Origin of the sequence: Leisingera sp. ANG-M6 (assembly GCF_000813905.1) — a bacterium.
Taxonomy (GTDB): Bacteria; Pseudomonadota; Alphaproteobacteria; order Rhodobacterales; family Rhodobacteraceae; genus Leisingera.
This window is the reverse complement of the sequence record NZ_JWLG01000014.1, coordinates 56665-112911: the sequence shown is the minus strand read 5'-3', so window position 1 is coordinate 112911 and position 56247 is coordinate 56665. Positions and strand designations below refer to the sequence as shown.

Here is a 56247-nt window from a genome sequence, read left to right as displayed (position 1 = left end):
GACCCTACCGGGCGAATTGAGTGGCTTCGGTTCCTATACTGGCGCTGGCGATTTTGAATGACCTCTACTGGATCGAAGCCAGTGAACTCTATCACGAAGACCCTTACTTCTATGTACGCCCCAACTTAGTGGTCAGCCGACTGCTGGGGCAAGAACAAGCTCTACTTCACTCGGGCACTGTGTGCCCGGACCTGAGAACCGTTGGGCCAGACCCTGATGTATCTGAACAAGTACCCCGCTTGCGCTGATCCGGATTTAATGCTGATCATCAAGGACCACTGGCGGGCTCTGTAAATATCAGGGCTTAACCTCGGTGTGCCGCTGGCGATCACCAATTTACCGAGCACGGATTAGGAACCGAAGGTGTTCCCGCCGCTTCGTAGGAAACGAAGCATGCGGCGCAGCTAGTGCGGTAACCGAACCGATGCTCTCAGTCTGCTTGGTACCGCTGCACTCAGATCGGCAATGCCATCCCGACTTTGGTACGCTCCATCGCCACAGAGGTCCGGAACCGGCGCACATTGGAATTCTCAAAGAACAGCCGGTGTGTCAGCGCCTCGAAATCCTGCATGTCCTGGGCGGTACAGATCAGGATGAAATCGGCGTCGCCCGTCACATAATAGCATTGCTGCACTTGGGGATCAGCCTTGGCGCGCTTTCGAAAGTGATCCAGCTGATCCAGCGATTCCCGGTCCAGTTCAACCAGTACCACAAAAGTCATCTTGTAGCTGAAGCGCGCAGGGTTGAGGATAGCGACTTCCTGCTGGATCAGGTCCGACTCCCGCAGCTTCTTCAGCCGCCGCTGCACGGAGGGGACGGATAGAGAACACTCCTGCGCCAGTTGCTCCAGGCCGATTCGGCAGTCTTTCTGCAACAGGCGCAGAATGGTCAGGTCGGCTTCATCCAGATTGGTTGTCATGAGTCAAACCCGCCACTGCAGCCATTCAGGCAGAGAAATTTTATCGACCATACCGCCGATGATGAAAAATTCAAGCAATCGGCCTGTGGTAATTTCCTGACCATGGAACATTCAGACACTCTCAGCTTCAGCCCGGCTTTCGAACGCGCCCTAGACTTCTTCCAGGCGCAAGAAAATTACGAGGCCTCACCGCTGCGCACTCTGCGCGGCCCGAATGATGTAACCGTTCTGGCCAAAGACGAAACCGGCCGGATGGGGCTTGGCGCCTTCAAGGCGCTGGGAGCGCCTTACGCGGTCGCACGGATCCTGGCCCAGGCCTGGCAGCAGCAGACCGGCGAGACGTTGCCGCTGGAGCGCCTGAAGGACGGCGATGTCCGCGCCTTTGCCGCAGACTATACCTTTGTTTGCGCTAGTGCCGGCAATCACGGGATGGGTGTTGCGGCCGGTGCCCGTGCGACGGGCGCCAAGGCGCGTATCCATCTGGCAAAAACTGTACCGGAAAGCTTTGCCGGGCGCCTGCGGGAGCTGGGTGCAGAAGTGGTACGCTCCGGTGATGTTTATGACGAAAGCGTTGCTGCGGCGATTGCTGACGCCGGGGAGAGCGGTGCGGTGCTGCTGGCTGACGGAACCTGGGAAGGCTACACCGAGATCCCGAAATGGGTGATGGAAGGCTATTGCGTCATCGCCGAGGAAATGCGGGCAGAGTTTGAAGCCTCCGGTAATTGGCCCACCCATGTTTATCTGCAGGCGGGGGTCGGCGGCCTGGCTGCGGCGATGGCCTATATGATCCGCCACAACTGGGCCCAGCAGCCCGAGCTGATCGTGGTTGAGCCGGACGCGGCGGCTTGTCTGCAAACCAGCCACAAAGCCGGCGCGCCCACCCGCGCTGATGGCCCTGACTCCAGCATGGGCCGGCTCGACTGCAAGGAACCCTCGATCGTGGCCTGGCACGCGCTGGAAAAAGCCGGCGTGTCCTACGTGACACTGTCGGAAGAAGAAGGCGAGGCCGCCGCCAGCGCGGTCGCTGCCCTCGGCATCGAAACCACCCCTTCGGGCGCAGCCGGATACGGCGCGCTTTGCAAAGAGGCACCAGTTCCTGATCAAGGCAAGGCATTCCGCCCCCTAGTGATCATTTCGGAAGGCGCCGCTTAGGCGGCGAAGGAGAGGACTATCCACATGACTAACTTCACCCGCAAGCTGCTGTCATCGGCAGTGCTGGTTGCCGGCCTGGCAACATCAGCTGTCGCGGACACCTGGAAATTCGCGTCTGAGGAAGACAAAGGCGACGTCCAGGACATCTTTGCCCAAGCCTTTGCCGACAGCATCAAAGAGCAGTCGGACGGCGACATCAAGGTGCGTATCTACTACTACGGCCAACTGGGCACCGAGAATGACATTGTCGAGCTGACCTCCAAGGGCACCGTGCAATTCGTGTCCGTGGGTACCGGCCACCTTGGTTCCTATGTTCCCGAGGCGCAGGTTCTGGATCTGCCCTATGTGCTGGGCGGCGACACCGATGTGATCCGCAAGGTGCTGACCACCAGCCCGACCATCTATGAGGGGCTGAGCGAGAAGTTCGAGAAAGTGAACCTCAAGCTGCTGACCATGATTTCCGAAGGCGAGATGGCCTGGGGCGCCAACAAGCCGATCCGCTCGCCGGAAGATTTCGACGGCCAGAAAATCCGCACTTTCACCTCGACCATTCCGGTGGAAACCTACAAGGCATTCGGCGCCAACCCGACGCCGCTGTCCTGGGGCGAGGTCTATGGCGCGCTGCAGCTGAAGACCGTCGATGGCATGGTGAACCCGGTCTACTTCATCTACAACGCCAAGTGGCATGAAGTGCAGGACTACCTGATCTTCCCGGGCCAGCAGCCTTATGTTGGTACAGTGTCGACCAACAGCGAATGGTTCAGCGGTCTGCCGGCCGAGCAGCAGGAGATGGTCCGCACCGCGATCGCAGCAGCGGAACAGGCGGCGCATGACTACCAGATCTCGATCAACGCCGAGAACATGGAAAAGATCAAGGCAGAGCGCCCGGAGCTGGAAGTTGTGGTGCTGACCGAGGAAGAACGCGCCGTGTTCGAAGAGCTGAGCACCACGCTGCATGAAACCTTCTATACCGTTGTCGAAAATGCTTACGGCGACGCAGAGAAAGCCGACGCCCGCGATGGCGCCAAGGCGATCCTGGAAGGTGTTCTCGCAGATGTCGCGGCCGCCAACTAATCCGGCTTACTGAATCTGGAGGGCGCGGCTTCCCGATGAGGGAGGACCGCGCCTTTCCTTGGAGCGCGCGCCGCGCAGGCGCGCGGGGAGAAAGAGATGAAGACCCTGCTGCTTGCTCTGAGCAAAGGCACCGAGCTCATCGAGAAGACCGTCATCATCCTGGCGATCCTTCTGATGATGCTGAATTCCACCGCCAACGCAATCGGCCGCTACGGCTTTGGCAAGAGCCTGTTCTTCTCGGAAGAGCTGAACCAGTTTCTGATCGTTGCGGTGACTTTCGTCGGATTTGCCTATGCGGTCCGAAAGGGGCGCAACATTCGGATGACGGCTGCTTATGACACTCTGCCGCCGCGTGGGCGCAAGGTGCTGATGATGTTGATCACCTTCACTACCAGCGCGCTCTTGATGTTTCTGGCCTATCAGGCGGTGTTCTATGTGCTGGAGATTAAGGCTGTGAACCGGCTGAGCCCGGCGCTGCAGTTTCCGGTCTATATCATCTATGCCGTGATCCCCGTCGGCCTGGCGATGGCCGGGCTGCAGTATCTGATCGCCTTTCTGATGAACCTCACTCACGAAGGAACCTGGCTGTCCTATGAGGTTGAGGAAAGCGAAGCCGAAGAGATCGGGGTCTGACATGGATTTTCTGAACGATATCCTTGCGGGTGAACTGGATACCTATGTCATCACTGCGGCATTGGTGGTTCCGATGGTGCTGCTGCTGTTCCTCAGCTACCCGATGGTTGTGCCGCTGGTGGTGGCGACTCTGATTGGCCTTGTCCACTTCTCGCAGAGCGACACCGGCGTGGTGATCCAGCAGATGGTGACCGGGATTTCCCCCAATGCGCTGATTGCGGTGCCGATGTTCATCCTGGCTGCAGACATCATGGCGCGCGGCCACACTGCCAATAACCTTCTGGGGCTGATCCAGGCCTATGTCGGCCACCGCCGCGCCGGCTTGCCGATCACCGCCTGTATCGCTTGCACCCTGTTCGGTTCTGTTTCCGGCTCGACCCAGGCTACGGTGGTGTCAATCGGCCAGATCATGCGGCCGCGGCTTCTCAAGGCCGGCTACAAGGACAGCTTTGTCATGGCCCTGATCATCAACGCCAGTGACATCGCCTTTCTGATACCGCCCAGCATCGGCATGATCCTCTATGGCACCCTCGCCAATACCAGCGTCGGCGAACTGTTCATCGCCGGCATCGGCCCGGGCATCGTGCTGGCGCTGCTGTTCTCGGTCTACTGCTACTTCTACAGCGTCTGGCAGGGCGATCTGATCTCGCTGGTGCCCAAAGCCACGGGCGCGGAGCGGCGGGCGGCGATCAGGAAGGCGATCCTGCCGCTTGGCTTCCCGGTGCTGATCGTCGGCGGCATCTATTCCGGTGCGGTGACACCAACCGAGGCGGCGTCCTTCTCGGTGCTTTATGCGCTGATCGTGGAATGCGTGATCTACCGCGAGCTGAAGCTGGACGACGTGCTGGATTCCGCGCTCAGCACCGGGCTGATCACCGCGGTTGTCTTCATCCTGGTCGGGGCAGGGCAGGCGTTCTCCTGGTACATCTCCTTTGAGCAGGTGCCGCAGGGGCTGCTGGAGCCGCTCAACCTCGAAGGCGCCTCGCACGAGTACATCCTGTTCATCATCGCGCTGTGCTTCTTTGTCGGCTGCATGTTTGTCGACTCGCTGGTGGTGCTGGTGATCCTGACGCCGATCTTCGTGCCAATCATCGACGCCTCCGGCCTGGACCCGGTGCTGGTGGGGGTCATGATCACGCTGCAGATGGCGATCGGATCGGCGACACCGCCGTTCGGCTGCGACATCTTCACGGCCATTGCGATCTTCAACAAACCCTATCTGCAGGTGATCCGCGGCACGCTGCCGTTCTTCCTGATCCTGGCGCTGATGACGGCACTGCTGATCTTTGTCCCGGGGATTGCCCTGTTCCTGAGAGACCTTGCAGCGCTGTAAAGCGGTATGCACCACAATGAGGCGGAGCGTTTGCTTCGCCTCATTGTGGCGGCCGCAACCGGAGGAAATAGCATCCTTCAAGTACCCAGCCGGCGCTCAAAAAAGCTCCTGCCTCAGCTGCTACTACGGAACTGCGATTATGCCGACCGGCTCACGGGTGTCAGGACGGAACGTCTGTTTGCGGTCCTGAACTGGTGTGATTCCGTAGAACTTTCGATAATGCAGAGTCAGCGTTGATGAACTGGCATAGCCGACGGCATGGGCGATGTCTGAGATGCTGTCCCAGGAATGACGCACCATTTGCCGGGCGGCCTTCAGGCGTTGGCGGCGGTAGTATTCGCCAGGGCTGAGGCCGGTGGCAGTGCGGAAGCTGCGCTCCAGCTGCCGGGGAGAGATGCCGGCCATGCGGGCGACATCGCGGATGCCGACAGGGGACTCAACGTTTTCCAAAAAGATAGACATCGCCTGTTTGACCGCTGGCGGCATTTCGTCAACCGTCCGGCCGCTTTGCAGCACCGGAACTTTCTGCCGACTGTTTGCGCTGCGGATGATGGGGTGCTGCAAAATGCAGGCAACCTCGTTCATTGCAGCCTCACCCAAAGCGTGGCAGACTAACTCCAGGCATACCTCGAACATGGCCGACGCTCCGGAAACTGTGAGCACCGAACCGTCACGCACAGCCAGCCTGTCTACAACCGTGCAATCCGGAAAGGCGGTTTCAAAGGCGGCCCGGTAGCTCCAATGCACGGCACAGCGCCGCCCGGACAGAACACCGCTTCGGGCAAGCGGGAAGACACCGCCTGCGACCGCACCAAGGGCGACGCCGTGACGGGCCAGGAAACGCAATCGGCCTGAGCTTGAGACCGGATCCTCTAAAACCGCTTCCGGCCCGGACAGCAGGAACAGGCAGTCAAGTCCCTCAATCTCTGCCAGGCTGAAATCCGCAGAAAACTCCATACCGGCAGAAGCTGTCGCAGGAGCGCAGGTCTCGGTTATCAGGCTCCAGGTGAAGACCTGACGTCCTGCAATCTCATTAGCGCTCCGCAATGGTTCAACGGCTGAACTCAGGCAGGCCAAGGGAAAGCCCGGCAACAACAGGAAGCCGATGCGGCGGTGCGGTGCAGGTCCGAAGTCGCTGGAATGCAAGGTCATGACATTACTCCAATCCCAGGGCTTCTTTCTTGGACCGCGCCCAAGTGGTGACCAAATGGTCCACCATCAGTCCCATGAAAGCGACGGCCAGGCCCAGCACCAGCCCCTTGCCCACATCTGTGGAAGACAGTGCCCGCTGCATTTCTTGGCCGAGATCCTGGGTGCCGATAAAGGCGGCGATGATCACCATGAACAACGAGAACATCACCGACTGGTTGACCCCGACCATGATCGTCGGCAGCGCCATCGGCAGCCGCACCTTCCACAGGGTCTGCATACGGGTAGCTCCGGACATGTCGGCCGCCTCGATCAGGGTTTCCGGCACCTGGCGCAGCCCTTCGATTGTGTAGCGCACCAGCGGTACCGCTGCGAACAGGACGACTGCGCCAACCACAGCCACGTCATTGACGCCGAACAGCATAACCACCGGGATCAGGTAGATGAAGCTGGGGAATGTTTGCAGGGTGTCACAGATTAGCAGGGCGACGCTGGCGCGCTTTTCATTGAAAGAGCCCCATATCCCCAGCGGGAAGCCCATTGCTGCGGCAATACAGACAGCGACGACGACTGTATAGACGGTGATCATGGCACGGTCCCACCAGCCGGAGATGGCGATAAGGCCGAAGAACGCCAGACACACCAGTGCAGAGCGCAAGCCACCGATGGCCCAGCCTACCGCTGCCAGCAGAGCCAGTACCGCGGCATACGGCATCCACAGGAAAGCATCGCGGATTGGAATAAGAACCCAGGTAATCAGGAACCAGCGCAACCATTGGGTGACCGGGTCGATCAGAACGATGAACCAGTCCGCCACAGCGTCAATCGGCTTGGAAATCGTGAAGGCGTCTCGGCGGCCGACCTGATCCATCAGCGGCAAAAATTGTGCGAGCACCAGACAGGCCAGGGACAGGCCGATGCCAAGCAGCAAGAACTTATGGCGGACAACAAAGGATGTGCCTTTTTCAAAGTGCTCAGGCTGTTTGATGGCCCAGGCCTTGGTGCAGCGGTCCAACATGACGGCCAGCAGAACGATAGTGATGCCGATTTCAACTGAACGGCCGATCTTCAGCGCCTGCAGCAGCTGCAGCAGCTTCTGACCCAGGCCCGGCATGCCGATAAAGCTGGCCAGCACCACCATCGCCAAGCATTGCATGATCACTTGGTTCACGCCGACCAGAATCTCGGTCCGCGCTGTTGGAATACGTACATAGCGCAATAGCTGCCAGCGGGTTGAGCCGCACATATGGCCGCTTTCGATCACCTCGTGCGGAACCTTTCGCAGCCCCAGCAGCGACATGCGGATCATAGGCGGAACTGAGAAGATGATGGTGACAATGGCGCCTGCCTTGGGTCCGACACCGATGAAGACCACCACCGGGATCATGTAGGCGAAATGCGGCAGGCTTTGCGCAACGTTAAGAACGGGATTCAGGATCCGTTCAAACGTCTTGGAACGCCAGGCGAGAATGCCCATCACAAGGCCGAACAGGATAGAGAAAGGGGCTGCAACGACGATCACGGAAAGGGTCTCCATCGCCCATTTCCACTGGCCCATGACGGCGATCCAAACAAAAGTGCCTCCGGTCAGAAGTGACAGCCGCCAGCCCTGCAGGGCATAGCCTATGACAAAGCCGATGCTAGCGATCACGGTCCATGGAATGGGGCCGACGCGGGGCCAGCGGTTTTTGCCGTACAGCAGGTTGGCAGTCACATCGAGCAGCCATTCGACCCCATCGGCAAAGGCTCGGGTCAGATAGAGCAGACCCAGATCGTCGCGCAGAAAAACAAAGATCGCGTTGATCCAGTCAGCGAAGGGTAGGATCAGCCACTCCGGCGGCCGCACCAAGCCGGCAGGCAGGACATAATTTCCGGCGGCCAGAACACAGGCCAGCGCGAACAGTGCCCAGCCGGTTCTGGCCCGTGTCCAGGTCTGTGGTTTTCCAGTCAGTATTATGGCTTGATCCGTCATGATGCCTCTCCCAGAAGCACATCCAGTGCTTCCTGGCGGTTCATTGCGCCGATCAAACTGCCTGCATTGTTGGCTACCGGCAGGAAGTCGCGGCTGTCATTGACCAGCAGCCGTGCGAGTTCCAAGATGGTCTGTTTTTCTCCGACTGGTGCGCCTGTCAGGCTGTGACCGTTCACATCGCGCGCCAGAACACCAGCGTGGACAACGCGTGATTTCTCGATCTCTTCGGTGAACTTGGCGACATATTCGGTGGCCGGATTCAGCACGATCTGATCGGGGGTGTCGCATTGCTCGACCACGCCGTCCTTCATGATGGCGATGCGGTCAGCCAGGCGCAGCGCCTCGTCGAAATCATGGGTGATAAAGACAATGGTCTTGCCCAGCATTTCCTGCAGGCGCAGGAACTCGTCTTGCATTTCGCGGCGGATCAGAGGGTCCAGTGCAGAAAACGGCTCGTCCAGGAACCAGATATCGGGTTCGATCGCCAGGCTTCGTGCGATGCCGACGCGCTGCTGCTGGCCACCTGAGAGTTCCCTTGGAAAATAGTCTTCGCGGCCTGAGAGGCCCACCAGTTCGATCACTTCCAGCGCGCGGGCGCGCCGCGCATGGCGGTCCTGGCCGCGCATCTCCAACGGAAAAGCGACATTGTCCAGCACGGTGCGGTGCGGCAGCAGTCCGAAGCTTTGGAACACCATGCCCATCTTGTTGCGGCGCAGGTCAATCAGCTCTTTCTCGGACATTTCGCCAATGTTCCGCCCTTCGACCTGAACTTCGCCGCCGGTGATGTCGATCAGCCGCGAAAGGCAGCGCACAAAGGTCGATTTGCCAGAGCCGGACAACCCCATGATCACCAGCATCTCTCCCTGGGCAATGTCCAGCGACACATCCCGCACCGCAGCGATGTAGCCAGCCTGACGGATTTCATCAAAGCCGGGGTTGCCGGTCAGCGATTTCAGGTACTGTTCCGGATTGGCGCCAAACAGCTTCCAGACGTTCTTGCAGGAAATGACGGGGGAGGCGGCGGTCATGGGTCTACTTTCGTTAGTAAGAAATCCGGGGCAGTGAACCGCCCCGGTGAGTTGGAGAGAAAAGCGGACGTCAGGAACCGGTCCAGGGTTTCCAGAGATCCTCATTGGCCTCCAGCCACTCGGCGGCGGCGTCTTCAGGTTCCATCTCGTCAATGTCGACCAGCTTGGCCATCTCGGCGATCTGCGGATTGGTGAAACTTATCTGGGTCAGCGTTTCGTAGGCCGCTGGCCATTTGTCCTTCATGCCGTCCCAGGCGGCCTTCTTGAGATAGCCGTTTGCCGGGTTGCCGCAATCGTAAGTGGCATCCGGGTTTGGCCCGACCGCTGGGTCCTTGTCGCAGCCGTTTTCCCAGGCTGGGAACTCGACAAACTCGCCCGGCCAGACAGCTTCGGCGAAGTTCGGGGTCCAGTTGAAGATAACAACCGGTTTCTTGGTTTTCTCAGCCGCTGCCACTTCGGCCCACAGGGCGGATGCAGAGCCTGCGTTTACCACGGTGAAGTTCATGTCCAGCGCTTCCACGCGCTCGGCATCATGTTTGAGCCAGTCAACAGGTCCGCCCAAGAAGCGGCCCTTGTCACCGGTTTCCGGAGTAGCGAAGACCGCTGCGCAGTCGTTCAGAGCCTCCCAGCTCGGCAATCCCGGGCAGGCTTCCTTGGTCCAGGCCGGATACCACCAGTCCTCGCGGGTGACCGCGTTGTGGTCACCTGCGTCGTGCAGGCCGCCCTTGGCCAGTGCTTCGTTGAATGATTTGCCGAATGCACCTTCCCAAACTTCCAATTCCAGTGTCACGTCACCCAGGCGCACAGATTCATAGACTGCCTGGCTATCGGTCGAGACGTATTCGACATTGTTGCCCATCGACTCGAAGATCTGGCCGACAACGTGACTCATCACAATCTGGCTGGACCAGTTGTGAATTGGAATGATGATGGGATCGGAGGAGTCTTCGGCCATCGCCATCGGAGCTGCCATCGCCAAGGCCGCAGCACTGGCCATAAGGTGGTTCCGGAATTTCATGTGTGTCTCCCTGTTGTCGCAGCCCCGGTCCTGATGGCCTGAGCGTTGTTGCTGAGTGAAAGCCCTGCTTTCGGAGACGGAGGCTAGGCCGCAGATGTGAACAGGTCAGCCTGAAGGGATGAACGGGCTGGCTATTTATGTTAAAATTTGTTAACTGGCGGGAATATTGATGGGGTGAGACCTGTATGGCGCATATTTTGATCATTGAGGACGAACCGGTTACCCGGAGCACCCTCGCCAATTACCTGGATGCGCAAGGCTATACGGTTTCCCAAGCCGAAACCGCCGAGGAGGCCGAACGGATATTGCAGGCAAGGGACGTTGACTTGCTACTGGTCGACATCAACTTGCCCGGCAAAGACGGGTTGCAGATCACTCGGGAGCAGCGGGCGAAATCTGAGATTGGAATTATCCTGGTGACGGGCCGGGATGACGAGGTCGACAGAATTGTTGGACTGGAACTTGGTGCGGATGACTATGTCTGCAAGCCATTCAACCGGCGTGAGCTTTTGGCCCGATTGAAGAACCTGCTGCGCCGTACGAAAGAGGCACGGCGCCTGGCACGGCGGGTTTACAATTTTGGAAATTTCCGGTTCGACGTAGCAGCCCGGCATCTGCAAACCGTTGAAGGCGATAGCATTCCGCTGACCCGGGCGGAGTTTGAAGTGCTGGATATGCTGATCAGCCGGGCGGGCGAGGTCGCGTCTCGCGATGCGTTGATGAGCAGGGTTACCCACCGGCAGTATGGTGCAAACCCTCGCACCGTCGATGTGCTGATCCGGCGTCTGCGCGGCAAGCTGGAGGAAGAGCCTGCCAATCCCCGGGTCATCACCACCGTGCATGGTGAAGGCTATGTTTTCACTGCACCCTTGGGCTGATTTCTGTAGTCGCGTAATACGCTGTCTAGCGACTCCAGAATTTTGGGAGTTAGAGCGCTCAGTTCCCTCATGTGCTTTGCAGCCACTGACTGGTGCCCGTTGGCAGCCGCTTCTTCCAGTTCAGCAAACAGGCCAGCCAAGTCTTGTTGGCCAAAGCTGGCTGCGGCGCCCCTGGCACGGTGGGCTTCTTTTGCAAGCTGGGCAAGATCCTGCGCGGTATGGGCCGCGTCCATTCTCTCAAGGCCCCGGGGCAGTTCCTCCTGGAAGAGTGCGGCGATTTCCAAGGCCTTCTCGGCTCCAAGATCCTGTGTGTTTTCCTGCATCTGCCTATGTAAACTGGTATGCCTGTCCCTCTCAGGTGAATGCTGGCGGGCTGACAGGTAGACCGCGCCTTCGCGGCCTTGGATGACGCTCTCCAGTGCTTTTGCAAGTCGTTCCGGAGAGACTGGCTTAGCCACAAACCCATTCATTCCGGCTCGAAGGTGAGTTTCGATCTGCTCCTCCTGCACATGTGCTGAAATACCGATGACAGGAAGATTGGACAGCCGAGGGTCCGGCATCGCACGCAGGCGGCGGGTAGCTTCAGTTCCGCTGATGCCTGGAAGGTTCACGTCCATTAGAACAAGGTCAAAACGGGATGCAGGCAGCAAGGCCAGCGCGTCTTCTGCGGCAGTCACACATTGGCAGTTGTGGCCCATACGCTCAAGGTAGCCCTGCGCGACCATCTGGTTGATTTCATTGTCCTCCACCACCAGTATCGAAAGCGCAATCCCGGCATGGTTGATTTGAACCGGCGGCTCCTCGGGTTCCAAGGCCGCAGGATCGCCTGGCGCCAGCTCTACTGCCAAGGTGAACACTGAGCCGACATTTTTTGTGCTTTCCATAGACAAACGTGCGCCGATGGCTTGGGCGAAATGCTTGCTGATCGCCAGCCCCAGCCCTGTGCCGCCGAACTTGCGGGCGGTGTCTGTGTCCTCTTGCTCAAATGCTTCGAAGATGCGCGCCTTGGCCTCTTTTGAGATACCTTTGCCGGTATCGCTGACCTCGAATGTGACCCGGTGCATCCCGGCTGTCCTGCCAGTGGTGCGGGCCCGCAGAATGACTTCTCCCTCATCAGTGAACTTGAGTGCGTTGGAGAGCAGATTGAACAGGATTTGCCGCAGCTTGGCAGCATCACCTTTCACCACATCAGGCAGTTCCTCCGGTGCATCGAGCCAGAGGTGCACTCCCTTGTCGTCCGCCCCCGGGCGCAGAAGGACGACGATGTCATCCACTAGGCTGCGAAGGGAAAATGTGACATCATCCCGTTTCAGCGCGCCGCTTTCGATCTTGGAGTAGTCCAGGATGTCGTTCAGAATTTTAAGCAGGTTCTGGCCCGAGACAAGCGCCGCCCGCAGGCGTTCCATTTGCCGGGGCGGCAGACCGTCGTCAGAGAGGCTGCGCAGCATACCCAGCACACCGTTCATTGGAGTGCGGATTTCGTGGCTCATCATTGCCAGGAATTCAGATTTGGCCTGATCGGCAGCTTCTGCCTTCTGCCGGGCCTTATCATGGGCTTCGACTTCTTCCCGCAGACGCTCGGTTTGATCATCCACCAGCGACTGGAGATTGTTGCGATGCTCCCGCAACTCTTGCTCGTTACGGTCGCGGACCTTTTCCAGTTCCATCTTGTCGAGCGCTTGCTGGCGGAACACCTCCACTGCCGCCTCCATACGGGCAATTTCATCCTGCCCGCGGGGGCGGACCGGGTGGTCCAGTTGGCCGCGCATAAGCGCGGCCATGGTGCCCGCAAGATTGTTGAGGCGGTGGGTGATGCTGCCTCGAACATAGAACCACAAGACAGCCAGCGACAGAAGGAAGCCGGTGATGGCGGCAAAACCATTGCGCAGCTGTGCCCGCTGAATGTCGGCGGCGGCGGCATTGCCCGAACTGATCGCCCGCGCTTGCGCCTGATCAGCGACGGCCGATGCCTCATCACCCAGCTGCAGCGCGGTGTTCTGCAGTTCCTGCTTCAGAGCGGTGATGCGGGTTTCGGTCGTCAGTATCCGGGCACGCAGGACGAATAGGCCTGCGTTGCTTTCTGGCAAGGTCTGCAACTGCGCTGCATACTTTTCTGCCTGCTGCCGTCGGCCGGGATCGCGAATTGCCTGGATCCGTCTGGATACGATCTCCAGGCGGCTGGTCAACGCGTTTTCAATTTTCTCCAATTCCTCCACAGTTTCGGCTTCCTCGATCCGGTTTATCAACAGTCCGATTTCTGCAGTTTGGGATCTGAGTTCGAACATCAGGCCAAGCTGAAACAGGTCCACCTCAATCAGCTTGTCCAGCAAATCGGTGCGGGCCTGCTCCTCCACTGGAGAGCTGCCCGGCCCGTAGAGGCTCGAAATGACGGCTGTTGTGCCCATTTCGGCATTTGCAACCAGCGTGTCGGCCATGCTCAGCAGGTTATTCGCGGCGGTCAGGTTGCGGGTGGTCAACTGCTTGAGCCCGCTGTGCAGCGCGATGCGGGTTTCCACCAGTTCATCAAGCAGCGCCAGTACCCTTGCAGCATCTGTAACGGTTTCCCGCAGCGGGCTGGATCCGGCAATACCGCCACGTTCCAGGGCGTCCAGCCGCCGGGTGAGCGCCCCGATCTGAGCGGACAGAAACTGCGCCCGGTTTGCCCGCTCCGCCTGAGTTGCGACACCTGCCAGTTCCGGGGCAATGGCTATGATCCGGGTGCTTTCCTCAGCCATGCCGCGGACCTCGGCGATGGCGGGAATGGTCTGGCTGATCACTTCTGCCTGTCGCCGTGCAAGCACACGCAATTCGATCAGCCCAAGAATCCCGGCAAGGGTTGGCAGTCCCGCAATCACGATGAATGCGAGGCTCAGTTTTCCGCCAAGGCCGAGCTTTCCTAACATTCAGGAACTTTCGCCTGCATTTGCCGATTTCGCAAATTTGAATTTCCCTTTTCGGTTCCGCTGCCTATCCTCCAACCTTGGAGAAGGGGACCTCATGCGCGCAGTGTGGCTATTGCTTTTCACGTGTTTCAGCACAATGGCGACTGCGGACAGCTGGCGGCTGCAGGTGCCGCGGACCGCTTTTGACTACGGCAGCGGGCTGGAGGCCGTGGACTATACGCCGCTCGAACGGGCGGAGCAGGAATGGCGCCTGTGTATTGCCTATCCGCACTTGAAAGATGCCTATTGGCTTAGTGTTAACTACGGCATGGTGGCGGAAGCCGCCCGGCTGGGGGTGTCTTTCAAGCTGGTCGAAGCAGGAGGTTATCCCAATCTCAGGCGGCAAATACAGCAGACTGAGGCCTGTGTCGCAGATGGTGCTGATGCGCTGATCCTTGGTACTGTATCTTTCGCAGGCCTTACCAGCACGGTTGAGCGGATTTCGGCTTCTGTTCCGGTGATTGCTGCTGTCAATGACATTGCCGATGCCGGGATCACGGCCAAGGTAGGGGTGTCGTGGACGGAAATGGGGGCCGAAGCAGGCAGGCTCATTGCCGCGCGCCATCCAAAGGGGGCACCAGAAGTCAAGGTTGCCTGGTTTCCAGGGCCGGTGAAGGCGGGTTGGGTGACCTTTGTCGAGGAGGGTTTCCGCGCCGCACTTGCTGGCAGTTCAGCCAAGATCGCGGTTACAAAATATGGTGATACCGGGCGCGAAATTCAGGTGCGGCTAGTTGAGGAAGCATTAGATGCGGTTCCGGACCTAGACTACATTGCAGGCTCCGCGCCTGCTGCAGAAGCCGCAGTGTCAGTGTTGCGTGCCCGTGGTATGCAGGGGCAGGTTCAAGTTGTGTCGGACTACATGACTCATGCGGTCTACCGCGGGGTCCTTCGCGACCGCATCATTGCTGCGCCGACGGATTTTCCCGTGCTTCAAGGGCGGCTGGCAGTCGAAATGGCAGTGCGCGCAATCGAAGGCCGATTGAATATCAAACACGCCGGGCCTGCCATCAGGATCTTCGACCGCAGCACAGAGTCAGGAGACTTGCTGGACCAGACCCTGGCTCCCGCTAGTTTCGTGCCTGTTTTCGATTTTAAGCCGCATCAGTAGGGCAAGGGTGTCAGGGCTACGCACATCCGGCTGTCCTGTTGTTGACCGCTAGCCTGCGGCCGGCCATCCTTCGGCTGTGGCCGCCAGCTGCCGTTTCGGACAGCACAGATTTATTGCGGCTGTCATGACAGCGAGACCTGCCAGATGCTCGAGGCGCAGCAGAAAGGCTATTTGCACGACACCCACCGGCTGTGTGATCCTGCGCAGACGCTCGCAAGAGTGCGTCCGCATCTGACTGATATGGGGATTACCCGGATTGCCAATCTGACCGGGCTGGACAGAGTGGGCCTGCCCACGGTTATGGTTACGCGGCCGAACTCCCGGTCAGTTGCAGTGTCGCTGGGCAAGGGGCTGACGCTGGAGGCGGCGAAGGCCTCCGGTGTGATGGAGGCTATTGAGGCCTGGCACGCGGAGCGGATTAACCTGCCGCTGCGTTCAGCCAGCTTTCATGAATTGCAAAAAGAGGCCATGGTTGCGGATGTGGCGCGGCTGCCGCGCGTGACCGGTGCCAGCTTTGACCCGCAACGGCGGATGTTGTGGATTGAAGGCACCGACCTGGCAACTGGCACCCGGTTTTGGCTTCCCTATGAAATGGTGGATACTGACTATACCGGTCCTCCAAGCGGCGGGCAGGGGGCGTTCCCGCGCACCACAAACGGGCTGGCGTCGGGCAATAGCCTTGCGGAAGCTTCCTGCCATGCGATTTGCGAGCTGATTGAACGCGATGCGATAACTCTGTGGCACCATGCGGCACCAGGCCCGCGTATTGATCCGGACACGATAAATGACGCACGCTGTCAAGAAGCGATCGGCCGGTTTGCCGCGGCGGGACTGGACGCCGGTATTTGGAACATCACTTCTGACATTGGAGTTCCGGCTTTTCATTGCATGATCAGCGAGGCTGGCAGTCGGGCCGGCCATATCGGCATCGGTAGCGGCTGTCACCCAGACAGGGCTATTGCTGCGTTAAGGGCGCTTACAGAGGCGGCGCAGACCCGGCTGACTTATATTTCCGGCGCACGTGATGACCTGAACCCTGAGGAGTTTACGCCAGCGGCTTCCGCTGAGCGAGCATCATATGTTCGCCTTTTGCTCTCCCAGTCCAAGGCCGTGGTCCGGTTTCAAGACTGCCCGACGTTTTCCTCCTCTTCCTTCGAAAAGGATCAGTCATGGTTGCTCGTCAGGCTGGCAGCAGCTGGAATGAAGCAAGTGCTGACAGTGGATCTGTCGCGTCCGGGGTTGGGAGTATCCGTGGTGCGTGCAGTGATCCCTGGGCTGGAAGCGCCGCACGACGATCCTGACTTCATCGCTGGTACGCGGGCGCTACAAGCAGCGGAGGCAAGCCAGTGACTGCAGTGGTGTTCGCCGGACCGACTATCGGTGCGGAGGAGGCGCAAGCTCTGCTGCCAGGCTCCATCGTGCTTCCCCCTGCCGGTCAGGGGGATATTTACAGAGCAGCTCGCCAGGGTGCCGAAGCAATTGGGCTGATCGACGGTTATTTCGAAGGGGTTCCCTCGGTCTGGCACAAGGAGATCCTGTGGGCGATGGAGCAGGGCATAACCATGTTCGGAAGTGCCAGCATGGGTGCCTTGCGGGCGGCAGAGCTTTCGGCCTTTGGTATGATTGGAGTTGGCAGAATCTATGCGGCTTATGCCTCAGGCGCGATCGCCGACGATGACGAGGTTGCGGTCCTGCACAGCCCTGCCGAGCTAGGTTTTGCACCGCTGAGTGAGCCAATGGTCTCGATCCGTGCGACGGTGGACCGCGCGGTCAGCGGCATGGTTTTGGATGCGGCACAGGCGGCAACGGTCCTTGAGACAGCTAAGACGCGTTTCTACCAGCAGCGGACTTGGAAACAGATTTTGGCAGATCTTCCGGTGTCGCCCTGGCGGGACCGGTTTTCTTCTTGGCTGGAGACTGGCGCGATTGATGCCAAGCGCAATGACGCGCAGGAGATGCTGGCGCAGATGGCGGTGTTTTCTGGCGCTGGGGCGCCGGGAAATAGCCAATTGAGTGAACAAATGGAGGAGACTCTCGCCTGGCAAGGGCTGGTGCGCCGCGCGGAGGCGCAGGAACAAACATTGCAGGATGCAGAGCGGTGGGTACTGGACGAACTGCGGCTGAAACCCGAGCGCTTTGCCGAGTTCAGGAACCGGGCTGCGCTACGCTGCTTGGCACTGCAAAAGGTGCGCAGGGCAGGAGTGCCGCCTGAGCGCAAGGCTTTGTTGGCGCAGCTGAACAGTCACCGGCAGGAGCACAGCCTATTGCGCAGCAAGGATCTGCAGGCGTGGCTGGTAGCTAATGGGCTAACGGCTATGCAATATGAGGCAAAACTTGGGGAAACGGCTCAAATCGCCAAGGCTGTCAGTGCTTTGCAGAAAGAGCTGGAGCCCTGCTTGCTGGCGGAACTGCAGTTGGCAGGCGCTTTCGCCGGATTAAAAGCGCGGGCCGAGGCCAAGGAAAAGCAGATAGCGGAGCAGGCGCAGCCAGACAGTCAGAAGCAGCAGAGCGAGCGGTTGCAGATGACGGCCTGGTATTTCGAATACGTCCTCCAGCGAGACATCCCGGAGGATCTTGAGGCGCACGCGTTGTCGGTCGGGCTTGGCACCGAGGAATTCTTTGAGCTGATCCGGCGTGAATTCATGTATCATCAGGGTGTCAACACAAGGCCTGCGCCGGACAGCAGGGACGAGGCAGGACAAGCCGGGTGATACCTCCGCAGGATTGGAGGATGTATGGACGATCCTTTTGTGACGGCAGAAGAAGCGCCGGGAACGCGGTTTCTGCTGTTTCCGCAATCACCGTTCCGAACGGACGAGCCGGTGCTGGAGCTGGTCGAGATTTCAGCCCCGCCGGGCACCATTGGTCCGGGGCCTTCGGGGCCGCGGATGTATACAGTTAACGCGCAGGGCAAGACGATCCCCTATGGAGCGATCGTGCAGGGGCCTGAAGGGCCAGGCATGTATCTGCCGCCCTGGCACGGTGAGCTGCATGCACCGCCTGAACCGGATGAGGACGGGCACTTCTTTCATATTGAGCCTTCCGACCCGAGGTTCGAAGCAGCACATCTTTTTGCCGCGGCGCATTTCACCTTGGATGTGTGGGAGGCCTATTTCGGCCATAAAATCCCCTGGCACTTCGCCCGCGATTACGACCGGCTGGAATTGTCGCTGCTGCCAAGCCTGGATAACGCGCACATCGGTTGGGGTTTTCTGGAAACAGGGGGTACCAGCGAACACGGCGATGAGTACCGCGCCTACAGCCTGAATTTTGACGTGGTTGCCCATGAGATCGGACATGCCATCATTTACAGCGTCGCCGGGATGCCGGTTTCCGAGGATGTTCCGGGTGAATACTATGGATTTCACGAATCCGCGGCAGACATGGTTGCATTGATTGCATCGCTGCATTTCGGATCGGTGGTTGAGGAGTTGCTGGAAAGCACCCGGGGCAACCTATACACTTTCAACCAGCTAAACCGTTTCGCAGAGCTTGCCGGAAACGCGCAAATCCGGATGGCCGCAAACACACGGTTGCTGGATGATTTTGTTTGCGGCTGGAACAGCGAGCACGCGCTGTCCGAACCCTTGACCGGGGCAATGTTCGATATCCTAGTGGATATCTTCCATGAGCGGTTGCTGGTTCATGAACTCATTACACCGGAAATGGAGGATTTGTCCGACCAACTGGAAGACAGTCCCTATTACGGCGAGGTTATGCAGGCCCTATTTGATGACCGTTATGCTGCTGATCCGGAAGGGTTCCGTCTGGCGCTGCTGGAAGCTCGGGATATTCTAGGCTCCTATCTGGCGGCGGCGTGGAGCATGCTGGATGCGGAGACTCTGACCTATGCCGCGGTAGAGCAGGCATTGCTGCTGGTCGACGGAAATTCGACGGGCGGTGCTTTTCATTCGATCATCGAGGGCAACTTCCGCATGCGCGGAATCGGCCTGGTCGAGGCCGGTCCGCGCCTGGGCGAAGCGGGCGACGACAGCCACGCACATTCCGTGCGGACACGGGTTCCGGATGGATTGTAGCCGTTACTTCTGTAATTTTTTTCCTGTTTGTGATACTTTCATCCTGAGGGAGAGTTTTGCGGAAGCGGGGCAGGCGAGGTTTGCAGCCGGCACCTTGCGGAAGGATCTTCTGGTGTTGTTGTCATAGCCACGGGAGTATGTACGGTGGCCGAGTCTTTGCTGAGTTTCTCTGAAGTGCTGTTATTTGGACGCCTCCTGAAAGATCTGCAGATCGTCAGATCGGACGTCAAAAAGACGGTGCGCGTGGCGACTGTCGAGAAGGTGAACCTGAACAACATCGACACAGAACTGGACGGCGTGGAAATTGCCGAGAACGATTTGGTTCTGGTACGGCGAAACAACGCAAACGAGAATGGTGTCTACAAAGTTACCTCAGGTGCTGGCAACACTCTGAAGCTGGTCTCGGAGATGAAGGTCTCTGCCGAGGAGCGGGTTGCAGTTCTGGAGGGAACTGAGTTCGGCGATACCGTCTGGATCCAAACCAAAGACATTCCAAAGCAAATTTACAAGCAGGCCGGGCTTCGCGGCCGTGGCCGGAACAATCTGCTGGATGCCCAGCTCAGCCTGCACGCAAAGTTTGCACGGATATATGGGTTTGCTTACGAAGGCACCTATTTTGAACTGCCTGAGCCGACGCTGTTTCTGGTGCATGGAGAGGGCAGAAGCGCGACAGATAACTTGCCAGCCAATCAAGGCGCCCGTGCGCCTTTGGATCCGTCAGTGACAGGTGTTGCGTCAGCCGAGTACCAGTTCGCAAACGACATCATGGTCTGGGAGTATGACAAGGCAGATTACTCGATCCGCATGGATGTGATGACCGGTATGCTGGAGCAGGTGCTTCTGGATGTCTACTTTGGAGGCGGCCCAGACATTAGTGGAGCGAAGGTGAGCGGTGCCAAGGTCAGTGGCGCAAAAGTAAGCGGTGCTAAAGTAAGTGGTGCCAAAGTCAGCGGTGCCAAGGTCAGTGGTGCAAAAGCGCGTGGCTCAGGTGATTGAACCGGCACGCGCGGGCCACGCGAACTGCGGAACCTGCTGGTTCGAGGACCCGAGTTAAAAACCTGCCTTCTTCAGGCCCTCCACGAAATGCAGGGTGTCTTCCTCCAGGCGGTCAGGTTGAACCTTCGTCCAGCGGTCCAGCGAAAAATTCGGATGGGCCTCGCGGTGACGGGCAGCCATGTCACGCGCCATTTCCATCTTGCCGAGTTGGGCATAGCTGGCAGCCAGCATCCGCTGGCCCTCTGTCGGGTTATTCATCTTAGTCAGCGTGTCAATCACTGCATCGTATTCCTTGAGATTGTAGTAAGCCCCGCCCAAGTGCCACAGGTACTGATCCGGGAAGTAAGGATTGAGCCGCATGGCCTGTTTCAGGTTGCTGATCGCGGTTTCATTGTCACCGGAATGTGCCAGCGCGTCAGCGTAATCCGACAGCAGATCGGCATCATTCGGGTTGAGTGAGAGGGCGCGCCTGTAAGCGCCAAGAGCGGCATCATGCTCCTTACGGTAAAGGTGAACAAAGCCCAATTCGCCAAAGCCGCGGGCGTCGGTCGGGTCCAGTTCCACAGCTCTTTGCGCAAAGGCCAGGGCTGTGTCCAGCGCGTGGTCCGCATCCTTGGCCCAGGAATACCGCCAATCGATATTCATCGTGCGGGAAATGGCTGCCGATGCCCTGGCATAGTCCTGGTCCCGGGCCAGAGCCCTTTCATACAGCGTTTGCGCTTCGTGATTGTCTTGCCGTGTGTAACGGAAGATATACTGCTGGCCACGCAGCACATAGCCGTAGGCGGCAAGGTCAGCAGGGGCGGCTTGCGACATACGCTTGCGCTCGTGCGCTTCGATCAAAACCGCGGTGGCTGCAACGATGGCGTCTGTGACCTCATCCTGAATTGCAAAGATATCATCAATATCCCGGTCATAGCGTTCACCCCAGATGGTCCTGCCGGAATCTGCATCAATCAGTTCTATTGCTATGCGGATCCGGGACGCTGCCCGCCGGACACTGCCCCGTGCCACATAGCGCACCCCCAGTTCGCGCGCCGCGTCCTGAGGCGGCATTGAGCGCGCCTTGAAGAAGAATGCGGAATTGCGGGCAATGACAAAGAGGTTTTTGAACTTGGACAGGTTCAGGATGATGTCCTCTGTCAGCCCATCGGCAAACCAGCTGTCGGTTTCCTCGCCGCCCAAGCTAGTAAAGGGCAGCACCGCAACCGATGGAATGCCCGGCAGTTGCGGATGCGCAGGCGGGCGGTCCGGGCGTAAAGTCGCGGCCATCGCGGCGCCCTCGATTTCGCTGCGAACACAATAGGAAGGAACTGGGTCTGCAATGTTCTTGAGCTGTTGGGGGCCCAGGAATTCAAAGCCAAAGCGCAACCGGTTTCGGATCTGCTCGTACACAGCTGCACTGATATACACCCGGCCCGGTTCGGCGATTTCCTGCAGGCGGGCAGCAATGTTGACGTTGTCGCCGTGAATGCCGCGGTCGTCGACAAGGATTTCACCCAAATGCACCCCCGCCCGAAATCGCAGCTGCTGATCTCCCGGACGCGAGCTGTTGTTCTGCTCGGCAATACGGTGCAGCTCGACCCCGAACTTCACCGCATCCGTGGCCGTTTCAAACAAGGCAAGTACACCGTCGCCCCGAACAGCAACAACCTGCCCGTCATGTGCCTGACAGGCGGCTTCAAGTTGCTCCAAGAGGGATTTGAGGGCGCTGTAAGTATCGATTTCATCGTTGCCCATAAGCCGGGCATAACCGACTACATCGGCAAACAGTACCGCCCCAAGTTGACGCCGGACCGTAGAAGTCTTGTCTTTGCCGCTCACAAGCTGACCTCCTCCTGCGAGAATGGCTGATACCGGCCGCAGGCCGGATCCGCTGCCGTTCGGTACCAGGGCGGGCTAATGCTGCTCATCCGTCTGGCGGATCTTGCGGGCCTGGCGGCCAAGCCCAGCCAGAATCAGCTCCGCCGCGGAAGCCGACGCTGCAGGAGGCGTCTAGTTCCCGTGCCAGTACCTGGCGGCGGTCGTTCCAATCGCCGAGCAAAAGTCCGACACTGACCATGTCGAAATGCCGGCCTTCGGCGAACCAAGCTTCGCGCATCCTGCCTTCTGTTGCAAAGCCGGCGCGTGATGTCATTTGCTGGCTGTGCTTATTGTCGGCCCGGTAGTAGGATGTAACGCGATTTAGCCCGATCTGGCGGAAGGCAAAGTCCAAAACCAGTGCCATTGACCGGATGCCAATTCCTTGCCGGCGCCATTGCTCTTCTACGAACAGCGCTATGACGGCATCACGGTTCACGGCTGAAATGCTTTCTAAGCCTGAAATCCCGCAAAGTTCCCCGGATTCTGCAGTAATAGCAAACCAGCATTTTGCGGGGTTTCTTTCTGTTTCTTCAGCCGGACCCCAGGAAGTCTCCATTGCAGCAGTATTGCAGGGTGCCCTGGCAGAGCGGTCAAAGCGGGCCAGATCAGACACATTTTCGAACCAGACAGCCATTGTGGCGAAATCATCCGGTTCCAGCGGCCGGAGCCGGAAAACTGCAGACTCGCTCTCTGGCATCGGCGGCCTCCTTTGCCTTGCCGTATCTGTATCCCGGTGACAGAGCAGCCGGAAAATGAGTGGGTGCCTGACACTAGCACAATCTTTAGCAGATTTATGCACCCTTGGTCAGGCCTCTGTTAAGGAGCACGCATGCGGGGGCTGCAGCCGGACTGGGCGAATGCAAGCACCGGAGGAACTGCTGCTGGAAGCGCCAGAGCATATCTTGATGGCCAGAATCTTTGAACGCAGTATTTTTTGGGGTTGCGGCCTTGGGTTGGTGTGGTTAAACCCCGCCGCAGTGGACCGATAGCTCAGCTGGATAGAGTACTTGACTACGAATCAAGGGGTCGGGGGTTCGAATCCTCCTCGGTCCGCCACTTCCCAAATTGTCGGGCGACACATAGTTTTGCCATTTGCGACAGAACCTTTCCTTTTTCGTGTCTCCAACTTCCCCGCTCGCGCCTCCTGTTCCGCCAGTGGCGAAGCCTTCCTTGATTTTCACTTCGGAAGACCTCGTGTCTTCCGGAGGGCAAAGCAGGGTGGGCGCAGCCCGGACTGCGGCCGGACGGTGATCTGACAGACGGGGCCGGAGCGGTGAAATTGGGAGGGGCCGCGCTTGGCGCGGGAGGAACCGGATTTCTCCGTGGAGGCTGACGCGCAGCGGCATCAGAACCCGTGTTCAGATTGCCGGCCGGATGGCAGGCGGACCAATCAAACAGAAAATGCCAGGCGCGCTAGAGCGGAGCGGAAGCGCGGCTGACTTCTGTGCAAGCGATCGCGGTCTCGTCCGCGATCACATTCTAAATTTGACAGGAGGGGCAGGAGGAAAGCAGCTATCAAGATCTTCAGCCGCCACTTGCCACGCGGATCACGAACTCGCACACCGCCGGACGAAGCAGACCCTCACCTTTTCTTAGCTTACGCAGGGCTCGCTAGGTCACGTAAGCTTTTATACGGCTGGTCTTAAGCGAGTAAATACTTGAGCGTGCTCACTTGGGTGGGGCAGCCGATTGTAAGACGGGTTCTGAGATAGTCTGAAAATGCAAAATGGAGGTAACCAGCCAACTTCTCGAAGTGTCTCTCCTCCGGAAATGGGGCATTTTTCTTCCTGGGAAAACCACGGCATCGCCAGGTCTACCCCAGACCTCTCGGTCCAAATCATTGGTGGCGCAGCTAAGGATCACACGTTTTTGATCATCAGGCCCATCATCGCCCAGGTAAATGAGGAAATTTACATCACAGCCGACGCGGTCGACATGCCGACGAAGAGATATGTCTACTGAGTAGACATAAGTGAAATTGTAAGAGAACTTTAAGGGAAGACCATATAGTCGCTCTACAAGCGGCACGACGGCATCTGACAAACTAACCAGCAAGTTATAATTGAACAGCTGACGCGTTCCACCGCTCCCGGGCCGCAGGGAGTTAGAGCTGTCCAGGTTCCGTCCGGATGCCGATGCAGTCGGTATCCGGATAGAGCCCGATCACGAGCTGGAAGCTCGGGATTTACCGACCCAAGAACGGGCGCTCAAGACGAGCAAGGAAAGGGCCAGGACAGCCCGAAGCGGTCATCCGCTTACCTCGGAGCCGCGAGCACCTCACATACAGAGAGGGCGGGAAGCAGACCTTCGCTGCGCATCGCAAGATATCGAGCGATCCTCAGTGTAAGCTGACATTGGCGTCGAGCATGTATCCACGCGCAAGGACGCTATGCGCCTTTAACAATTTCAATTGCTAGACGAGTAATATGCTTCCGTCATTGGCTAGGTAGTATCTACGCTTACTCGACAGTTCCCGGGGATCGGCAAGGGGCTGTGGCCGGCCAGGCATCAGGAAACAATGGTAGACCCGCTCAAGCTCAGAGCGGGTCTTTCGTTGCTCTCTTTAGCCGCGACTGGCCAGGTGGATGCCGGCAATGGTGCAGCGCACTGACCCGCCCGCCATTTCGATGGTCGGGATCTGCAGCGGCACCAGAATGGCATGGGCTTCGATGCGGTGGCGCTGTTCGGGGGTCAGCGCATCATATGCCGCTTGGGACAGCGCCAGTACCGGGCCGTCCCAGCCCATCAGCTCAATGGCGTTACCGGCAAATCCGGCGATTTGAGCTTCGCTGAGTTCGATCACATCCCGGCCTGTTTCTCCCAAACGTGCGACGATTTCGGCCCGTCGGGCGGGATCGGTGATCATGCCGGTGCCGATCAGGGCAAAGCCGGTGCCGATGCACATCAGGACGTTGGTGTGATAGACCGGTGTGCCCTGGCCATCCTGGGCGTCAAACACCATCGGTTCAAAGTTGAAATGGGTGCAAAACCGTTCCAGCGCCACCGGGTTGGTGCGGTCGCTGGCCACCGCGTAAGCCACCCGGTTGATATGGTCGAGCACCATGGCGCCGGTGCCTTCCAGAAACAGCCCGTCCGGCTCCAGCCCGGAATAGTCGATGATGTCCTGCACTCGGTACTCGGATTTGAGCATCTCTAGGATGTCCTGGCGCCGCTCAAGCCGCCGGTTTCTGGCCTTCATCGGATAGACCGCCACATGGCCGCCTGCATGGGTCGAGAACCAATTGTTGGGAAAGACGCAATCGGGCGTGGTCGGGTCTTCGCCTTCGAACACATGCACCCGAACGCCATGCTCACGCAGCACCTCCACCGCGCGGGAGTGTTCGTCATAGGCGCACCGGGCAGAATTCGCTTCATCCTGGCCATTGGCATTCACAACCGCCTGGAACGCGTTGTCAGCCGCAGTTTCAGTGTTCACGGTAAAATGGTGCGGGCGAACCATCACCACCGCGCCGGGGGCCTGCACCGAAGAGCGGATCATGCCGCGCCCTCTGCAACTGGAGCCGCGCGCAGCACCATGCCAAAGAGATCGCGTGGGTCATCCGGGTCAGCCAGCATGTCGAGATCCTGATAGAGGCCGGTGCCCTCCAACTGGTCGCGGACATAGCGCAGCGCCGAGAAGTCCTCGGTCGCAAAGCCCACCCCGTCAAACAGGGTGATCTGGCGCGCATCCGTGCGCCCTTTGGCCTGGCCGGTGATGACCTTCCACATTTCGGTCACTGGAAAGTCCCCGGGCATCTGTTGGATCTCGCCTTCAATCCGGGTTTGCGGCGGGTATTCGACAAAGACGTCTGCGCGGGACAGGATTGCGCCGGCCAGCTCGGTCTTGCCGGGGCAGTCGCCGCCAATTGCGTTGATGTGCATGCCGGCACCGACCATATTGTCATTCAGGACGGTGGCGTTCTGCTTGTCCGCGGTGCAGGTGGTGATGATTTCGGCGCCCTGGACTGCTTCTTCAGCGCTGGAGCAGGCCACCATGTTGACGCCGCGCCCTTCAAGATTGCGTATCAGTTTTTCGGTCGCCTTCGGGTCGATGTCGTAGAGGCGCAGGCGGTCGATGCCGCAGATTTCTTTCATCGCCATCGCCTGGAATTCGGATTGCGCGCCATTGCCGATCATAGCCATGGTGCGGGCGCCCTTGGGGGCAAGATGTTTGGCCACAACGGCCGAGGTGGCGGCGGTGCGCAGGGCGGTTAGCACGGTCATTTCGGTCAGCAGCACCGGATAGCCGGTATAGACATCTGCTAGCAGCCCGAAAGCGGTGACGGTCTGCAGGCCCTCCTTGGTGTTCTTGGGGTGGCCATTCACGTATTTGAACCCGTAGGTGGTGCCGTCCGAGGTCGGCATCAATTCGATCACGCCCTCCTTTGAGTGCGCGGCCACGCGGGGAGTTTTGTCAAACAGCTCCCAGCGGCGGAAATCCTCTTCGATATAGCCGGCAATGCCAGCCAGCATCGGCGCGATGCCGATCCGGTGGATCAGCTGCATCATGTTGCCGACGCTGACAAAGGGAACGTAGGCACGTTCTGACGGGGCGGGTGCGGACATGGCGTCATCCTGTTCTTCGTTTCATGCGTTGTTGCCAGCATCCTCCATGCAGATTGCTTTAGAAACCTAAACTATGCCAGGTTTACAGCTCTTTGCTTGCACAATATGTTGGTACTTATTGAGCAAATTGCAGAACAGAGATGAAGCAGCGAAGCAGCGCCAAGCATATCTTCGACGATCACGACCGGCTGCTGATCAGCCTGTTGCGCAAGGATGGCCGGGCACCGGTGTCGAAACTGGCCGAGATCATGGGGGTGTCGCGCGGCACGGTGCAGACCCGGTTCGACCGGTTGCTCGAGAGCGGTGCGCTGCTTGGGTTCACCGCGCGGGTGCGCGATGATTATGAAAGCGATCAGATCCGCGCCATCATGATGATTGAGGTGATGGGCAAGAACACCTCGCAGGTGATCCGCAGGATGCGCGGGCTTCCGGAGCTGACGATGATGCACACCACCAGCGGCAAATGGGATCTGATCGCTGAAATCACGGTTGCCAGCTTGCAGGATTTTGACCGCGTCCTGCGCGAAGTGCGGCTGATCGATGGTGTGATGAATAGCGAGACCAGCATTCTCCTTTCAAGTGTTTGACTTTTACATCGGCAGCGAGGAGCATTTAACTCCGATTCATCCGGAATGTACGATGTATGCCCAGCTTAAGATCACGCCCGATTCCAAACCTTCAGGACATTGACCTCCGGCTATTACGGGTGTTTGTGAGCGTTGCACGAAACCGCGGATTTTCAGCGGCACAGACCGAATTGAATATCGGGCAATCCACGATCAGCGGGTACATCACCAAGCTCGAAGATCGCCTCGGGGTTAAGCTCTGCCTGCGCGGCCGGTCGGGGTTCCGCCTCACCGACGCGGGTGAAAAGCTCTATGATGCGGCGATCGAGCTGTTCGAGGATCTCGACCGGTTCCGTCTGAAAGTCGGAGAGGTGCGCGATGATCTGAACGGCAACTTCTATGCCGGGACGGTGGACAGCGTTGTGCAGGTCAAGGACAGCGTCATTCCGAAACTGCTTGGCGCTTTTGCGGAGAAAGCCCCAAACCTGCACCTCGATTTGCGGTTGGCCTCCCCGCAAGCGCTGGTGCGGGAGCTGACCGCCAAACGCTTCAGCGTGATCATTCTGCCTGTTTTCAGACCTTTGGCGGGTCTGAAGGTGCTGGAGCTGGAAGCCAGGAACCCTCAGATCCTGTTCTGCGCGCGCAATCACCCTCTCTACGGCAAGTCACCAGCCGAGGAGGAGCTGCGCGCTGCCCCGTTCGCCGACAGGGCGCATATGGAGGGCTGGGCCCCCTATTCCTCGCGGGCGCTGAACGTGGCGGCGACAACCGTGGATGTCGAATGCCAGCTCCTGTTGATCCTGTCGGGCAAGTTTATCGGCTACCTGCCTGCACGCCATGTCAGCAGCTATGTGGCATCAGGCGAGCTGTGGCCGCTGTCACACCCGGAAATGGACTATGATTCCCGCATGTGCCTGGCGGTGCGGGCGGATGACGAAAGCACGGCGACGCAGATATTCACCAGCCTCGCCTCGGGTTTGACGGGGAACGTGCTGCAGAGCGAGAGCTAGAAATTCGCCTTGCGGTGGGTGACCTGCCGGGCGTGATCGATGAGCGATATGAAATCATAGACCGGAACGCCTACCGCCTGCTGCAGCCGGGCGGCATAGGGGGTGAAGACCGCGCATTCCAGAAGCAGAGCTCCGATATCGTCCGGGCCGTTGCACAGGGCACGCGCGGCCTGCTCCAAACGGTGTCCGAAAGCCTCCGTATCCAGGTCCTGTTGTTGCATGCTGCGGAACTCGGGCGTAGTTTCGATGCTCGACACAACCACTTCGGCGCTATCGGGTAGGCCCGCCAGGCGCAGCACGTCCGGCGTCAGCCGATCCGCAAAGGCCGTCAGGATCGCGATTTTCTGCCATGCCCCGATCGACCTGGCAATGAGCGGCAATTGCAGAAGGCTGGATAGGAAAACCGGTACGTTGACGGCTTCCCTGACCGCATCCTGATAGTGCAGCATGAATCCGCAATTGCTGGAAATCGCCTTCACACCCATGCGCTCAAGCTCAACCGCGATGGCAATAACATCCTGTTCTATGGACTTGTCGCCGCCGCTCACCCGCCCCACATCGGCCGTCTCCACCACCTTCATCAGCACCGGGTAGTCGTAGGTTCCCGCATGTGCGGTGTCGCCGGGAACATGCGTTTCGACAAGGTTCAGCAGCAGCAGGCCGAGCTCGTAGCCATAGCCCTGCGCCTGGGGAAGCAATCTATAGACAGTCATATCTCACCTGTTGCGTTGACAGGAGAAGGCTGACATTCGCGCCGCCCCTCTGAAACTGCAAAGCCGCGAAGTGAACTTCGCCGCCCGGCTATTGTTTGGCAGGCCGACCTCTCTACCTTCCGGCGGGCCTCCCTGCGGGCGGGGCGTAATTGGCCCTTTGGAGAAAGTTATGCGGATTCAAGAGGGTAAGCTAAAATCACTCTATACGGGCTTTGCCCGCAAACTGGGGGCGGACGGCCGGGAGGCGGCGACCTTTGCCACCTGCCTTCTGCGCGCGGACATCCGCGGACACACGACGCAAGGGATGGGGTTGCTGCCCTATCTGGTCGAGCTGTTCGACGCAGGGGTCATGGCCTTCTGCAGTGCGCCGGAAATCATCCGGGATAATCCGGCCTCGGCGCTTGTTGATGGCAAACGGGGCATGGGGCAGATCAGCGGCACATTCGCGATGGATCTGGCGATTGAAAAGGCCCGCACTTGCGGCATCGGCTTTGTCAGCCTGCGCGGCGGCGCCGATTACGGCATGGCCTCCAACTACGCGATCCAGGCGATTGAGCAGGGGTTGATCGGCATGTCGATGAGCACCGGGCCTGTATTGGTTGCGCCATGGGGCGGCCGGGATGCCTGGTTCAGCACCAACCCGATCTCACTTGCGGTGCCTGCCGGCGACCGGGACCCTATCGTGATCGACATGGCCACCAGCGCCAATTCGATGGGCCGGACCGTTCTGGCGGCCCGCGATGGCCAGAAGCTGCCCGGGCGGCAGCTGGTCGACGCGCAAGGGAATTACACGGACGACCCCGCGCAGGTCATCCTGAACCCGATGGACCGGGAATCCGGCATGGCCGGGGCGCTTCTCCCCGACGGGCCCAAGGGGTTCGGCATGGTGCTGATCGTCGAACTGCTCGCAGCGCTCTTGAGCGGCGAGCGCAGCTGGCAGGATGAGCACCCTTCGGACGGGGTGAACCGGCAGGCGTTCTATGGCCAGACCTTCATCGCCATTGATATCGCCAAGTTCCAGGATCCGGCTGATTTTGCAGGAGCCGTAGAGAGGATGGTCGAGACCCTCTCTTCGTCGCGCGCGGCCAACGGGTTCGACCGCGTGCGCTTGCACGGCGCAAAGGCGGCCGAAGCAATGCGCGATAACCAAGCCAACGGCATCTTCGTGCGCGACGAAGAATGGCAGCTGATGGCATCCGCCGCCTGCAAGCTCGGTATCCACCTGCCCGCAGTGTAGCATTCACCCACGGGCGCGGCCGTCAGGCCGTGCCGCCCCAGCGGCCGCTCAAGGGTGAGTGACCAGCACAGAACATTTCGCGAGGCTGGTGACTTTGTGCGAAACGCTGCCGAGCAGGTAGTTTTCCGCATCTCCGGAGCCGCGTCCACCCAGAACGATCAGGTCGGCGCGGTTCTGTTCTGCAAACCCGAGGATCGTGCGCGCAGGCGGGCCGCGTTTCACCACTGCGCGGATATGGCTTGCGCCCATTTGCAAAGCCGCAGATTTTGCCTCTTCACAGATGCCTACTGCATGGGCCCGCAGCACATCCTCCACTGTGTCCGGGTCATCCACATCGACCATGGACAGCGACGCATCGAGCAGGCTGTGATGGCGGAACACGGTTAGTATCAGCAGCCGGGCCTGTGTCAGCCCTGCCAGCTTCACCGACTCGCTTAGGGCCTTGCGGGCCCCCTCAGAACCGTCCACGGGGCATAGGATTTTCTGGTACATAGCTCTGCTCCCTGCCTACCGGAACGCCATGTCGCGCAGGAGCAATGCGATCTGCGGAAAGAAGATCAGTGCCGCCGCCACACTCAGCAGGATGAAGGTGAACGGGAAGATCCCGCGGATGACGTCCGCGTAGGGCTGTTTGAAAATCGCAATCGCCGTAAAGATATCGCAGCCGAACGGCGGCGTGGCGGAACCGATAGCCACCTGCAGGGTGATGATGGTTCCGACCAGCACCGGATCCAGCGCATTGGCTTCGACGACCGGTGCAAAGATCGGCACAAGGATCAGAATCACCACGATCGGGTCGACAAACATGCAGCCTACAAAGAACGACACTGAGATCACCGCCAGCACCATTTTCGGGCCCATCCCGTCGATGCCGATCGACCCGAGAATGGCCTGCGGCACCTGGGCGAATGAGATTACCCAGGAAAAGGCAGCGCCTGCGGCAATGAGGACAAACACCACCGATGTGATCAGGCCGGTGGACTTTGCGATCTTGTAGAGATCCGCTAGCCCGAGCGTCCTGAAAATGATGAATTCCAGAATGATGGCGTAGAGCACGCAGGCCCCGGCCGCTTCGGTCGGGCTGAACACCCCGCCATAGATGCCGCCGACGATGATGACGGGAAACCCCAGGGGCCAGAATGCCGCCCGCATCGCGGCCAACCTCGCGCGCCAGCTGCTCCTGGGCTCTTTCGGCACGTTGTTTCTGCTGGCATGGATGACACAGTAGACCGAGAACAGCACCATGATCAGAAGTCCGGGCCCGATGCCGGCAATGAACAGTTCGGCAATCGAGGTGCCCGAGATCACGCCGTAGATGATCATGCCGATACTCGGCGGGATCAAAAAAGCGATGTCGCTGGCGTTGATGATCAGCGCCAGAGTGAAGGAATCCTTGTAGCCGGATTGCAGCATCCGTGGTCGCAGCGGCGAACCGACAGCGACAACGGTGGCCTGCGTCGAACCAGATACCGCGCCGAACAGAGTGCAGGCAACGGCGGTGGATACGGCCAGGCCGCCACGGATGTGACCGATGAAGGTCATTACCAAGTCGATCAGCCGCGAGGCCGACTGCCCGCGCGTCATGATCTCCGCTGCGAGAATGAAGATCGGCACCGCCACCAGCGAGGCAGGGCGGATCCCGGCCAGCATCTGCTGCACCATAAAATCCATTTTGCCGAAGCCTCCGAAGGTCTCGTAGAACCCGTAGCCCGAGCCCAGCAGCAAAGGGATCATCATCGGAAAACCTGCTAGGAGCAGGACGATCATAATAGTGGTAATCTTGAGTGCCATCGGCAGGTCCTACAGCTCGATTTCGTCTTGGCCGTACCCCTCGCGCACATGGGTCGACAGATAGGTTCCGGTGCCGGACAGGTTCTTCAGCGCGGTGAGCGCGTATTGCGTTCCGGCGATGAAAAACCCTAGCGGGACAAGGAGATAGGACCAATAAACAGGGATGCCCAAGGCGGGCAGCACCCGGCCCTTGGGGGCGACGTTGAAAAACACGTAATCGATGGAGAACCAGAACAGCGCATACATCACTGCCGCGGTGACCAGCGCGATCACGATCATCATCTTCTTTCGCAGTGCGGCGGGCAGCGCATCAAACACCGCCGACATTCGGATGTGGCGGCCATGGCGCGCCGCATAGCCGATCCCGGAAAAGGTGACGAGGATGATCAGGACTCGGTTCAGCTCTTCCGAAAAGAACAGGCTCTGCTGAAAGAAGTAGCGGCCCACCACATTGGACATGGTGTTCATGGCCATCAGCATGACCGCCGCGGCCAGCAAAAAGGCCTCAATCCGGCTGACCCATGTGTCGATCATGCCGGCAATGCCCGGCAGGGCAGAGCCGTATGCCGAAGTTTCGGGTGTGTTCTGGGCCATTGGAGGCCTCCCCTGCATTTGGCGGGGCTGACCGCAGACCCGCGGCCAGCTACTGTTCCTGAATGCCGGTCCGCGTTATTGCATCGCGGCGGCGATATCCGCCTTCATCTGTTCCAGGATTGCAGCCCCCCGTTCGCCGGTCATCTCGACGAACTTGGCTTCCACTGCCTTGGCGGCTGCTCGGAAAGGCGCCCGTTCCTTTTCGTTCAGCACCACTACTTGCATCTCCGGCTTGGCTTCGAGGATCTTTTTCAGGGAGTCCTCTTCCAGGCCCTTCTGGTAGGCGACGATGTATTCAAAGGCCGCCGACACCGCATTGCGCACCACCTCCTTGTCCGCTTCGCTGAGCCCGTCAAAGAACTCCTTGTTGGCCATGAAGGCAGTGGTGAAGTTGCTGTGACCGGTAAATGTTATTACGTCGGTCACCTCGTACAGCTTGGTGGACCAGACAAAGGAAGTCGGATTTTCCTGCCCCTGGACGATATTGGTCTGGAGCCCTCCATAGACCTCGCCCCAGGGCAGCGGAGTCGGTACCGCGCCGAACGCCTTGTAGGCCTCCACCAGCAGCGGGTTGGTCATCACGCGGAACTTGACCTCGTTGAGGTCGGCCGGGCTGTGAACCGCACTTTTGGTGGTCATCACGACTTCGCCTGTCGGGAACATCTGCAGCAGCTCCAGGCCCTGTTCCGCATAGATATCCTTGAATGTTTCGTTGATAGCTACGCTGTCGCGGAAGAAATTGGCCAGATGCTCCGGGCTGTTGGGCAGAAGATAAGGAACAAAGAAGACTTGAGCCTCGGGGATCAGAGCGCCGGTGAAGCCGGGGGACTGAATGACAAATTCCAGAATGCCAGCCTGGCCCTGTTCCATCACATCGTCGGATTCACCCAGGGTGCCATAGGGGAACAGTTGCAGCGTGTGGTTCGAATTCTGTTCGATCTCCGCCTTGAGGCGCTGCGCAAATTTGCCCTGGACCTCATCAATCGCCTCCTCGAAAGCAAATTTCCATGTATCCGCGCGCGCGCCGGAGGCGGTCAGGCCGATGGTTGCTGCCACCGCGGCTGCAATGACGCCTGCCGCCAGCTTCCGGGGTTCTGGTTTCCACCACTTCATGTGTTCACTCCCTACTTTGCAGTGATCGGTGCGGTAGGTCGGACCCGCACCATTCTAGCTGTGTTTTCCCATCTGCCCGGCAGGCTCATGTAGGCCGACTCGCCGGGCGAAGGGATCGGCCAAAGGTCCTGTTCCGGAGCGGCAAGTTAAATTCCTGGCGTGCGATGTTCACTTTGCCGAAAGGCGACACATCCGGCCATCGGCGCTGCTAAGCGCCCGTCGCAGCCCCAACCCGGCAAGTACACTTTGCCGATCCCAGATGTTTCGAGTCGGCTTCATTGCCTAGATTGATCTGGAAACGAGCAGTCCAGGGCGTCACCGTCTCCTGGCCCTGTTGCTTTGCGGCATGGGCCGCGCAATTGCGACGCGGAGGGGCAGTCCTGGAACTGGAGGAAGCCAAGGGACATAGGCACATGACAGATAAACCCGATCTCGCAGCACTGTTTGGAGCAACTTCCGCAGAGACATTCCTCGGCCTGGAGGCCTGCAGCGATCTGGCCCAGATCGACGCTTCCTCCGCTTTCATCGGCGCGCCCTGCGCGACTCCCTACGGCTCGGTCGGCGCCTACTGCCGCAACGGGCCCGACTCGCTGCGCCGCGCCATTGCCTCCCTGACTGCAAACATTGAACGCCACAATTTCGATCTGGATGGCCCCACATTCCCCCCCGGCACGAAGGCAGCAGTGGATTGTGGGGATCTGCCCTGGAGTGAAACCAATTTTGCCGCCAACCGTGCCGCAATTCGTGAGGCGATTTCGGTGGTTACCGGCCGCGGTGTGGTCCCGATCCTAGTAGGTGGAGACGATTCCGTTCCAGTCCCCATGCTGGAAGCGCTCGGGGAGACGGGCAAGACCTACACCGTTTTACAGATCGATGCACATATCGACTGGCGGAATGAGCATATGGGCGAAACCAAAGGCCTGTCGTCAACTATGCGCCGCGCCTCCGAAATGGATCACATCGGCAAGATCATCCAGGTAGGCGCGCGCAGTATTGGCTCAGCCCATACGGATGATTACAAAGATGCGCTGGCTTGGGGAGTGAAATTCTTTTCTGGCCCTGATGTACACCGCAATGGGATCGAACCCGCACTGGGAGAGATTGAGCCCGGCGCAAATGTAGTCGTCTGTGTTGACATCGATGCCATGGACCCCAGCATTGCCCCCAACACTATCGGGCGGGCACCAGGGGGATTGAGCTACTATCATGTGCTGGATCTCATCCAGGGGGTGTCAGACCGCGGATCCATCGCTGCAATCGATTTCGTCGAAATCATGCCCGAGGTCGATGTGGATGGCATAGGCGGCATCACAGTATCGCGTCTCGTCGCGGCAACGATGGGGATTATCGCACGCCAGCAGATGGCATAATCTTTCCATTTGGCAATTGTCGCTTTCTGCGAGCGGACCGGAGTCCGCCTCGGGAAGTCGGTATGGCCTGATAAGGGCCATTAACTAGTCTGAAGCACCGAGGTTAAGGGGATCTGGGCTGTGGTTAGCTGCCAAGCGGCACAGTCCAGGCCGCTTCTGCAACAATGACTGGATTTTCCTGTCCACAAGGCACTAGCCAGTTTGAAATGCCGTAGCCGAGTGCGAAGGGCCGCTTTGGGGAAGCTGCACCGCGGCGACGGCCCCCTTGATCCGCGGCAGCTAAGGGCCGTCCTTTACGAACCGCTGGCTTGGTTCAAGGCGGATGCTGCGCCGCATCCGAGGTCGGCTGAGAGCCCATTTTGCAAGATCTCGCGCGCTGCATCAATGGCAGGTTTGCTATCCTTGCTGCAGGAGCGCCTCCACAATTTTTCTAGGTCCATGCAACAATGTGGTCGATCAAGAGGCGCGAAAGAGAACGTCGCCGGCTGGTGCCGGGCCAGACGCCATAGGTGCCTAGATCCGGAATTGACCAGTCAGGGAGCACTTCAGCAAGGGTTCCGTTTTCCAGCTCTGGATCTGCCACCAAGGCAGGCAGTCTTTGGATCCCCAAACCTGCGCAAAGCGCAGACCGCAAGGCGGCAAAGCTATCGACAACCACGCGGCCCCGATTGGTGTGCAATGTTCTTTGGTCTTCGCCCTTTGTGAGGACAACCTGATCAATCAGACCTTCCATGGCTACAAAATCTGCGGTTTTCAGATCATCCGGCGTTGTCACGCCCGAAAGGGTTGCCAGATAGGACGGTGCGCAAACGAGCTTTCTGCCTGCGCTGCCCAAACGGTGCGAGCGCAGATTGGAATCGGGCAAGTCCCCCACACGCAAGGCCAGATCAATCCCTTCGGCCACCAGGTCAAAATTGCGGTCAAGGTAGCGGACGGTAAGTGCCACCGCCCGGTGCTGAAACGCGAAATCCCAGATGGCCCGTTCGTAACTGCTGCCTGCCATAAAGGCAGGCAGGGTTATAGTAAGTGCTCCGGCTGGCTCATTGCTGATGTCAACGACGCTGTTCAACCCGTCTTCAGCAGCTGCAACCATGCGCTGCGTGTGCTCAAGAAGCCTCTTGCCCTCACTGGTCAGCGAAAGCGAGCGGGTAGACCGGTAGAACAGCGTGACACCGAGCCGGTCCTCCAGCTTGGTCACATGTTGGCTGATCCCCGAAGTGGCCAGCCGCAGCCGTCGGCCCGCAGCCGAGAAACTGCCGGTTTCAGCGACAGTAGCGAAAATGGCCATGGCGCGAAGGTCATCGATCATCTTTCATCCTGACTGAATAATGATTTCAACATGATCCATATTTTTGAAAAGCGCTGCAACCGCTAGCTTGTTGCCAGAAGAGGACCTTGAACATGACACTCATCAGCATCTTTGTTGGGCTTCTCTCGGCCTTTTTTCTGTTTGCCAGTTCGATCAAGATTTTCGGCTGGCAAAAGTTTATCTTCGACACCCAATTAACGATGTTCATAAAATACGGCCTGAACCGGCAGATCATGATGCTTGTCGGTCTTGCCGAGTTGTTCGGAGCAGTTGCAATCTGGTTTCAGGGCTCAGTGTTTGGAACCTTGGGGGCACTGGCGCTCCTCGGCACCTCAATCGGCGCCGTCGGGTGCCACCTGATCTGGGACACATGGAAAGAAGGCGTTCCTGCGATGATCACAGGCATACTTTCTGCCGTTGTCGTGTGGTCGTGAATTCCGGCGCTCTTGGGCCTCCTCGGACTTTTCTAGTTCGCGCAGTTGGAGAAAAAACATGACAGAGAGCATCCGCGTTTCAATTGCAAAGGGTCTGTATCTGGAAGGCATTCGCGACGGCAAAATGGCCGAGGCCCTCGAAAAGTACACAGGCGATAGATATACCCAGCACTCCACTGGCGTGCGAGACGGCAAGGAGGGGTTATTGAATTCTTCACACCCTTTCTGGAACGCAATCCTGTCCGTGACATTCAGGTAGTGCGAACCATCGAGGACGGGCGTTTCCTTTTTTGCCACGTCTACCAAAGCCTCAACAACGGCGAGGTGCAGTGGGTCACCGGCGACATATTCGACACCGATGATGAAGGCCGTATCGTTGAGCATTGGGACGTCATCGCCGAATACAAATGGCCGACTGTTTCCGGGCGCACCATGGTGGACGGCCCCACCGGGATTGAGGACCTAGACCAGAAAAAGGCGAATAAGGCCTTAGTGCAGGACTTTGCCGAAAAGGTGCTGATAGACGGGCGCACCGATCTGGCACCCAACTACATCTCCGCCGGCCAATACGACCAGCACAACCCCGAAACAGGCGACGGGCTGGAAGGCTTGGCCAAGCACCTGAAAGAGATGATGAGGAGTGGCTAGGCCGCGCAATATGTGAAAAGTCACCGTTTGCTGAGCGAGGGCAACTTCGTGGTGATCTACAGCCATGTGAAACAAGGCGGTGATGACTGGGCCTTCTTCGATCTGTTTCGCCTCAAAGGGGGCAAGATCGTCGAGCACTGGGACATTCAGGAAAAGATCGGTCCAAAGGAGACCTGGAGAAACTCGGGCAAGTTCTATAGCCGCGTTCCACTCAAGCAGTCATTGCAAAATCGGTAACAAATTTTGGCTCCGTCCGGCACTATGTGAGTTTACCGGCGCCAAGTCCTCGCAGTCGCGGCGAACGGCAGAAACGGCGGGCTGCACCACAGAATCAGGATGCTGTTGCCAAGGTCGGGAATGGGCCGGATCATACGCAATCAGCCTTGGATCTTCGGAGCAGTGAAAAACACGTCACTGAACGAACATCGGTCGCAGCATGTCATCGGTGTCAAGGTTAAGTGCGCTGCGCCAGAGCGGGCTTTTAAACACATGACACACCTGCTTGGCAGGGCCGTCTTCGCGGGTCTCGAGTAGCAACCCCGCCCATTCGAGCGGTCGTAGCACGCAAGATGAGAACGCGGCCATCTCTCGCCACCCCTCGGTGTGCCAATCTTGTGGCTCACCATAGAAGGCTTCGAACAAAGCAGCCTCGGTCGTGCCCTGATCAGCCTCTACGTTTATCACGTTCATCCAGACGTCCCATTCTCCTATGGGGCGGTCGTCGAAGCGCGCATAGGCAGCGTGATCAATCCGGAACACAAAGTAGGGGATCAGCTTGGAAAACAAGTGGCCAGGGGCTTGTGCCAGTTGTGTACCACTCTTGGTCAGCCGAAATTCCCCCTTGAAGTGACGTCCCAGGCGCAGGGAAATCAGCAGGAAATGCAAAACCTCGAGCGGGGGAAACTCATACTCATTGATCACCTTGTTGTAGCGGAACATCTCTTCTGCACTTCTCCCCGGCCAGTCGAAATGCTCGACGGCCCAATGGACGAAGACGCGCTTGAAGGCCATGGTTTTGGTCAAACCGATTGATCCGTGCTTCTGCGCATATTGCAGAGTAAGCAGAGCGCCCCGAAGCAGCGGAGAATGCGCGAGGTCGGGATGGTCATCGGCGAGAGTGCGGAATTCGATCATGCCAGGATGCTGCCACAGTCCGCGCTGTAGTGCCATGATGTCCGCACAGGGTGAATTTGGCGTTATCAGAATTTCGCGCCTGCAGCGAATGGCCAGTAAGACAGGCCGCGCGGCAACATGCGGCTTAATGCTGAATGGCAGTTGTGGGCCGTCTTTTCGGTGGATTTTGCCGCCATTGCGCAGATGTTGCGTGGTAACGAGGTTAGCTGTGAGGCCAATTTACCGGAATCGAACCATTCAAAATGGGTTTAGCGCTTCGGGCCAGCGCCTGGGATGTTCAGTAATCACCAGCAACACATCCGCCCCGGTCAGCGCCTTGCGCGCATCCTGGATCATTCGCAAATTCAGACTGTTGATTTCTGCCGCCGAGACCGGGCGGCCGGGATTGTAATAGACCGTCACCAAGAAAGTACGCCCAAGTTTGGTGACCGACATGTCCTGCAGCGCGCCGCCATCCTCGGCGATTGCAGAACGCAGGCTTTGCCGGGCTGCAGCGATACTCTCAGGGCTAGCGCTGGCACCGGCCAGTCGCCCAGCCCAACGCGAAAATCCCGAACATAGGAACCGATCGCCAGCAGACAAAGCAGCAGGACAGTCACTGAATCACCCACCGGTGCGACCGGCGCCAGCGGACCATCCCGGAACAAGTAGATGGCGCCCAGAGCGCGCAATTAATCCTTGGCGGACTTCGTACGGGCGCTATCAGAAGAAAACCGGTACGCCGCCGGGGGTGTAAAAGGCCTGGGACTGCCCGCAGCAATGTTTTCCTTCATTTCTTCGGGCCTATGCCAGCGGCCATGTATTCAAGCAGCTCGAGGCAGCGTTGAGCGGACGGGTTGCCCCGACCGAACCGGGTAAGCTTTGCATAGAGCCGGGTGCATCTTGAGTGCCAATCCACGGGCATTTCAACCAAGGAACCCCTGGCAAGATAGGAATCGGCAAAGCTGCGCCAACCCAGTCCCAAGCCGGCGCCGGCCGCAGCGGCCTCCAGCAAATAGACGTAGCTGTCGAACTTCTCTCTGACCTGCCAGCCAGAAAAGTCAGGATGTGCCCGTTGCCAGTCCCGCCAAGTCATCCAGCCGAAATTGTCCTTGCTCAATTCCAGCAGCGGCGGAGGGGCACAGGAACTTTCGAGCGCTGCTTTCGCCTGCTCGATCAGTTCAGGCGTGCCGACCGGTTTGATTTCCTCCTCGCAAACCACGACGTGCTCTTCCGTCGGAGGGAGTGATGAGTACTCGAATACGATATCAGCTCCAGTATCTATTGCCGACCGGGTGAGGTTGTATTCTGCGGTCAGCAGGCGCAGCTCAACCTCCGGGCCCAGAGCTTTACGCAGCTGACCATGGCGCGGCATCAGCAAAAGATGTGAAACCGAATGCGAACAGACCAGGGTGACCAGATTCCCGGTCCGCGCCAGGCCGCGGACCGAATCCTGCAGCATGTCGAGGCCCTGTACCGTCCCAGCATAGAATTGCTGCCCCTTTCTTGTCAGGCGGATGGGTGAGCTTCCCCGGTCAAACAGCAGTGTGCCGAAGCGGATTTCGAGATTGCGGATATGGCGGCTTATGGCGGGCTGTGACGTGTTCAACTCCTCCGCCGCGCGGGCAAACCCCTGAAGGCGGGCCACCGCTTCGAATGCAGTCAGCGCGTTGAAGGAGGGGAGAGAGTATTTCCGTTCCGGCATATCAGTTTCGATATGTCGCCATAGACGCAAAAGCAATGGAAATCCGCGGGGATCCCAGGGAAGCTCCTGTGTGAAAGACACCCTAACCGACCGGCAGATTGCAGCATGGACGACTACGAAAAACCACGTAAATGGGCGGATCCCAAGGTAAAGCTCTTCCCGCACCAGGTGGGCTTTACCTGCCCGCCGCATGATTTCGATGCAGCCCCTTCGGACTTCCTCCGCATGGCGCCGCGCAGTGTCGGAGCCCACGGCTGGATGCTGCATGTGCCAGATTATGCGCACCGGCTGGACCAGCGAAAAAAGAACTTCGGCATGCTTGAGGATTTTCTGGAATGCATGGCGAACAATGGTGCCGATGTTTGCGGCCAGGTGGGGTCGAACTGGGTGCATGCCTCCGGCCTTGGGGTCGAAGGGATCCGCCAGCACTGCGAAATGCTGAGCGATAAATACGAGACCCCGTTTCACATGGCCGGCTACGCCATGGTTGAAGCTCTGCGTGCAAGCAATGTCGAGAAGGTGGCGCTGAATGCCTGCTACCATCCTGCCAGCTGGTATCAGGGCACCGCGGGTTTTCTGAAGGAGGCCGGGTTCGACGTGCTTTGGGCCGGGAACTTCTTTGATCAGGGCTGGTTTGCTTCTCAGCAGGAGGTCGACGACTGCATCTGGTGTTTCGACGAAGAACTGATCTGGAAGTCATTTGAGTTTACCGCAGAGCAAGCCCCCGATGCCGATGCTTACCTGATCAACGGAATGAGCAATTACCGCCGCCCATCGGACGGGATTGCGCAGCGCCCGGTCCATTATGCCGCCGCGCTGGAGGAGCGTTTGGGCAAGCCGGTCATCGGCCATGACATCGCGCTTTACTGGCAGATTTTCAAAACTCTCGGCATTGCGCCGGAAACCCCGCTCGGCAGCCTGCTTTCATCTTTGAAGGACTGATCATGCATAAGATTGTTGCCCTTTGGGCCATTCCCCGTTCTACCTCCACCGCGTTTGAGTGGATGATGCGGCAGCGCGGTGATCTGGATTGCCTGCACGAGCCTTTTGGTGAGGCTTGGTATCAGGGCGAAGACCCTCTGTGGCCGCGGTTCAGGGAGGGGGAAAAAACAACGCCCGGTCTGACACTGGACAGTGTGTGGGATGATATCCGGGAACGGGCGCGCAAGGGTCCGGTCTTCCTTAAGGACTTTCCGCACTACATCAATCACATGTGGGACGCGAAGTTCCTGTCGCAATTTACCCATGCTTTCCTGATCCGCGATCCGGCCAAAACCATCACATCGATGCACCACAAGTGGCCCGACTTTGATGAGCTGGAAGTGGGATTTCCCGAGCAGCGGGCCCTGTTCGATCTGCTGACGGCGCTGAATGGCACACCTCCGCCGGTCGTCGACAGCGACGATCTGCTGGAATACCCGGAGGAGATGACACGGGCCTTCTGCGATGCAGTTGGCATCCCCTTCATTCAAGAGGCGCTGACATGGGAAGCGGGTGGCGACCCCTCTGCCCACAGTTGGTGGGACGGCGGGTCGTTTCATGCAAACCTGGCCCAATCCACCGGCCTGACGCCGCAGAGGCGCAAGTACATCGATCTTGAGGACACGCCGGAACGGGTCCAACGGGTGCATCGCCGGATGAAGCCGCACTATGATCACCTGTACAAGCACCGCATACGTGTGCTGCAACCCGCAGATTAAAGCAGGAGTATTTAGAGGATGCAGCAGCCCGGTTCAGTGAAAGAAGTCGTCGAAGCCGGTCTATGCATCGGTTGCGGACTGTGCGAGGCGCTGGCGCCTGAACGCTGGAAAATGGCCTTTACGCCGAAGGGCCGCCTGCGCCCGTCCAGGATAGGCGCGGGATCTGATGCGGAGATCCTGCAGGCCTGTCCAGGGGTGATCGCCCGCCCCATCAGCGAGGCCGCACCGCGGACGGACACGGTTTGGGGCGGCTATCACCGGATGCAGGAAGCCTGGGCGGTTGATCCGGACACCAGGTTCCGGGCGGCATCTGGCGGTGTCCTGACTGCGCTGGCTGCGCATCTTCTGCGAACCGGCGAGGTGGAATTTATCCTGCATTGCGAGGCTGACCCGCAGGCGCCGATGCGTTCTAAGTGGTGTCTCAGCGATACGCCGGGGCAGGTGCTGGATCGGGCCGGGTCGCGCTATGGGCCGAGCGACACGCTGGCAGGTCTGGCCGCTGCGCTTGACTGGGATGCGCCCTTTGCTGTGGTCGCAAAACCCTGCGACGCCGGTGCGCTGCGCGAGCTTGCCAAAACCGATCAGCGGCTTACCCGCAACCTTGTGGCGGTGCTGGTTATGGTCTGCGGCGGGGCCTCGGACCTGGGCAAGTCGCAGGCCGTGCTGGATGAGTACGATCTGTCCGAGGATGACATCGCTCTGTTCCGCTACCGCGGTTATGGCAACCCAGGGCTGACCCGGATCGAAACAAGCGATGGCCGGGCCTTTCAGAAAACCTATGGCGAGATGTGGGCAGACGAAAGCGGCTGGCGCATCCAGACCCGCTGCAAGATTTGTCCCGATGCCTTGGGGGAAGCCGCGGATGTAGCAGCCGCGGATATATGGCCGGATGCCAGCCCTGATGGCGATGACGAAGGCTTCAACGGGGTGATCACACGGACAGCGGCCGGCGAGCAGCTCTTCCGTGCCGCGAGCGAAGCAGGGAGCCTGACCGCCGGCGCAGACATCACCCCCCGCCAGTTCGACTCCTTTCAGCCGCATCAGGTCCGCAAGAAACACGCCTTGTCCGCTCGGCTCAGGGGCATGGCTGCCGCAGGCTCCCCGGTATATGAACATGAAGGTCTAAGGCTGGAAGCTCTCGACACCCACGATGCCCAGGAGGAGATGGGAACCCTGCAGCGTGTCCGCTGTGGCAAGTTCCATGAAGAACTTCCGTAGCAGGGTCCAGCCCAAAGGATTTGACCTGCGATGAAACTGGCGTACGCCGCACAGCAGCTTGTGTTAAGGTCCGCCTTGGTCCGAACTGATCGTTCAGCGGGACTTCCCAGGCAGTGATGCGTACGATCTTCATCGGTGGCTTCTTCTGGTGCTGTGCGCAGTTCCTATCTGGCGCGGATTTCATATGAGGCGACGGGCTTTCCGAAGATGCCGGTGTCGGGAGTAACGCCCAGCCCAGGCGTATCGGGTGGCGTGGCTTTGCCCCCGATGTTGCGTGCGCCCTGGCCCGGGACCGGATCGACCCCCAGATGATAGTGGCATAGCCAGCTGTCCATGTGATGCTCAGGCGGGGTGCTGCTGGCCAGGTGGACCGCCGCGGTGTCAGCCAGGGCGGATCCGCCTAGATCCTCGATATGCATCTTCCAGCCGACGGATACGGCGAAATCGCGCACCTGCAGGGATTTGGTCAGCCCGCCAAGCCGGTTGGGTTTGACCTTTAGCCCCGCGCAGGCATCTGTTTTCCAGGCGCGCAGATGATCGTCGAATGTGTGCAGACATTCGTCCAGCAGAACAGGTTGGCGCACATTTTGGGCGACATAGGCGCATTGTTCCAGCGTTTCGCAGGGCTGTTCGATCCAGCTGCGGGCATCCGACACGGTGTTCAGAACTTGCAATGCCACGCCCGGCAGCCAGGCCCGGTTGATGTCATAAGTCACGAATTCAGAAGGCAGCAGAGCCGAAGTTATCGCCTCGATCCGTTCGATATCGGTTTGCGGGTCGGACCCGCCTAGCTTTGCAGAATGGGTGCGGTACCCGGCGGCGCGCGCTTCGAGGATAAGAGCGATCATTTCATCGGGTGTGCCGGTGGAGATAGAGCTATTGACATGAACCGGCGCGGCTTGGGCTCCGCCCATCAGCTGCCACAGCGGCATTCCGCTGGCCTGCCCCAGAATGTCCCAGCAGGCCATGTCGACCGGGGATTTCACGTAAGGGTGGCCGGGCAGTTGTACGTCCATCAGCCGGTTTATGTGCCCAAGGCTGCGGGGGTCTTCGCCGATCAGAAACGGGGCCAGCGTTTCCAGGCCCGCACGGATGCCGGGCCCATGCGCCGGCAGATAGGTATGGCCCCACGGGCAGCCTTCGCCCCAGCCGGTAATTCCTTCATCGGTGTCGACGCGCACGAAGGTGGAATCGAGCTTTTCGAATTTCAGCCGCCCGCCGGACAGCCAGTAGGGCTTGGTGAGTGGCAAATCGAGCTGGTAGACTGTAATGCGCGAGATTTTCATGTTGCTGTCTCCTCTGCGGGCATTTGAGGATTGTCCGCGGCGGCGTTTTCTACCGACCGCCCCTCATGGGATTGCACTTTGCTCAGCGTCATTTCAGAGAGGTGGGCTGCTAACGCTGTGCTGCAGGCCGGAAGCGGCGGTGTGAATTCTGCGGCTTCTGATTTGCTGACAGTCATGCCGCCTGCCCCGCAAGCTCGAAAACCGGCGCCCCGAGATTGTAAAAGTCCGGCGTCACGCCCAGCCCCGGGGTGTCAGAGGCATAGAGCTTGCCATCACGCGCTGCCGGTCCGCCGATCCCGGTGCTGCGCGTGATGTAATTCATCAGATCCGTCGAGTTGACCAGCATTTCCTCTGGCGTGGAGGCGGCGAAATGCGCCACCGCCGAGGTCGTGATCTGACCTCCCCAAGAATCTTCGGAAACCACCGGTATGCCATGGTCAATCAGGAAATCACGCACCCGGCGGGCTTTGGACAGGCCGCCAAGGTTGGAGATCTTCAGACAGCAGATCTCAGCCCCGCGGTCATTCACGATGCGGCGGGCCATTTCGATGCCGGTCACGCATTCATCCAGCTTCATCGGCTGCTCTGCCACACGGCGCACCTGTTGGCATTCGTCATAGCTGTGACAGGGTTGCTCCAGGATAAAGTCCAGATCGCGGGTCGCGCGTGCCACACGGATGGCATTGTCGACACGCCAGCCCTGGTTCGCATCGGCCATTGCCTTCTCACCCGGTTTCAGCAGCGGCACGCCGTCGCGGATGCGGTCGATGTCGGTGACCCAGTCGCCGCCCACCTTGATCTGAAACTGCCGGTAGCCCGCTGCGCGATGCAGCTCCATCTCGGCAATGGTTTCTTCCAGCACAGGTTTTTGCGGCACAACCCGGTACATCGGCGCGCCATCGGTGAGCTTGCCCCCCATCAGCATCCACACCGGCTGGTTGGTGGATTGCCCAAGAATGTCCCAGCAGGCCGCATCAAAAGGAGCCTTGGCATAGCCATGGCCCTGCACGAATTTATCCATCAGCCGCTCGATCCGGCGCAGCTGGCGCGGGTCTTCCCCGAGCAGGCGCGGCGCGGCTAGGCGGGCAAACGCCTCCACCCCTTCAGAATGGGCAACCATGTAGTTTTCACCGCAAGGAGCAAACTCGCCGCAGCCTTGCAGCCCTGCGTCAGTATCAACCACAACCACCGACGACATCGAGGTGGTTATGGCGTTGCCCGCCCCCCAGCCATAGGAGCCGCCGACATAGGGCAGCGGGGTCTTGAATACTCGAATGCGTGTTATTTTCATGGTGTCACCACGATGTTTCCGACGTGCGATTTGGTCATGAAGGCCTGTTGCGCAGCGGCCAGATCGCGCAGCGGATATGTTTCAGCCAGAAGCGGCTTCAGGGCGCCGGTCTCGATCATGCCGACGACGCGCTGCATGGTGCCGGGCGGGCAAATCGTCGCGCCGGTCAGCTGCAGGTCCTTGTAAACCAGCTGGCGCAGGTCGAATTCCGCCATTTGCCCGGCAATGCAGCCGGAGGTCGAATAGCGGCCGCCCTGGCGCAGTGCGTTGATCAGCGGCATGAACATTGGCGCACCCACCACATCGAGAGCGATATCCACCAGCCCAACGGCAGCCTTGCGGATTGCAGCTTCCAAATCGGGCGTGTTGCGGCCGATGACGATGGCAGCACCCAGTTCCAGAAGCAGTGCCGCCTTGGCTGGGCTGGCCACCGCGATCACCTTGCAGCCCCGCAGCCGACACAGCTGAATGGCGGCGGAGCCGACGCCGCCCGATGCGCCAGTGATCACCACGGTCTCGCCAGGGCGCGGCGCGGTGCGCTGCACAAGGTTCTCGGCGGTGGTGTAGGCGCAGGGGAAGGTGGCCAGTTCCGCATCGCTGAGTGTGCTGTTGACAGGAACCGCGTTGGCCGCACGCACTATGGTATATTCGGCAAAGCCGCCATCGGCTTCGGATCCGAAGTAGCCGGAGTTTTCCGTGTTGAGCCAGTCACCATGGCCAAGCAGCCAAGGGTCGATCATGACCCGCTCACCGATCCGCGTTGCGTCTACGCCTTCCCCGACGCCAACGATTTCACCAGCAACATCCGCGCCCTGAATGACCGGAAAGTTCAAAGAGCCGCTGCCCCAGGTGCCGTCACCGGCATCCGCTTCCTCGAAGCCATCGGTGCTGCCGCTGCCCAATTCTGCATCGACGGATTTGGAATACCAGGCGGTACGCGTGTTGATATCGGTGTTGTTCAGCCCGCATGCGCCGACCTTGACCAGCACTTCGCCCTTACCGGGCTGGGGCGTCGGCACATCTGTGTACACCAGCTTGTCGAGCCCGCCGTGGCCGGTCAACACAACTGCTTTCATCGTTTTCGGGATCATCCCGGCCTCCCTGGTTTTCTTTGATATGTCTTTCTATCGGCGTTAAGGAGCGGCAGCTTCGCCGCTCCTTCTTGCGGATCATGCCGGCTGGTGAACGGCGTCGGTTGGTGGGCGCCCCGATTTCGGATCATAGGCCGGCCCACTCAGGATACGGCCCTTGCGCGGCTCACCTGCGGCGATGATCTCAACCTCCTTACCCAGCACATTCACGTGCAGTTTCACGAAGGCAAATGCGAGGATCTTGCCGACGGAGTGACCGTAGGCGACCGACGCGGTTGCACAGTCGGCAAGATCGGCATGCGTTCGAAGGAGTTTTCTAGCCAGGGCATGACGCGGTCGTAATCAGCCTCGAACAGCCAGTTTTCATATTCCCAGGGACATTCATTGTGCCAGACGGAGTTCGAGTTCTCTTTCTCGTAGATCCCGATCCGCCCCTTCTTTTGCATCATGCGGATGTAGCCCGAGGCCAACTTGTCGTCGCGGATCACCGGCAGTTCAGTGTCTAGATCCTTGAATCCGGGCACGTCCTCGGTGACGAAATAGTGGTGGGTCATCGACGTCATCGGCAGTTGCAGATCGGACCATTTGACCATCTGGCGTGCATAGGTGCCGCCGGCGTTGACGACGTGCTCGCAGATGACGGAGCCTTGCTCGGTTTCAACAACCCACTCACCGGCGTCGTTCTGGGTGATGTTCGTCGCGCGGAATTGGCGGAAGAGTTTCACTCCCTTTTGTCGGGCGCCAGTGGCCATCGCCATTGTCACGTTGGAGGGGGCAACGAGGCCGTCGTCTGGAGTGTACAGAGCGCCAACGACACCTTCGAGGTTATAGTAAGGGTGTTTCTCGGCGATGAATTCCAGACCGACCAGTTCGATTTTGAAGCCAAGCGAGCGGCCAACAGACAAGGTGTGTCGCAGCCAGTCCATTTCGTCTTCTGTGTAAGCCAGACGGAAAGAGCCACAAGCGTGCGACGTGGAGCCTGAGGTGAGCTCCGCCTGTTCCAGCAGCACCGTTTTTTCGCCCCAGGCTTCATGACCCAATGATTGGCCTGGCCGCAGCCCAAAACGCCACCGCCGACAATGACGACCTTGGCGGTTCTTTTTTTGGACATCGCAATTTTCCTGTTCGAGAGACATGGGGTTCGATAGGCGCCCTGCTGCTACGTATGTACCAAAGTTACCATCAAATGGCACATATGTACATGCTTTGGATGAGCATGAATTACCCATTACACAAATGTACCAATCTCTGTTTTGAGGTCGCTTTCGTCAGATTTGGACGAGTTGACCCCTCAGCTGCGGAAGACCGCACGTTACGTAGGACATGTTGACAAAAGGGATTCACACTACCCGCTGAGCGTAATTCAAGCTGGTATCTGCGATGGAGACCAGCTCGGCACGAAATTTGATGCCGGACGAGGAGTGGGTGTTCTTTGAACGGTTAATCCTATCTGTCTGAGCCCCGTACGAACGCAAGCCCACCAAACACCGCCTTGTTCTCGATGGAATTTTCTGGATCGCCCGCACCGGCGTCTCTTGGCGCGATTTGACTAAGGAGTTCGGCAAGAGGTTAAGTGTCTACCGCCAGTTCCGGCTCTGGGAACAGATCATGGGTGTTTTGAACGAAGGCGGCACCGTTCCGGACCTGCTGCGCTTTGAAAGAAGCGGACCTACGGTCGCGGCTTCTTTCAGCACGGCGCTACGCCAAGCTAATCTTCTACCGTTTGCTGATCGAATTTGCCGGGACCTCCAGCCGCTTGGAAACAACGTCTACCTTTTCTCCGAAAGCAATATCGAGTTCGGTTCCAACAACGATCTGCGCGGGGTGCAGGTGGGGACAGGCGAGGAGCTGAAGCTGGGGGCTAGCCAAGCGAGTGGCTCGCTGGCTGCTGGAGCGGTCAGCGCGCAGTATTCCCAGCTACCTCTGACGCCCCCCGCTCTGACGGGAAGGCGATGTTTTCCGGCCAGTGTTGCAGGAAAAATCCGCCAGTGGGAAAAAATTAAGGAATGCTTTGCCTGTGCCGTGTAACCTCTGTGCTTGGGTGTCCCCATGAGACAAATTGAGTTTTTTGCCTTCCTGGCTGCGCAGTTTGCGGTATTCAGTTCCTTGCTCCGCGCTGTCTGCAGAAAAAGAGAGGAATAGCCCTGTGAGCTTCAAGAATGCAGTTTCATTAACCTGCTTTTGTCTCAGCCTGCTGTTTGGTCATGTTGCGGCAGCCCGCAACCTGGTCATTGGCACGATCAGCGACGAGCCTGTCAAGGAAGCCCGGGTTTTCCTGCCTTTTGCCGAATATCTTGCAGCGCAACTGCAGGATGAGAGTATCACAGCAGGAGAAGTCAGAATTGCCCGGAACATTGCGCATATGGCGGAATTGCTGCGCAGCGGCGAGGTCGATGTCTTTGTCGACAGCCCGCTTGTCTCGCTCGCGGTCAGGGCAAAATGCGGTAGCCGCTTGGTGGCGCGAAGATGGAAAAAGGGTGTCGCCGAATACCGGTCTGTCGTCTTTGTCCGCCGGGACAGCGGCATCCAGTCGCTGGAAGATCTCAAGGGCAGGGTCATCGCCTTTGAAGAGGCCTTCTCCTCCAGCGGTTACATCCTGCCCCGGCACACGATTGCAACGCAAGGTGTTCAGCTCACCGCGATGAGCGGCCCGCGGGCGGCGCGGCCTGCGGAGGCCACGGGCTATGTGTTTTCCGGTGATGACGAAAACACCATCGAATGGGTGCTGCGCGGGCTGGTTGATGCCGGCGCCATGTCGCTGAATGGGCTGAAAAAACGCGCCGGAGATGATTTCGGCAGCCTTGACGTGCTTGTCCAGACGGAAAGTATCCCGCGGCATGTGGTCAGTTTGTCTCCTGGGGCATCCACAGAGTTCACCGCGGCGGTGCAGGCCGTGCTGATCAACATGGATCAAAGCGATGAAGGCCGCGGGATTCTGGAAAATTTTGAAAGAACAACGAAATTCGATGCCATACCGGATCAAACGCTGGACATGCTGGAAGAGTTTGAAACGCCGGTGACAGCCCTGATTGGCGACTATTGAGTTTCGCATGTCGGGCCTCAGGACAAAACTGGTTGTCTACACGGTTTTGATCGTCTTTGCGGTTACAGGGGCGGTTTCGGCCATTTCGATAACTTTGGCCCACCAAGCATCAGTTGCTGCGTTCGAACGCCATGCAAAGGTGCTGGCAAAGACACTGGGCGAGGCGGTTCTGGAACCGTTGTATGAGCTGAATGTCAAACTGATGCGCCAGCAGGTGAGCTCGGTCCTGGTCGGCGAGAGTGCCTTGCGGGTGATGATCCTGGATGCGGGCACGCGTGTTCTGACCGATGGAACCGATGAAAACCCGCTGCGGGGAAGGGAGTTCAACGAACCCTATCTGCGGCAGGCCAGGGAACGCGCTGAATGGGTCACCTCGCTGCAGGACGGCGTGATCCGGGTTGCCGGACCGGTGCAGGCAACGGCGGACCGGCGGCTGGGGTATGTGGTGCTGGAATATTCCACCGCGCAGCTTGATGCCGAATGGATGAAGCACATCCGGCTGACCCTGCTATTGGCCGGTGTCTGTGCCGGACTTGCCTCAATAGCAGCTGTTATCATGGCGAGCTGGATAACCCGGTCGATCAAGCGGCTGACGGACTTTGCCACCAGTATCCGCCTGGGCAGTGCCATGCGGAAAATCCCTGAGTGCGGCCACGATGAAGTCGGCCGCTTGGCAGATGCTTTCACCGACGTTCTGAGCCACTTGGATCATAGCAATGCCGAGCTCAAAGAGCTGGCAAATTCGCTTGAGCAAAAGGTAAAAGAAAGGACACAAGCGGCGGAAGCGGGCAACAAGGCGAAGTCCGAGTTTCTGGCGACAATGAGCCATGAAATCAGGACCCCGATGAACGCGGTGCTGGGCATGGCCTCGCTGCTGGAGGAAACCAGCCTGGACGAGGAGCAGGCGCTGTATGCCAGGACGATCTCTGAATCCGGCGAAGCGCTGCTGGACATCATCAACGGAATACTCGATTTCTCGAAGACCGAAGACCGAAGCCGGGAAGCTGGAGCTGCGGACTGCGCCGCTTGATCTGGAGGAGCTTCTGAGCGGGGTGGTCCGTATGCTGGCCCCCAATCCGGCGGAAAGCCGGGTCTCGCTGCGGCTGGAATATGATCCTGAGGTGCCGAAGGACATCCTGGGGGATGAAGGGCGGATCCGGCAGATCATTGTGAACCTTGTCGGCAATGCGCTGAAATTCACCGAGGTTGGGTCGGTGACCATAAGAGTCACCGGCCGGACTGCTGGCGGCATGGCGAAGCTGCGGATCGCCGTGGCAGACACCGGGGTGGGCATTCCCGAAGACAGTCTCGAGAAGATCTTCACTGCGTTTTCCCAAGTTAACGGCACCGCTTCCCGGGATTTCGGCGGCACCGGGCTGGGTCTGGCGATCGCTTCCCGTCTCGCGCATCTGATGGGGGGCGGTATTGAGGTCCAGTCCGTGCTCGGGAAGGGGTCCACGTTCACCTTCACATGCGCCCTTGCAACCGCTGAAGATTTGGTGACGGGGTAACTGCGGTGTGCAAGGCCGGAGGCCTTGGCCTGGCTGGGCGGCATTGCAGGGGCGCGGAGAAACCAAAAGCTGAACTGAGCTGGCCGACGAACCCGGTCGCTGCGGGTCGTGTGTCACTTGGATTGCGTTTGCCATTGTCCCTAGGAAAGCCATGCGGCAGGTGGAGGAAGTCATGAAAGCAAAGATCAGCTTCAAGCAGCTGCAGGCCCTGGAAGCCGTGGCCAGGCATGGCAGCTTCACCCTAGCGGCAAGAGAGCTTGGCATGTCGCAGCCGACGGTCTCCAACCTCGTCTATAACGGCGGCTATGATGCTGTCCGGCGTTACGCGGCCACGTGGTCCATTTGCTGCCGCCGGACCTGGGTGGGTCGCCACATACAGCCGCTGTCACGCAATCGGTTTTGAATAGTCTTAGGCCGAACACATAATGATCGGAGTGGCCCACTTGGTCATCTTTGAGCCCATTGCTGCCGCCGGCCGCCAGGCTCTCCCTCGCATGTGCAGCGCATCGCGAACGGCGCTAAGCGGCCCTTGCAAGTTCAGCTAAGGAAAAACGGCTGACGGAATGCGCTCGGCGACACAACTGCGATGTGGGAGTATTGCCGCAGAACTAGCGCATCTCCTGGTGGCCTCCAGCCAGCCAGTCAAAAACCAACCGCGCCCGGTCTGATGACTGATTGTGCAGTTTGACATAGAACTCCAGCGGTGCCGTAATGGTGTCAGGCAGCAGCTTGACCAGCTTGCCGGATGCGACCAGATCTGCAGTCAAGCCCTCCCAGCCGAGCACGGCCCCCATGTCGTCCTGCGCGGCTTGCAGTGCGATGACATAATTGTTGACGCGGTGGGTAGACTTCAGCGGTCCTGAATAGCCCAAGGCCTGGGCCCACCCCTGCCAGTCGGTGCCGCCGGTTTCCAGCGAATCGAGATGGATCAGCGGAACCTCCGCGATGCCTGCCACGCTGCCTATCGGGTGCTGATCGGCAAACCGCGGGCTGCACAGCGCCATGATCCGGTCCCGGAACAATGCTCTGCAGTGGCCGCTGTCGCGGGACATATCGCTGTAATGCAGGCTGAGGTCGCAGTCGCCACCCGCCTTTTCCGTATCACTGACGATCTGGGCCACCGAGATATGCTCGTAGCTGCGCCAGAAATGCGCCAGCCGCGGCGTCAGCCACAGTGAACTGACAGCGGTGCTGGAGCGGATCGTTACCGAGCTTCGACCGTGCTGGGCCCGCAGCTGTTCAAATGCATCATTGATCCCCTCAAACCCCCTTTGCAAAGCGACCAGTAAGTAAGCACCGCTTTCCGTCAGTTCGACGCCGCGGTGAAACCGGTTGAACAGGCTGCACTGTAACTCGCGCTCGAGCGTCTTGATCTGATGGCTGACCGCCGCGGGGGTGACGTTCAGCTCTGCCGCGGCCAGTTTAAAGCTGGTGTTCCGGGCGGCGGCTTCGAAGCTGACCAGGGAGCTCATCCGGGGCAGGTCATAGGGGCGGTTGGGCAAGGCGGTTTTATCCTACTGACAAAAATACTGCTTTCTGGCTGCATCTTTTCTCACATTTGGGCAAATTCAGCTAAGCCAAGATGAAAATTTTTACAATTGCCGAATGAGGGAATGACGCCAGAATGCAGCATCATCCTCCGGCTCAGGATCAACACCAGCCGGGCGAGACAGTCAGGAATTCTGCCGCTGCAGCCAAGGCTGCCGGAAACCCGCAAACAGGAGTTGGACAATGAAGTCGCATGCAAAAGTGGTGGTCGTCGGCGGCGGCTGTGTCGGGGCCTCGATCCTTTACGGGCTGACCCAGCATGGCTGCAGCGATGCAGTGATGCTAGAGCGCACCACGCTGACTTCGGGGTCGACCTGGCATGCGGCCGGCCTTTTGGTGACCTTCGTGCGTTCGCACAACATTTCCAAGATGACGATGGAAACCATCCGCATCTATGGCGAGGTGGAGGAGAAACTGGGCAGCTCCGTGGGCCTGCGCCAGGTTGGCCAGCTGCGGGTGGCCAACACCGAAAAGCGCTGGGACGAGTTCCAGTCTTATATCTCCATCGCAGAAGCAGCGGGCGTGCCCTGCCGCCTGGTGACACCGGAAGAGATCAAGGAGATCCACCCGCTGCTAGCGCAGAGCGAGAACATCCGCGGCGGCATCCTGCATGACCAGGACGGCTATGTGAACCCGGCGGACATCACCATGGGGCTGGCCAAGCTGGCCCGCGATCAGGGCGCGATAGTCTATCAGAACACCGAGGCACAGGCTTATGAGAAGCTGGACAACGGCAATTGGAAAGTGACCACCAGCAAGGGCGAGATCACCTGCGAGCATCTGATTTTTGCCACCGGCAACTACGCCCGCGAGAACGCCCGCCGGGTGGGGCTGGACCTGCCTTGCATCCCGATTGTGCATCAGTACTGGACCACCGAGACCGTGCCGCTATTGAAGGAGCGCCGCGCCGAAGTGCTGCCGGAGTTCCCGATCCTCCGGGACGAGGATTATGGCGCCTACCTGCGCGAGGATGTCGGCGGCTTCCAGTTCGGGCCATATGAGTTCGAAAAAGATCTTAAGCTGTTTGCCGAAGACAAGGTTCCAGCCGATTTTGGTGCCGACCTGCTGCCCGAGGATTTCGAGGCGGTGGAAACCCAATGGGAACGTGCGCTGGAGCGGGTGCCTGCCCTGGGCGAGGTGGGCATCAAGGCCAACACCCGCGGGCCGTTCCAGATGACTCCGGACGAGCTGCCGCTGTGCGGTCCGGCACCGGGGCACGAGAACCTGTGGCTGGCCGAGGGCGTGCCCGGCGGCATCCTGTGGGGCGGCACCATGGGCGAGCGGCTGGCACGCTGGATCGTCGATGGCCATCCCGGTATGGACATGTCGGAGATCGACCCGCGCCGCTTTGGCGACTATGCCTCCAAGCGCTGGACCATGGACAAGGTGCGTGAGACCTGGGGCACCCATATGGATGCCCATGTTCCGGGCGAGGATTTCCCCAACGCGCGGCCGATGAAGACGATGCCGTCCTACGATCTGCTGACGGCGCATGGCGCGGTCTGGACCACCTTCAACGGCTTTGAGTTCCCGCGCTGGTTTGCCAAATCGCCCGCCGAGGCCGTCCCAGAGCACAGCTTCCGCCGCACCAACCACATGGAGCTGGTGCAGGAAGAGGTGCGGCTGACCCGGGAGGAGGCTGCGTTCATCGAGATGTCGCCAATGACCAAGTTCACCGTCCGCGGCCGCGGTGCCGCCAAATGGCTGGACGGGATCATGGCCAACAAGCTGCCCAAGGTTGGCCGCATGACCCTGGCCGTGGCGCTGAACCTGCAGGGCGGCATGGAGGGCGAATACACCATCGTCCGTTATGGCGAGAACGACTTCTATCTGGTCTCGACCCCGAACGGGCAGGTCTACAACTGGGATTATCTCTCGCGCTTGCTGCCGGATGACGGCTCGGTTGTGATGGAGGATATTTCGGAACAGCTGGGCGTGATTGCCCTGGCAGGGCCGAAGTCGCGCGAGATCCTGCAGCAGCTGACCGACAACGATCTGTCGAACGAAGCCTTCCCTTGGCTCAGCGCCCAGATGGGCGAGGTGGGCTATGCCAAGGGCGTCCACCTGCTGCGCGTCAGCTACACCGGCGAGCTGGGCTGGGAGCTGCATCACCCGGTCGGATACAACCGGCATCTGGTGGATCAGCTGCTGAAGGCAGGTGTGAAACCTTTTGGCCTGGAGGCGCTGGAATCGATGCGGCTGGAGAAGTCCTACCGCGCGATCAACCGGGAGATCTGCAAGGACATGACCCCGTTTGAGGCCGGGCTGGACCGCTTTGTGGCGCTGGAAGGGCGTGAGTTCATCGGCCGTGATGCGCTGGTCCGGCAGAAGGAGGCGGGCGGTTACAACACGCTTGTCACCCTGAAGCTGCCGTTCTGCGACACTTCGGTGATGGCAGATGAGAGCGTCTATAAGGACGGCACGCTTGTCGGCCGCGTGACCTCGGGCGGGTTCTCCTATTACTGCAACCATGACATCGCGATGGCGCTGGTGCCGCAGGAGCTCACCGCTGAGGGCACGCGCCTGCAGGTGATGGTCCACAACGAGCTGCGCGAGGCTGAGGTGATCGGCATCTGCGCGGTCGACCCAACCAGCGCACGCGCCCGGGCCTGATCCCGGCCTAGCCACAGGAGCATGACATGACGGAACTGAACACACGGGCGCCGCGCGGCGCCCGGGGCGGACGGGCTGCGCGCGTCAAAGCCCGCACCAACCCGGCCCCGGTCTATCTGCCCGCGCTGAACCGCCGGGTCGGCCCCATTGATCTTTTGGGTCCGGAAGGGGTGGAGAAGATCCACAATGCGGCGATGACGATCCTGGAAACCACCGGCATCGAGTTCCGCGACCCGGTGGCGCTGGCCGACTGGAAACGCGCCGGCGCCGATGTGCAGGGCGAGCGGGTGCGCATCGGCCGCGAAATGCTGAAGGAGCTGATTTCCTCGGTGCCATCGGAATGGGGCTATGCCGCCCGCAACCCGGAGCGCTCGCTGCGGGTGGGCAACCGGCACTCGGTCTTTGCCAATGCCTATGGCGCGCCTTTTGTCTATGACTTGGACGGTGTGCGTCGCCCCTCGGTGCTGGAGGATGCGCATAACTTCTTCAAGCTGAGCCAGATGAGCCAGTCGATGATGGTTCCGGGCATCCTGCCGGTGGAGCCGCAGGACGTGCCGGTGCCCGAGCGCCATCTGGAGCTGGTGCATGCGGCCCTGACGCTGACTGACAAGCCGATCAAGGGCTCGGTGCTGTCGGAGCAGGCGGCGCGCGACACGGTGGAGATGGTGCGCATCG

At 59.4% G+C, this 56247-nt stretch carries 52 protein-coding genes, 1 tRNA gene and 1 pseudogene (1 of these 54 only partly in view); 29 read left to right on the top strand and 25 right to left on the bottom strand.

What is annotated here, in order from left to right; genetic code table 11:
- Window positions 1–454 precede the first annotated feature (454 nt).
- A complete protein-coding gene (locus RA24_RS12585) occupies window positions 455–919 on the bottom strand; it encodes an Lrp/AsnC family transcriptional regulator (protein ID WP_019295395.1) in 465 nt (154 codons plus the stop codon).
- A 102-nt stretch (window positions 920–1021) separates the two neighbouring features.
- Between RA24_RS12585 and RA24_RS12580 the strand changes: the two genes are divergently transcribed.
- The 4 genes from RA24_RS12580 (at window position 1022) to RA24_RS12565 (ending at window position 5111) form a co-directional block, all read left to right on the top strand.
- Window positions 1022–2071: a diaminopropionate ammonia-lyase gene (locus RA24_RS12580; protein WP_039191921.1), complete on the top strand. Its 1050-nt coding sequence runs from the start codon at window positions 1022–1024 to the stop codon at window positions 2069–2071.
- 24 nt (window positions 2072–2095) lie between these two features.
- On the top strand, window positions 2096–3145 hold the full coding sequence (locus RA24_RS12575; RefSeq protein WP_019295392.1) for a TRAP transporter substrate-binding protein: 1050 nt from the start codon (window positions 2096–2098) through the stop codon (window positions 3143–3145).
- Window positions 3146–3241: 96 nt separating this feature from the next.
- Entirely contained in the window at window positions 3242–3778 is a 537-nt protein-coding gene (locus tag RA24_RS12570; protein ID WP_039151912.1) for a TRAP transporter small permease, read from the top strand.
- Between the two features lies 1 nt (window position 3779).
- Window positions 3780–5111: a TRAP transporter large permease gene (locus RA24_RS12565; RefSeq protein WP_019295390.1), complete on the top strand. Its 1332-nt coding sequence runs from the start codon at window positions 3780–3782 to the stop codon at window positions 5109–5111.
- Between the two features lie 123 nt (window positions 5112–5234).
- Here the strand turns inward: RA24_RS12565 and RA24_RS12560 are convergent, their stop codons facing one another.
- The 4 genes from RA24_RS12560 to RA24_RS12545 all read right to left on the bottom strand — a co-directional run bounded on the left by RA24_RS12560 (window position 5235) and on the right by RA24_RS12545 (window position 10278).
- On the bottom strand, window positions 5235–6203 hold the full coding sequence (locus tag RA24_RS12560) for a GlxA family transcriptional regulator (RefSeq protein WP_241480942.1): 969 nt from the start codon (window positions 6201–6203) through the stop codon (window positions 5235–5237).
- Between the two features lie 64 nt (window positions 6204–6267).
- On the bottom strand, window positions 6268–8232 hold the full coding sequence (locus tag RA24_RS12555) for an ABC transporter permease (protein WP_039151916.1): 1965 nt from the start codon (window positions 8230–8232) through the stop codon (window positions 6268–6270).
- Entirely contained in the window at window positions 8229–9260 is a 1032-nt protein-coding gene (locus tag RA24_RS12550; protein WP_019295387.1) for a quaternary amine ABC transporter ATP-binding protein, read from the bottom strand. Before RA24_RS12550 ends, RA24_RS12555 begins: the two co-directional genes overlap by 4 nt.
- 70 nt (window positions 9261–9330) lie before the next feature.
- Window positions 9331–10278, bottom strand: a complete 948-nt coding sequence (locus RA24_RS12545) for an ABC transporter substrate-binding protein (protein WP_019295386.1) — start codon at window positions 10276–10278, stop codon at window positions 9331–9333.
- Window positions 10279–10463: 185 nt separating this feature from the next.
- On the opposite strand from RA24_RS12545, the gene RA24_RS12540 reads away from it, so the two are divergent.
- A complete protein-coding gene (locus RA24_RS12540; protein WP_019295385.1) occupies window positions 10464–11156 on the top strand; it encodes a response regulator in 693 nt (230 codons plus the stop codon).
- Here RA24_RS12540 and torS read toward each other — a convergent pair.
- Window positions 11129–14059 (bottom strand): TMAO reductase system sensor histidine kinase/response regulator TorS, encoded by a 2931-nt coding sequence (torS, locus tag RA24_RS12535; protein ID WP_039191917.1) that lies wholly within the window; start codon window positions 14057–14059, stop codon window positions 11129–11131. The two genes, RA24_RS12540 and torS, sit on opposite strands and share 28 nt — an antisense overlap.
- Before the next feature lie 94 nt (window positions 14060–14153).
- On the opposite strand from torS, the gene torT reads away from it, so the two are divergent.
- From torT to RA24_RS12510, 5 genes are all read left to right on the top strand, one after another.
- The gene (torT, locus tag RA24_RS12530) at window positions 14154–15206 is read left to right on the top strand and encodes a TMAO reductase system periplasmic protein TorT (protein ID WP_052257717.1); all 1053 of its coding nucleotides are present in this window, start codon (window positions 14154–14156) and stop codon (window positions 15204–15206) included.
- A gap of 144 nt (window positions 15207–15350) precedes the next feature.
- The gene (locus RA24_RS12525) at window positions 15351–16556 is read left to right on the top strand and encodes a YcaO-like family protein (RefSeq protein WP_039191914.1); all 1206 of its coding nucleotides are present in this window, start codon (window positions 15351–15353) and stop codon (window positions 16554–16556) included.
- A complete protein-coding gene (locus RA24_RS12520; protein ID WP_039151924.1) occupies window positions 16553–17917 on the top strand; it encodes a TfuA-like protein in 1365 nt (454 codons plus the stop codon). The genes RA24_RS12525 and RA24_RS12520 overlap by 4 nt, the downstream gene beginning before the upstream one ends.
- 24 nt (window positions 17918–17941) lie before the next feature.
- Window positions 17942–19243: a hypothetical protein gene (locus RA24_RS12515; RefSeq protein ID WP_052257718.1), complete on the top strand. Its 1302-nt coding sequence runs from the start codon at window positions 17942–17944 to the stop codon at window positions 19241–19243.
- A 144-nt stretch (window positions 19244–19387) separates the two neighbouring features.
- Window positions 19388–20239 carry a hypothetical protein gene (locus RA24_RS12510; protein WP_019295379.1) on the top strand — a complete coding sequence of 284 codons (852 nt, stop codon included), beginning with the start codon at window positions 19388–19390 and terminating at the stop codon, window positions 20237–20239.
- A 54-nt stretch (window positions 20240–20293) separates the two neighbouring features.
- On the opposite strand, the gene RA24_RS12505 is transcribed toward RA24_RS12510, so the two are convergent.
- Both RA24_RS12505 and RA24_RS12500 read right to left on the bottom strand, forming a co-directional pair.
- A complete protein-coding gene (locus tag RA24_RS12505) occupies window positions 20294–22063 on the bottom strand; it encodes an adenylate/guanylate cyclase domain-containing protein (RefSeq protein WP_039191911.1) in 1770 nt (589 codons plus the stop codon).
- Between the two features lie 85 nt (window positions 22064–22148).
- A complete protein-coding gene (locus tag RA24_RS12500; protein WP_019295377.1) occupies window positions 22149–22799 on the bottom strand; it encodes a GNAT family N-acetyltransferase in 651 nt (216 codons plus the stop codon).
- 282 nt (window positions 22800–23081) lie between these two features.
- Here RA24_RS12500 and RA24_RS12495 point away from each other — a divergent pair.
- Window positions 23082–23158 (top strand) — tRNA-Arg (locus RA24_RS12495).
- A 1507-nt stretch (window positions 23159–24665) separates the two neighbouring features.
- On the opposite strand, the gene ctlX is transcribed toward RA24_RS12495, so the two are convergent.
- On the bottom strand, window positions 24666–25601 hold the full coding sequence (gene ctlX, locus RA24_RS12485; protein ID WP_039191906.1) for a citrulline utilization hydrolase CtlX: 936 nt from the start codon (window positions 25599–25601) through the stop codon (window positions 24666–24668).
- Complete coding sequence (locus RA24_RS12480; RefSeq protein WP_039174617.1) at window positions 25598–26668, bottom strand: ornithine cyclodeaminase; 1071 nt, start codon at window positions 26666–26668, stop codon at window positions 25598–25600. Before RA24_RS12480 ends, ctlX begins: the two co-directional genes overlap by 4 nt.
- 140 nt (window positions 26669–26808) lie before the next feature.
- Between RA24_RS12480 and RA24_RS12475 the strand changes: the two genes are divergently transcribed.
- Window positions 26809–27255 carry an Lrp/AsnC family transcriptional regulator gene (locus RA24_RS12475; RefSeq protein ID WP_039191903.1) on the top strand — a complete coding sequence of 149 codons (447 nt, stop codon included), beginning with the start codon at window positions 26809–26811 and terminating at the stop codon, window positions 27253–27255.
- Window positions 27256–27311: 56 nt separating this feature from the next.
- Complete coding sequence (locus tag RA24_RS12470; RefSeq protein WP_082020364.1) at window positions 27312–28244, top strand: LysR family transcriptional regulator; 933 nt, start codon at window positions 27312–27314, stop codon at window positions 28242–28244.
- On the opposite strand, the gene RA24_RS12465 is transcribed toward RA24_RS12470, so the two are convergent.
- On the bottom strand, window positions 28241–28957 hold the full coding sequence (locus RA24_RS12465) for an aspartate/glutamate racemase family protein (RefSeq protein WP_052254312.1): 717 nt from the start codon (window positions 28955–28957) through the stop codon (window positions 28241–28243). The genes RA24_RS12470 and RA24_RS12465 overlap by 4 nt on opposite strands.
- Window positions 28958–29126: 169 nt before the next feature.
- On the opposite strand from RA24_RS12465, the gene RA24_RS12460 reads away from it, so the two are divergent.
- On the top strand, window positions 29127–30194 hold the full coding sequence (locus RA24_RS12460; protein WP_039191900.1) for an Ldh family oxidoreductase: 1068 nt from the start codon (window positions 29127–29129) through the stop codon (window positions 30192–30194).
- A 48-nt stretch (window positions 30195–30242) separates the two neighbouring features.
- Here the strand turns inward: RA24_RS12460 and RA24_RS12455 are convergent, their stop codons facing one another.
- The 4 genes from RA24_RS12455 to dctP form a co-directional block, all read right to left on the bottom strand.
- Complete coding sequence (locus RA24_RS12455; RefSeq protein ID WP_039191897.1) at window positions 30243–30686, bottom strand: universal stress protein; 444 nt, start codon at window positions 30684–30686, stop codon at window positions 30243–30245.
- A 15-nt stretch (window positions 30687–30701) separates the two neighbouring features.
- Window positions 30702–31985, bottom strand: a complete 1284-nt coding sequence (locus tag RA24_RS12450) for a TRAP transporter large permease (RefSeq protein ID WP_039174624.1) — start codon at window positions 31983–31985, stop codon at window positions 30702–30704.
- Window positions 31986–31994: 9 nt separating this feature from the next.
- Entirely contained in the window at window positions 31995–32579 is a 585-nt protein-coding gene (locus RA24_RS12445; protein WP_039174626.1) for a TRAP transporter small permease, read from the bottom strand.
- 75 nt (window positions 32580–32654) lie between these two features.
- Window positions 32655–33692, bottom strand: coding sequence for a TRAP transporter substrate-binding protein DctP (dctP, locus tag RA24_RS12440; protein ID WP_052254313.1), 1038 nt, complete (start codon window positions 33690–33692; stop codon window positions 32655–32657).
- 413 nt (window positions 33693–34105) lie between these two features.
- Here dctP and RA24_RS12435 point away from each other — a divergent pair, with 413 nt between their 5' ends.
- Window positions 34106–35062, top strand: a complete 957-nt coding sequence (locus RA24_RS12435) for an arginase family protein (protein WP_052254314.1) — start codon at window positions 34106–34108, stop codon at window positions 35060–35062.
- Between the two features lie 430 nt (window positions 35063–35492).
- Here the strand turns inward: RA24_RS12435 and RA24_RS12430 are convergent, their stop codons facing one another.
- Window positions 35493–36371, bottom strand: a complete 879-nt coding sequence (locus RA24_RS12430) for a LysR family transcriptional regulator (protein WP_019294428.1) — start codon at window positions 36369–36371, stop codon at window positions 35493–35495.
- A 92-nt stretch (window positions 36372–36463) separates the two neighbouring features.
- On the opposite strand from RA24_RS12430, the gene RA24_RS12425 reads away from it, so the two are divergent.
- The 4 genes from RA24_RS12425 to RA24_RS22660 are packed head-to-tail and all read left to right on the top strand — an operon-like array spanning window position 36464 to window position 37690.
- Window positions 36464–36805 (top strand): DoxX family protein, encoded by a 342-nt coding sequence (locus RA24_RS12425; RefSeq protein ID WP_019294427.1) that lies wholly within the window; start codon window positions 36464–36466, stop codon window positions 36803–36805.
- Between the two features lie 58 nt (window positions 36806–36863).
- Entirely contained in the window at window positions 36864–37064 is a 201-nt protein-coding gene (locus tag RA24_RS22670; RefSeq protein ID WP_199275855.1) for a hypothetical protein, read from the top strand.
- The gene (locus tag RA24_RS22665; protein ID WP_019294426.1) at window positions 37064–37453 is read left to right on the top strand and encodes a hypothetical protein; all 390 of its coding nucleotides are present in this window, start codon (window positions 37064–37066) and stop codon (window positions 37451–37453) included. The genes RA24_RS22670 and RA24_RS22665 overlap by 1 nt, the downstream gene beginning before the upstream one ends.
- 48 nt (window positions 37454–37501) lie before the next feature.
- Window positions 37502–37690 carry a hypothetical protein gene (locus tag RA24_RS22660; RefSeq protein WP_199275856.1) on the top strand — a complete coding sequence of 63 codons (189 nt, stop codon included), beginning with the start codon at window positions 37502–37504 and terminating at the stop codon, window positions 37688–37690.
- A 174-nt stretch (window positions 37691–37864) separates the two neighbouring features.
- On the opposite strand, the gene RA24_RS12415 is transcribed toward RA24_RS22660, so the two are convergent.
- From RA24_RS12415 to RA24_RS22280, 3 genes are all read right to left on the bottom strand, one after another.
- Entirely contained in the window at window positions 37865–38587 is a 723-nt protein-coding gene (locus RA24_RS12415; protein WP_039191894.1) for a hypothetical protein, read from the bottom strand.
- Window positions 38588–38824: 237 nt separating this feature from the next.
- The gene (locus RA24_RS12410) at window positions 38825–39022 is read right to left on the bottom strand and encodes a hypothetical protein (RefSeq protein WP_019294423.1); all 198 of its coding nucleotides are present in this window, start codon (window positions 39020–39022) and stop codon (window positions 38825–38827) included.
- A 334-nt stretch (window positions 39023–39356) separates the two neighbouring features.
- The gene (locus tag RA24_RS22280; RefSeq protein ID WP_019294422.1) at window positions 39357–40271 is read right to left on the bottom strand and encodes a LysR family transcriptional regulator; all 915 of its coding nucleotides are present in this window, start codon (window positions 40269–40271) and stop codon (window positions 39357–39359) included.
- 105 nt (window positions 40272–40376) lie between these two features.
- On the opposite strand from RA24_RS22280, the gene RA24_RS12400 reads away from it, so the two are divergent.
- Genes RA24_RS12400 through RA24_RS12390 form a run of 3 tightly spaced genes read left to right on the top strand, consistent with a single transcriptional unit; the run spans window position 40377 to window position 43189 of the window.
- The gene (locus RA24_RS12400) at window positions 40377–41213 is read left to right on the top strand and encodes a hypothetical protein (protein ID WP_019294421.1); all 837 of its coding nucleotides are present in this window, start codon (window positions 40377–40379) and stop codon (window positions 41211–41213) included.
- A gap of 2 nt (window positions 41214–41215) precedes the next feature.
- Window positions 41216–41971: a sulfotransferase-like domain-containing protein gene (locus tag RA24_RS12395; RefSeq protein WP_039172557.1), complete on the top strand. Its 756-nt coding sequence runs from the start codon at window positions 41216–41218 to the stop codon at window positions 41969–41971.
- Window positions 41972–41989: 18 nt separating this feature from the next.
- Complete coding sequence (locus tag RA24_RS12390; RefSeq protein WP_019294419.1) at window positions 41990–43189, top strand: Coenzyme F420 hydrogenase/dehydrogenase, beta subunit C-terminal domain; 1200 nt, start codon at window positions 41990–41992, stop codon at window positions 43187–43189.
- A 164-nt stretch (window positions 43190–43353) separates the two neighbouring features.
- Here the strand turns inward: RA24_RS12390 and RA24_RS12385 are convergent, their stop codons facing one another.
- From RA24_RS12385 to RA24_RS12370, 5 genes are all read right to left on the bottom strand, one after another.
- Window positions 43354–44475 (bottom strand): mandelate racemase/muconate lactonizing enzyme family protein, encoded by a 1122-nt coding sequence (locus tag RA24_RS12385; RefSeq protein WP_039172563.1) that lies wholly within the window; start codon window positions 44473–44475, stop codon window positions 43354–43356.
- A 172-nt stretch (window positions 44476–44647) separates the two neighbouring features.
- Complete coding sequence (locus RA24_RS12380) at window positions 44648–45766, bottom strand: mandelate racemase/muconate lactonizing enzyme family protein (protein ID WP_039191891.1); 1119 nt, start codon at window positions 45764–45766, stop codon at window positions 44648–44650.
- Entirely contained in the window at window positions 45763–46857 is a 1095-nt protein-coding gene (locus RA24_RS12375; RefSeq protein WP_039191888.1) for an alcohol dehydrogenase family protein, read from the bottom strand. Before RA24_RS12375 ends, RA24_RS12380 begins: the two co-directional genes overlap by 4 nt.
- Window positions 46858–46935: 78 nt before the next feature.
- Complete coding sequence (locus RA24_RS22790) at window positions 46936–47079, bottom strand: hypothetical protein (RefSeq protein WP_019294415.1); 144 nt, start codon at window positions 47077–47079, stop codon at window positions 46936–46938.
- Window positions 47076–47993: an FAD-dependent oxidoreductase gene (locus tag RA24_RS12370; protein WP_206540664.1), complete on the bottom strand. Its 918-nt coding sequence runs from the start codon at window positions 47991–47993 to the stop codon at window positions 47076–47078. The genes RA24_RS22790 and RA24_RS12370 overlap by 4 nt, the downstream gene beginning before the upstream one ends.
- Before the next feature lie 244 nt (window positions 47994–48237).
- On the opposite strand from RA24_RS12370, the pseudogene RA24_RS22000 reads away from it, so the two are divergent.
- The 5 genes and pseudogenes from RA24_RS22000 to RA24_RS12350 form a co-directional block, all read left to right on the top strand.
- A pseudogene (locus RA24_RS22000) lies at window positions 48238–48510 on the top strand (transposase); the annotation flags it as partial.
- A gap of 415 nt (window positions 48511–48925) precedes the next feature.
- Window positions 48926–49900: a phosphate/phosphite/phosphonate ABC transporter substrate-binding protein gene (locus RA24_RS12360; protein WP_193747130.1), complete on the top strand. Its 975-nt coding sequence runs from the start codon at window positions 48926–48928 to the stop codon at window positions 49898–49900.
- Window positions 49887–50930 carry a histidine kinase dimerization/phospho-acceptor domain-containing protein gene (locus RA24_RS21790; RefSeq protein ID WP_152612844.1) on the top strand — a complete coding sequence of 348 codons (1044 nt, stop codon included), beginning with the start codon at window positions 49887–49889 and terminating at the stop codon, window positions 50928–50930. The genes RA24_RS12360 and RA24_RS21790 overlap by 14 nt, the downstream gene beginning before the upstream one ends.
- A 31-nt stretch (window positions 50931–50961) precedes the next feature.
- On the top strand, window positions 50962–51411 hold the full coding sequence (locus tag RA24_RS21785) for an ATP-binding protein (protein WP_052269591.1): 450 nt from the start codon (window positions 50962–50964) through the stop codon (window positions 51409–51411).
- A 172-nt stretch (window positions 51412–51583) separates the two neighbouring features.
- On the top strand, window positions 51584–51814 hold the full coding sequence (locus RA24_RS12350) for a helix-turn-helix domain-containing protein (RefSeq protein ID WP_152612192.1): 231 nt from the start codon (window positions 51584–51586) through the stop codon (window positions 51812–51814).
- A 205-nt stretch (window positions 51815–52019) separates the two neighbouring features.
- Here the strand turns inward: RA24_RS12350 and RA24_RS12345 are convergent, their stop codons facing one another.
- Window positions 52020–52883 carry a LysR substrate-binding domain-containing protein gene (locus RA24_RS12345; RefSeq protein ID WP_199275858.1) on the bottom strand — a complete coding sequence of 288 codons (864 nt, stop codon included), beginning with the start codon at window positions 52881–52883 and terminating at the stop codon, window positions 52020–52022.
- 259 nt (window positions 52884–53142) lie between these two features.
- Here RA24_RS12345 and RA24_RS12340 point away from each other — a divergent pair, with 259 nt between their 5' ends.
- Both RA24_RS12340 and RA24_RS12335 read left to right on the top strand, forming a co-directional pair.
- Window positions 53143–55572, top strand: a complete 2430-nt coding sequence (locus RA24_RS12340) for a GcvT family protein (protein WP_039191883.1) — start codon at window positions 53143–53145, stop codon at window positions 55570–55572.
- 26 nt (window positions 55573–55598) lie between these two features.
- Window positions 55599–56247: the 5' end (the start) of a trimethylamine methyltransferase family protein gene (locus RA24_RS12335; protein ID WP_039172579.1), read on the top strand. 878 nt of this gene lie beyond the right edge of the window; 649 of the gene's 1527 nt are visible here — the first part of the coding sequence; the start codon lies at window positions 55599–55601; its stop codon lies beyond the right edge, outside the window.

Excerpts from the sequence above, each read along its gene's own strand:
- RA24_RS12515 (WP_052257718.1), top strand. The coding sequence starts at position 17,942 with ATGGACGATCCTTTTGTGACGGCAGAAGAAGCGCCGGGAACGCGGTTT.
- RA24_RS12460 (WP_039191900.1), top strand. The coding sequence starts at position 29,127 with ATGCGGATTCAAGAGGGTAAGCTAAAATCACTCTATACGGGCTTTGCC.
- torS (WP_039191917.1), bottom strand. The coding sequence starts at position 14,059 with ATGTTAGGAAAGCTCGGCCTTGGCGGAAAACTGAGCCTCGCATTCATC.
- RA24_RS12385 (WP_039172563.1), bottom strand. The coding sequence starts at position 44,475 with ATGAAAATCTCGCGCATTACAGTCTACCAGCTCGATTTGCCACTCACC.
- RA24_RS12350 (WP_152612192.1), top strand. The coding sequence starts at position 51,584 with ATGAAAGCAAAGATCAGCTTCAAGCAGCTGCAGGCCCTGGAAGCCGTG.
- RA24_RS12480 (WP_039174617.1), bottom strand. The coding sequence starts at position 26,668 with ATGTCCGCACCCGCCCCGTCAGAACGTGCCTACGTTCCCTTTGTCAGC.
- RA24_RS12390 (WP_019294419.1), top strand. The coding sequence starts at position 41,990 with ATGCAGCAGCCCGGTTCAGTGAAAGAAGTCGTCGAAGCCGGTCTATGC.
- RA24_RS12455 (WP_039191897.1), bottom strand. The coding sequence starts at position 30,686 with ATGTACCAGAAAATCCTATGCCCCGTGGACGGTTCTGAGGGGGCCCGC.
- RA24_RS12345 (WP_199275858.1), bottom strand. The coding sequence starts at position 52,883 with ATGAGCTCCCTGGTCAGCTTCGAAGCCGCCGCCCGGAACACCAGCTTT.
- RA24_RS12470 (WP_082020364.1), top strand. The coding sequence starts at position 27,312 with ATGCCCAGCTTAAGATCACGCCCGATTCCAAACCTTCAGGACATTGAC.
- RA24_RS12375 (WP_039191888.1), bottom strand. The coding sequence starts at position 46,857 with ATGATCCCGAAAACGATGAAAGCAGTTGTGTTGACCGGCCACGGCGGG.
- RA24_RS12550 (WP_019295387.1), bottom strand. The coding sequence starts at position 9,260 with ATGACCGCCGCCTCCCCCGTCATTTCCTGCAAGAACGTCTGGAAGCTG.
- RA24_RS12555 (WP_039151916.1), bottom strand. The coding sequence starts at position 8,232 with ATGACGGATCAAGCCATAATACTGACTGGAAAACCACAGACCTGGACA.
- RA24_RS12340 (WP_039191883.1), top strand. The coding sequence starts at position 53,143 with ATGAAGTCGCATGCAAAAGTGGTGGTCGTCGGCGGCGGCTGTGTCGGG.
- RA24_RS12400 (WP_019294421.1), top strand. The coding sequence starts at position 40,377 with ATGGACGACTACGAAAAACCACGTAAATGGGCGGATCCCAAGGTAAAG.
- RA24_RS12435 (WP_052254314.1), top strand. The coding sequence starts at position 34,106 with ATGACAGATAAACCCGATCTCGCAGCACTGTTTGGAGCAACTTCCGCA.
- RA24_RS12395 (WP_039172557.1), top strand. The coding sequence starts at position 41,216 with ATGCATAAGATTGTTGCCCTTTGGGCCATTCCCCGTTCTACCTCCACC.
- RA24_RS12425 (WP_019294427.1), top strand. The coding sequence starts at position 36,464 with ATGACACTCATCAGCATCTTTGTTGGGCTTCTCTCGGCCTTTTTTCTG.
- RA24_RS21785 (WP_052269591.1), top strand. The coding sequence starts at position 50,962 with ATGCTGGCCCCCAATCCGGCGGAAAGCCGGGTCTCGCTGCGGCTGGAA.
- RA24_RS12445 (WP_039174626.1), bottom strand. The coding sequence starts at position 32,579 with ATGGCCCAGAACACACCCGAAACTTCGGCATACGGCTCTGCCCTGCCG.
- ctlX (WP_039191906.1), bottom strand. The coding sequence starts at position 25,601 with ATGATCCGCTCTTCGGTGCAGGCCCCCGGCGCGGTGGTGATGGTTCGC.
- RA24_RS12430 (WP_019294428.1), bottom strand. The coding sequence starts at position 36,371 with ATGATCGATGACCTTCGCGCCATGGCCATTTTCGCTACTGTCGCTGAA.
- RA24_RS12570 (WP_039151912.1), top strand. The coding sequence starts at position 3,242 with ATGAAGACCCTGCTGCTTGCTCTGAGCAAAGGCACCGAGCTCATCGAG.
- RA24_RS12380 (WP_039191891.1), bottom strand. The coding sequence starts at position 45,766 with ATGAAAATAACACGCATTCGAGTATTCAAGACCCCGCTGCCCTATGTC.
- RA24_RS12585 (WP_019295395.1), bottom strand. The coding sequence starts at position 919 with ATGACAACCAATCTGGATGAAGCCGACCTGACCATTCTGCGCCTGTTG.
- RA24_RS12565 (WP_019295390.1), top strand. The coding sequence starts at position 3,780 with ATGGATTTTCTGAACGATATCCTTGCGGGTGAACTGGATACCTATGTC.
- RA24_RS12415 (WP_039191894.1), bottom strand. The coding sequence starts at position 38,587 with ATGATCGAATTCCGCACTCTCGCCGATGACCATCCCGACCTCGCGCAT.
- RA24_RS12370 (WP_206540664.1), bottom strand. The coding sequence starts at position 47,993 with ATGTCTCTCGAACAGGAAAATTGCGATGTCCAAAAAAAGAACCGCCAA.
- RA24_RS12410 (WP_019294423.1), bottom strand. The coding sequence starts at position 39,022 with ATGTCGGTCACCAAACTTGGGCGTACTTTCTTGGTGACGGTCTATTAC.
- RA24_RS12580 (WP_039191921.1), top strand. The coding sequence starts at position 1,022 with ATGGAACATTCAGACACTCTCAGCTTCAGCCCGGCTTTCGAACGCGCC.
- torT (WP_052257717.1), top strand. The coding sequence starts at position 14,154 with ATGCGCGCAGTGTGGCTATTGCTTTTCACGTGTTTCAGCACAATGGCG.
- RA24_RS12540 (WP_019295385.1), top strand. The coding sequence starts at position 10,464 with ATGGCGCATATTTTGATCATTGAGGACGAACCGGTTACCCGGAGCACC.
- RA24_RS12545 (WP_019295386.1), bottom strand. The coding sequence starts at position 10,278 with ATGAAATTCCGGAACCACCTTATGGCCAGTGCTGCGGCCTTGGCGATG.
- RA24_RS12500 (WP_019295377.1), bottom strand. The coding sequence starts at position 22,799 with ATGCCAGAGAGCGAGTCTGCAGTTTTCCGGCTCCGGCCGCTGGAACCG.
- RA24_RS12465 (WP_052254312.1), bottom strand. The coding sequence starts at position 28,957 with ATGACTGTCTATAGATTGCTTCCCCAGGCGCAGGGCTATGGCTACGAG.
- RA24_RS22280 (WP_019294422.1), bottom strand. The coding sequence starts at position 40,271 with ATGCCGGAACGGAAATACTCTCTCCCCTCCTTCAACGCGCTGACTGCA.
- RA24_RS12525 (WP_039191914.1), top strand. The coding sequence starts at position 15,351 with ATGCTCGAGGCGCAGCAGAAAGGCTATTTGCACGACACCCACCGGCTG.
- RA24_RS12450 (WP_039174624.1), bottom strand. The coding sequence starts at position 31,985 with ATGGCACTCAAGATTACCACTATTATGATCGTCCTGCTCCTAGCAGGT.
- RA24_RS12475 (WP_039191903.1), top strand. The coding sequence starts at position 26,809 with ATGAAGCAGCGAAGCAGCGCCAAGCATATCTTCGACGATCACGACCGG.
- dctP (WP_052254313.1), bottom strand. The coding sequence starts at position 33,692 with ATGAAGTGGTGGAAACCAGAACCCCGGAAGCTGGCGGCAGGCGTCATT.
- RA24_RS12575 (WP_019295392.1), top strand. The coding sequence starts at position 2,096 with ATGACTAACTTCACCCGCAAGCTGCTGTCATCGGCAGTGCTGGTTGCC.
- RA24_RS22670 (WP_199275855.1), top strand. The coding sequence starts at position 36,864 with ATGACAGAGAGCATCCGCGTTTCAATTGCAAAGGGTCTGTATCTGGAA.